The 54,919-nt window shown below is 71.3% G+C and carries 56 protein-coding genes, 1 tRNA gene and 2 pseudogenes (2 of these 59 only partly in view); 24 read left to right on the forward strand and 35 right to left on the reverse strand.

Going from position 1 to position 54,919, the window contains the following annotated elements:
* Positions 1-75, forward strand: the 3' portion of a protein-coding gene (locus tag AMK31_RS03240) for a hypothetical protein (protein ID WP_073938757.1). Its footprint begins 504 nt before the window's first position; only the last 75 of its 579 coding nucleotides appear in the window; its start codon lies off the left edge, out of view; it ends in the stop codon at positions 73-75.
* A 7-nt stretch (positions 76-82) separates the two neighbouring features.
* Here the strand turns inward: AMK31_RS03240 and AMK31_RS03245 are convergent, their stop codons facing one another.
* The 8 genes from AMK31_RS03245 to AMK31_RS03280 form a co-directional block, all read right to left on the reverse strand.
* On the reverse strand, positions 83-1,804 hold the full coding sequence (locus tag AMK31_RS03245) for a pyridoxal phosphate-dependent aminotransferase (protein WP_073938758.1): 1,722 nt from the start codon (positions 1,802-1,804) through the stop codon (positions 83-85).
* A 102-nt stretch (positions 1,805-1,906) separates the two neighbouring features.
* Entirely contained in the window at positions 1,907-3,052 is a 1,146-nt protein-coding gene (locus AMK31_RS03250; RefSeq protein ID WP_073938975.1) for an aldose epimerase family protein, read from the reverse strand.
* A 63-nt stretch (positions 3,053-3,115) separates the two neighbouring features.
* Positions 3,116-4,360, reverse strand: coding sequence for a multiple monosaccharide ABC transporter permease (gene mmsB / locus AMK31_RS03255; RefSeq protein WP_073938759.1), 1,245 nt, complete (start codon positions 4,358-4,360; stop codon positions 3,116-3,118).
* Entirely contained in the window at positions 4,357-5,907 is a 1,551-nt protein-coding gene (gene mmsA / locus AMK31_RS03260; protein ID WP_073938976.1) for a multiple monosaccharide ABC transporter ATP-binding protein, read from the reverse strand. The genes mmsB and mmsA overlap by 4 nt, the downstream gene beginning before the upstream one ends.
* A 32-nt stretch (positions 5,908-5,939) precedes the next feature.
* Positions 5,940-7,052, reverse strand: coding sequence for a multiple monosaccharide ABC transporter substrate-binding protein (chvE, locus tag AMK31_RS03265; RefSeq protein ID WP_073938760.1), 1,113 nt, complete (start codon positions 7,050-7,052; stop codon positions 5,940-5,942).
* A 98-nt stretch (positions 7,053-7,150) separates the two neighbouring features.
* Entirely contained in the window at positions 7,151-8,119 is a 969-nt protein-coding gene (locus AMK31_RS03270; RefSeq protein WP_073938761.1) for a hypothetical protein, read from the reverse strand.
* A 128-nt stretch (positions 8,120-8,247) separates the two neighbouring features.
* Positions 8,248-9,252: a zinc-dependent alcohol dehydrogenase gene (locus tag AMK31_RS03275; RefSeq protein WP_073938762.1), complete on the reverse strand. Its 1,005-nt coding sequence runs from the start codon at positions 9,250-9,252 to the stop codon at positions 8,248-8,250.
* Positions 9,249-10,406, reverse strand: coding sequence for a mandelate racemase/muconate lactonizing enzyme family protein (locus AMK31_RS03280; RefSeq protein WP_073938763.1), 1,158 nt, complete (start codon positions 10,404-10,406; stop codon positions 9,249-9,251). The genes AMK31_RS03275 and AMK31_RS03280 overlap by 4 nt, the downstream gene beginning before the upstream one ends.
* A 290-nt stretch (positions 10,407-10,696) precedes the next feature.
* Between AMK31_RS03280 and AMK31_RS03285 the strand changes: the two genes are divergently transcribed.
* Positions 10,697-11,434, forward strand: a complete 738-nt coding sequence (locus tag AMK31_RS03285) for an SCO2400 family protein (protein WP_073938764.1) — start codon at positions 10,697-10,699, stop codon at positions 11,432-11,434.
* Positions 11,435-11,580: 146 nt separating this feature from the next.
* Here the strand turns inward: AMK31_RS03285 and AMK31_RS03290 are convergent, their stop codons facing one another.
* Positions 11,581-12,036 carry a MarR family winged helix-turn-helix transcriptional regulator gene (locus AMK31_RS03290; protein WP_073938765.1) on the reverse strand — a complete coding sequence of 152 codons (456 nt, stop codon included), beginning with the start codon at positions 12,034-12,036 and terminating at the stop codon, positions 11,581-11,583.
* Positions 12,037-12,126: 90 nt separating this feature from the next.
* Between AMK31_RS03290 and AMK31_RS03295 the strand changes: the two genes are divergently transcribed.
* Both AMK31_RS03295 and AMK31_RS03300 read left to right on the forward strand, forming a co-directional pair.
* Complete coding sequence (locus tag AMK31_RS03295) at positions 12,127-13,149, forward strand: NADP-dependent oxidoreductase (RefSeq protein WP_073938766.1); 1,023 nt, start codon at positions 12,127-12,129, stop codon at positions 13,147-13,149.
* Positions 13,150-13,245: 96 nt separating this feature from the next.
* A complete protein-coding gene (locus AMK31_RS03300) occupies positions 13,246-13,665 on the forward strand; it encodes an organic hydroperoxide resistance protein (RefSeq protein ID WP_073938767.1) in 420 nt (139 codons plus the stop codon).
* Between the two features lie 66 nt (positions 13,666-13,731).
* Here AMK31_RS03300 and AMK31_RS03305 read toward each other — a convergent pair whose 3' ends face one another.
* Positions 13,732-14,889, reverse strand: a complete 1,158-nt coding sequence (locus AMK31_RS03305; protein ID WP_073938768.1) for a serine hydrolase domain-containing protein — start codon at positions 14,887-14,889, stop codon at positions 13,732-13,734.
* An 81-nt stretch (positions 14,890-14,970) separates the two neighbouring features.
* On the opposite strand from AMK31_RS03305, the gene AMK31_RS03310 reads away from it, so the two are divergent.
* Positions 14,971-15,753 (forward strand): EI24 domain-containing protein, encoded by a 783-nt coding sequence (locus AMK31_RS03310; protein WP_073938769.1) that lies wholly within the window; start codon positions 14,971-14,973, stop codon positions 15,751-15,753.
* Between the two features lie 7 nt (positions 15,754-15,760).
* Here the strand turns inward: AMK31_RS03310 and AMK31_RS03315 are convergent, their stop codons facing one another.
* Entirely contained in the window at positions 15,761-17,035 is a 1,275-nt protein-coding gene (locus AMK31_RS03315) for a pyroglutamyl peptidase (protein ID WP_073938770.1), read from the reverse strand.
* 74 nt (positions 17,036-17,109) lie between these two features.
* Positions 17,110-18,084 (reverse strand): LysR family transcriptional regulator, encoded by a 975-nt coding sequence (locus AMK31_RS03320; protein ID WP_079186647.1) that lies wholly within the window; start codon positions 18,082-18,084, stop codon positions 17,110-17,112.
* 49 nt (positions 18,085-18,133) lie between these two features.
* Between AMK31_RS03320 and AMK31_RS03325 the strand changes: the two genes are divergently transcribed.
* Positions 18,134-18,544 (forward strand): RidA family protein, encoded by a 411-nt coding sequence (locus AMK31_RS03325; RefSeq protein WP_079186648.1) that lies wholly within the window; start codon positions 18,134-18,136, stop codon positions 18,542-18,544.
* Here AMK31_RS03325 and AMK31_RS03330 read toward each other — a convergent pair.
* A pseudogene (locus AMK31_RS03330) lies at positions 18,507-18,767 on the reverse strand (TetR family transcriptional regulator C-terminal domain-containing protein); the annotation flags it as partial. The gene AMK31_RS03325 and the pseudogene AMK31_RS03330 sit on opposite strands and share 38 nt — an antisense overlap.
* On the opposite strand from AMK31_RS03330, the pseudogene AMK31_RS03335 reads away from it, so the two are divergent.
* A pseudogene (locus tag AMK31_RS03335) lies at positions 18,765-19,049 on the forward strand (fibronectin type III-like domain-contianing protein); the annotation flags it as partial. The pseudogenes AMK31_RS03330 and AMK31_RS03335 sit on opposite strands and share 3 nt — an antisense overlap.
* A 69-nt stretch (positions 19,050-19,118) precedes the next feature.
* On the opposite strand, the gene AMK31_RS03340 reads toward AMK31_RS03335, so the two are convergent.
* Positions 19,119-20,096, reverse strand: a complete 978-nt coding sequence (locus AMK31_RS03340; RefSeq protein ID WP_073938772.1) for an aldose epimerase family protein — start codon at positions 20,094-20,096, stop codon at positions 19,119-19,121.
* Positions 20,097-20,120: 24 nt separating this feature from the next.
* Complete coding sequence (locus tag AMK31_RS03345; RefSeq protein ID WP_073938773.1) at positions 20,121-21,026, reverse strand: SGNH/GDSL hydrolase family protein; 906 nt, start codon at positions 21,024-21,026, stop codon at positions 20,121-20,123.
* Between the two features lie 267 nt (positions 21,027-21,293).
* Here AMK31_RS03345 and AMK31_RS03350 point away from each other — a divergent pair, with 267 nt between their 5' ends.
* Positions 21,294-21,788: a DUF3145 domain-containing protein gene (locus AMK31_RS03350; RefSeq protein WP_073938774.1), complete on the forward strand. Its 495-nt coding sequence runs from the start codon at positions 21,294-21,296 to the stop codon at positions 21,786-21,788.
* A gap of 100 nt (positions 21,789-21,888) precedes the next feature.
* Here the strand turns inward: AMK31_RS03350 and fabF are convergent, their stop codons facing one another.
* The 5 genes from fabF to fasR form a co-directional block, all read right to left on the reverse strand.
* Positions 21,889-23,160, reverse strand: coding sequence for a beta-ketoacyl-ACP synthase II (gene fabF, locus AMK31_RS03355; protein WP_073938775.1), 1,272 nt, complete (start codon positions 23,158-23,160; stop codon positions 21,889-21,891).
* A gap of 71 nt (positions 23,161-23,231) precedes the next feature.
* Positions 23,232-23,480, reverse strand: coding sequence for an acyl carrier protein (locus tag AMK31_RS03360; protein WP_015660680.1), 249 nt, complete (start codon positions 23,478-23,480; stop codon positions 23,232-23,234).
* Between the two features lie 103 nt (positions 23,481-23,583).
* On the reverse strand, positions 23,584-24,585 hold the full coding sequence (locus AMK31_RS03365; RefSeq protein WP_073938776.1) for a ketoacyl-ACP synthase III: 1,002 nt from the start codon (positions 24,583-24,585) through the stop codon (positions 23,584-23,586).
* 23 nt (positions 24,586-24,608) lie between these two features.
* Positions 24,609-25,547: an ACP S-malonyltransferase gene (locus AMK31_RS03370; protein WP_073938777.1), complete on the reverse strand. Its 939-nt coding sequence runs from the start codon at positions 25,545-25,547 to the stop codon at positions 24,609-24,611.
* An 89-nt stretch (positions 25,548-25,636) separates the two neighbouring features.
* Positions 25,637-26,842 carry a fatty acid biosynthesis transcriptional regulator FasR gene (fasR, locus tag AMK31_RS03375; protein WP_073938778.1) on the reverse strand — a complete coding sequence of 402 codons (1,206 nt, stop codon included), beginning with the start codon at positions 26,840-26,842 and terminating at the stop codon, positions 25,637-25,639.
* Positions 26,843-26,916: 74 nt separating this feature from the next.
* Here fasR and AMK31_RS03380 point away from each other — a divergent pair, with 74 nt between their 5' ends.
* On the forward strand, positions 26,917-27,570 hold the full coding sequence (locus AMK31_RS03380) for a pirin family protein (RefSeq protein ID WP_107468496.1): 654 nt from the start codon (positions 26,917-26,919) through the stop codon (positions 27,568-27,570).
* Between the two features lie 10 nt (positions 27,571-27,580).
* Here the strand turns inward: AMK31_RS03380 and AMK31_RS03385 are convergent, their stop codons facing one another.
* Positions 27,581-28,402: a serine hydrolase domain-containing protein gene (locus AMK31_RS03385; RefSeq protein ID WP_073938779.1), complete on the reverse strand. Its 822-nt coding sequence runs from the start codon at positions 28,400-28,402 to the stop codon at positions 27,581-27,583.
* A gap of 19 nt (positions 28,403-28,421) precedes the next feature.
* Positions 28,422-28,892 carry a GNAT family N-acetyltransferase gene (locus AMK31_RS03390; RefSeq protein WP_073938780.1) on the reverse strand — a complete coding sequence of 157 codons (471 nt, stop codon included), beginning with the start codon at positions 28,890-28,892 and terminating at the stop codon, positions 28,422-28,424.
* A gap of 85 nt (positions 28,893-28,977) precedes the next feature.
* Between AMK31_RS03390 and AMK31_RS03395 the strand changes: the two genes are divergently transcribed.
* Positions 28,978-29,439 carry a MerR family transcriptional regulator gene (locus AMK31_RS03395; RefSeq protein ID WP_073938781.1) on the forward strand — a complete coding sequence of 154 codons (462 nt, stop codon included), beginning with the start codon at positions 28,978-28,980 and terminating at the stop codon, positions 29,437-29,439.
* Positions 29,436-30,449, forward strand: a complete 1,014-nt coding sequence (locus AMK31_RS03400) for an aldo/keto reductase (protein ID WP_073938782.1) — start codon at positions 29,436-29,438, stop codon at positions 30,447-30,449. Before AMK31_RS03395 ends, AMK31_RS03400 begins: the two co-directional genes overlap by 4 nt.
* 27 nt (positions 30,450-30,476) lie before the next feature.
* Here the strand turns inward: AMK31_RS03400 and AMK31_RS03405 are convergent, their stop codons facing one another.
* From AMK31_RS03405 to AMK31_RS03415, 3 genes are all read right to left on the reverse strand, one after another.
* A complete protein-coding gene (locus tag AMK31_RS03405) occupies positions 30,477-31,334 on the reverse strand; it encodes a DUF4429 domain-containing protein (protein WP_073938783.1) in 858 nt (285 codons plus the stop codon).
* Between the two features lie 57 nt (positions 31,335-31,391).
* The gene (locus AMK31_RS03410; RefSeq protein WP_073938784.1) at positions 31,392-32,609 is read right to left on the reverse strand and encodes an alpha/beta hydrolase; all 1,218 of its coding nucleotides are present in this window, start codon (positions 32,607-32,609) and stop codon (positions 31,392-31,394) included.
* Positions 32,610-32,689: 80 nt separating this feature from the next.
* Positions 32,690-33,346, reverse strand: coding sequence for a TetR family transcriptional regulator (locus AMK31_RS03415; protein WP_073938785.1), 657 nt, complete (start codon positions 33,344-33,346; stop codon positions 32,690-32,692).
* Positions 33,347-33,459: 113 nt separating this feature from the next.
* Between AMK31_RS03415 and AMK31_RS03420 the strand changes: the two genes are divergently transcribed.
* Positions 33,460-35,079, forward strand: a complete 1,620-nt coding sequence (locus AMK31_RS03420; protein ID WP_073938786.1) for an MFS transporter — start codon at positions 33,460-33,462, stop codon at positions 35,077-35,079.
* 285 nt (positions 35,080-35,364) lie between these two features.
* On the opposite strand, the gene AMK31_RS03425 is transcribed toward AMK31_RS03420, so the two are convergent.
* Positions 35,365-36,156, reverse strand: coding sequence for a potassium channel family protein (locus tag AMK31_RS03425; protein ID WP_079186680.1), 792 nt, complete (start codon positions 36,154-36,156; stop codon positions 35,365-35,367).
* 70 nt (positions 36,157-36,226) lie between these two features.
* Positions 36,227-38,974, reverse strand: a complete 2,748-nt coding sequence (aceE, locus tag AMK31_RS03430; RefSeq protein ID WP_073938787.1) for a pyruvate dehydrogenase (acetyl-transferring), homodimeric type — start codon at positions 38,972-38,974, stop codon at positions 36,227-36,229.
* Between the two features lie 368 nt (positions 38,975-39,342).
* Here aceE and AMK31_RS03435 point away from each other — a divergent pair, with 368 nt between their 5' ends.
* From AMK31_RS03435 to AMK31_RS03460, 6 genes are all read left to right on the forward strand, one after another.
* The gene (locus tag AMK31_RS03435; protein ID WP_189696770.1) at positions 39,343-39,780 is read left to right on the forward strand and encodes a DUF3052 domain-containing protein; all 438 of its coding nucleotides are present in this window, start codon (positions 39,343-39,345) and stop codon (positions 39,778-39,780) included.
* Positions 39,781-39,901: 121 nt separating this feature from the next.
* Positions 39,902-40,360, forward strand: a complete 459-nt coding sequence (locus AMK31_RS03440) for a peroxiredoxin (protein WP_073938789.1) — start codon at positions 39,902-39,904, stop codon at positions 40,358-40,360.
* 113 nt (positions 40,361-40,473) lie between these two features.
* The gene (locus tag AMK31_RS03445) at positions 40,474-41,049 is read left to right on the forward strand and encodes a calcium homeostasis/redox stress adaptation protein (protein ID WP_073938790.1); all 576 of its coding nucleotides are present in this window, start codon (positions 40,474-40,476) and stop codon (positions 41,047-41,049) included.
* Between the two features lie 97 nt (positions 41,050-41,146).
* Positions 41,147-41,722, forward strand: a complete 576-nt coding sequence (locus AMK31_RS03450; RefSeq protein WP_073938791.1) for a TerD family protein — start codon at positions 41,147-41,149, stop codon at positions 41,720-41,722.
* A gap of 50 nt (positions 41,723-41,772) precedes the next feature.
* A complete protein-coding gene (locus tag AMK31_RS03455) occupies positions 41,773-42,912 on the forward strand; it encodes a DUF475 domain-containing protein (protein ID WP_073938792.1) in 1,140 nt (379 codons plus the stop codon).
* A 136-nt stretch (positions 42,913-43,048) separates the two neighbouring features.
* Entirely contained in the window at positions 43,049-43,786 is a 738-nt protein-coding gene (locus tag AMK31_RS03460; protein ID WP_073938793.1) for a TerD family protein, read from the forward strand.
* A 37-nt stretch (positions 43,787-43,823) separates the two neighbouring features.
* On the opposite strand, the gene AMK31_RS03465 is transcribed toward AMK31_RS03460, so the two are convergent.
* Positions 43,824-44,606: a TerD family protein gene (locus AMK31_RS03465; RefSeq protein WP_073938794.1), complete on the reverse strand. Its 783-nt coding sequence runs from the start codon at positions 44,604-44,606 to the stop codon at positions 43,824-43,826.
* Between the two features lie 188 nt (positions 44,607-44,794).
* Here AMK31_RS03465 and AMK31_RS03470 point away from each other — a divergent pair, with 188 nt between their 5' ends.
* From AMK31_RS03470 to AMK31_RS03480, 3 genes are read left to right on the forward strand one after another with little or no spacing between them, the layout of a single operon-like run.
* On the forward strand, positions 44,795-45,964 hold the full coding sequence (locus AMK31_RS03470) for an HpcH/HpaI aldolase/citrate lyase family protein (RefSeq protein ID WP_073938795.1): 1,170 nt from the start codon (positions 44,795-44,797) through the stop codon (positions 45,962-45,964).
* A 43-nt stretch (positions 45,965-46,007) separates the two neighbouring features.
* Positions 46,008-48,497, forward strand: a complete 2,490-nt coding sequence (locus AMK31_RS03475) for a phosphoribosyltransferase (RefSeq protein WP_073938796.1) — start codon at positions 46,008-46,010, stop codon at positions 48,495-48,497.
* A complete protein-coding gene (locus tag AMK31_RS03480; RefSeq protein WP_073938797.1) occupies positions 48,497-49,303 on the forward strand; it encodes an HAD family hydrolase in 807 nt (268 codons plus the stop codon). Before AMK31_RS03475 ends, AMK31_RS03480 begins: the two co-directional genes overlap by 1 nt.
* 81 nt (positions 49,304-49,384) lie before the next feature.
* Here the strand turns inward: AMK31_RS03480 and AMK31_RS03485 are convergent, their stop codons facing one another.
* The 3 genes from AMK31_RS03485 to AMK31_RS03495 all read right to left on the reverse strand — a co-directional run bounded on the left by AMK31_RS03485 (position 49,385) and on the right by AMK31_RS03495 (position 51,713).
* Positions 49,385-49,597: an FmdB family zinc ribbon protein gene (locus AMK31_RS03485; protein WP_073938798.1), complete on the reverse strand. Its 213-nt coding sequence runs from the start codon at positions 49,595-49,597 to the stop codon at positions 49,385-49,387.
* Between the two features lie 9 nt (positions 49,598-49,606).
* Positions 49,607-50,188: a DUF4383 domain-containing protein gene (locus tag AMK31_RS03490; RefSeq protein ID WP_073938799.1), complete on the reverse strand. Its 582-nt coding sequence runs from the start codon at positions 50,186-50,188 to the stop codon at positions 49,607-49,609.
* A 103-nt stretch (positions 50,189-50,291) separates the two neighbouring features.
* The gene (locus tag AMK31_RS03495; RefSeq protein WP_073938800.1) at positions 50,292-51,713 is read right to left on the reverse strand and encodes a hypothetical protein; all 1,422 of its coding nucleotides are present in this window, start codon (positions 51,711-51,713) and stop codon (positions 50,292-50,294) included.
* Between the two features lie 199 nt (positions 51,714-51,912).
* Here AMK31_RS03495 and AMK31_RS03500 point away from each other — a divergent pair.
* Positions 51,913-51,984 (forward strand) — tRNA-Val (locus AMK31_RS03500).
* Positions 51,985-52,054: 70 nt separating this feature from the next.
* On the opposite strand, the gene AMK31_RS03505 is transcribed toward AMK31_RS03500, so the two are convergent.
* A complete protein-coding gene (locus AMK31_RS03505) occupies positions 52,055-52,402 on the reverse strand; it encodes a hypothetical protein (RefSeq protein WP_073938801.1) in 348 nt (115 codons plus the stop codon).
* Positions 52,403-52,538: 136 nt separating this feature from the next.
* Here AMK31_RS03505 and AMK31_RS03510 point away from each other — a divergent pair, with 136 nt between their 5' ends.
* A complete protein-coding gene (locus tag AMK31_RS03510) occupies positions 52,539-52,832 on the forward strand; it encodes a chaplin (protein WP_073938802.1) in 294 nt (97 codons plus the stop codon).
* Between the two features lie 55 nt (positions 52,833-52,887).
* Here AMK31_RS03510 and AMK31_RS03515 read toward each other — a convergent pair whose 3' ends face one another.
* The gene (locus AMK31_RS03515; RefSeq protein ID WP_073938979.1) at positions 52,888-53,823 is read right to left on the reverse strand and encodes a ketopantoate reductase family protein; all 936 of its coding nucleotides are present in this window, start codon (positions 53,821-53,823) and stop codon (positions 52,888-52,890) included.
* A 111-nt stretch (positions 53,824-53,934) separates the two neighbouring features.
* Between AMK31_RS03515 and AMK31_RS03520 the strand changes: the two genes are divergently transcribed.
* Complete coding sequence (locus AMK31_RS03520) at positions 53,935-54,165, forward strand: DUF2277 domain-containing protein (protein WP_073938803.1); 231 nt, start codon at positions 53,935-53,937, stop codon at positions 54,163-54,165.
* A gap of 24 nt (positions 54,166-54,189) precedes the next feature.
* On the opposite strand, the gene AMK31_RS03525 is transcribed toward AMK31_RS03520, so the two are convergent.
* Both AMK31_RS03525 and AMK31_RS03530 read right to left on the reverse strand, forming a co-directional pair.
* Positions 54,190-54,825 (reverse strand): FxLYD domain-containing protein, encoded by a 636-nt coding sequence (locus AMK31_RS03525; protein ID WP_073938804.1) that lies wholly within the window; start codon positions 54,823-54,825, stop codon positions 54,190-54,192.
* Positions 54,826-54,913: 88 nt separating this feature from the next.
* Positions 54,914-54,919, reverse strand: partial view of a DedA family protein gene (locus AMK31_RS03530; RefSeq protein WP_073938805.1) — the 3' end only. It continues 597 nt past the right edge of the window; only the last 6 of its 603 coding nucleotides appear in the window; its start codon lies off the right edge, out of view; the stop codon is at positions 54,914-54,916.

A 54,919-nucleotide genomic window follows, 5' to 3' on the forward strand; every position in this document is an offset into this window, starting at 1 on the left:
CCGGACGGGGACGGCATCGGGGAGGCACGCGAGCACTGCCACCGGATGGCGGAGCTGCATCCCGGCGAGCGCTGAGCGTCGCTCAGACCGCGTTCGGCCACCCGTTGGCGTTCGGCCAGCCCGTCGCCGGGGCCGGGGTCAGGCCGTCGGTGCCGCGCACCTGTGCGGCGGTGAGGCCGCCGCGGGCGGGGACGCCGGGCGGGGTGGTGCCGACCGCCGCCGCCGCCGCCGGGGCCGGTACGGGCACCGGCTCGGGGGCGGGCTGAGGGGCCGGCTGCGGCACGGGCATCGGCTGGGGAGCGGGTATCGGCTGGGGTGCGGGTATCGGTTGAGGCGCGGGCATCGGCTGGGGAGCGGGCATCGACACCCCGGCGGGTCCGCCGGTCGCGCCCGCTCCGGACATGCCCGCTCCGGACATGCCCGCTCCGGACATGCCCGCTCCGGACATGCCCGCTCCGGACAGGGCTGCGCCGGACATGCCCGCTCCGGACATGGCCGCACCGGCCCCCACTCCTGCGGTCAGCCCGGCGGGAAGCCCCGGGGAAGGAACCGTGGACGGTCCTGAGGTGAGGCCCGCGGGGAGCTGCATCCCCGCGCCGTTGGTCGCTCCCACCAGTCGGTCAACCGCCGCCGTGCCCGAGCTGTAGCTGGTCCCGGTGCCGAGCTCGGGCACGGCGGCTCCCCTCCTGGTCCCGTAGAGCACCTGTTCCAGGCCGGACACCAGGCGACGCACGTCGACCTGGGGGCGCACCACGAGCCGCAGGAAGCGACTGGACGAACCGATCTTGTTGCCGCACTCGCGGACCAGGATCCGGTGCTCGGTGAGCAGCCGGTCCCGGACCACCGTGCCCTCGGCGCCGACGGGGAGGCGGACGAAGAGGAAGTTCCCCTGGGAGGGGTAGACGGTCAGGCCGGGCAGGGCCGACAGCGCGCTCGCCATCTCCAGGCGGTCCCGGCGCACCTGCTGGAGGCTCTGCGCGTATTCCTGGCCGTGCTCCTTCAGCATGAAGACGACGTGCTCCGCGAAGGAGTTCAGGTTCCACTTCGGGAGCATGGAGCGGACCTTGCCCGCGAGCGCCGGGTTGGCGACCAGGTAGCCGAAGCGGATGCCGTGCAGGCCGAAGTTCTTGCCGAGGCTGCGCAGGACGATGACGTTGGGGCGGATCATCGCCTCCTGGACGACGCTGGGCTCGGCCTCGGCGTCGCAGAACTCCAGGAAGGACTCGTCGACGACGACCAGGTCCCGGTCGGCCATAGCGTCGAGGAACTGCACGACCGAGTGCTTGTGGAGGTAGCCGCCGTCCGGGTTGTTCGGGTTGCACAGGACGGCGACCCGGGTGCCGCGGGCGCGGATGAACTCGGCGTACTGCGCGAGGTCGAGGGCGAAGCCGCTGGACTCCTGGAGCGGGAACATGTCGACCCGCTTGCCGGTCTCCATGGGCTGGTCGGTCCAGCGGCCGAACGTGGGGACGGGGACGGCCAGGGACTCCCGGACCAGGAGGTGGTCGATCCAGGTGATCAGCTCGGTGGAGCCGTTGCCCATGGCCACGCACTGCGGCGGAAGCCGGAGCAGGTCGCACAGTTCGGCGGTGATGGTGTCGGCGCCGCTCGGGTAGTACGTGATGATGTCCCGGAGCTTTGCCGCCATGTCCTCGAACATCGCGGGGGTGGGGAAGTACGGGTTGCAGGGGATGCAGAAGTCCACCGGGCCGGCTCCGTCGCCACCGCCGTGCCGCGTCAGCGCCGCCATCGACGGGCTGTGCGCGGCACCACCGCGGAACAGCGAGGTGACGTTGTCAGCCAAGGGAACCTCCGTCTGTGGGTGGCCCGCGCGGGGGAGCACGGGCCGCCCTTACATACGGAGGCGCCTGGGGCGGCGTTCAACTCCTGTGAGCGACGCCTGCGTTCACGCGCTGAACGAGTGCACCGTCGTCGAGCGGTAGGTCTGTCCCGGGCGCAGGGTCGTCGACGGGAACGACGGCTGGTTCGGGGAGTCCGGGAAGTGCTGGGTCTCCAGGCAGAGCGCGTCGCCCTGACGGTAGATCGCGCCGCCGCTGCCGACGAGGGTGCCGTCGAGGAAGTTGCCGGAGTAGAACTGCAGGCCCGGCTCGGTCGTCGCGATCTTCATGGTGCGGCCGGACGCGGGGTCGCGCAGGGTCGCGATGTGCTCGGGCTGTCGCGTGATGCCCTTGTCGAGGACCCAGTTGTGGTCGATGCCCTGGCCGTACAGCAGCTGCTGGTGGGCGACCCGGATGTCCTCGCCGATGGTCTTGGGGCGCCGGAAGTCGAAGGGGGTGCCAGCGACCGGGGCGAGTTCACCGGTGGGGATCAGGCCCGCGTCGACCGGCGTGTACCGGGACGCGGCGATCTTCAGCTCGTGGTCGTTGACCGAGCCGCTGCCCTCGCCGGCGAGGTTGAAGTAGACGTGGCTGGTGAGGTTGCAGACGGTCGGCCGGTCCGTGGTGGCCTCGTAGTCGATGCGCCAGTCGCCGCTGCGGGTGAGCGTGTACGTCACCTTGGACTTCAGGGTGCCGGGGTAGCCCATCTCGCCGTCGACGCTGGTGTAGTACAGGTGCAGGCCGACGTCGGAGCCCCGGGTGAACGGCTCGACGTCCCACACCCGCTTGTCGAAGCCCTGCGCGCCGCCGTGCAGGCTGTTCTCGCCGTCGTTGACGGAGAGCTGGTACGCCTTGCCGTCCAGGGTGAAGCGGCCCTTGGCGATGCGGTTGCCGTAGCGGCCGATGAGCGCGCCGAAGTAGGGGCTGGAGGCGACGTAGTCCTCGATGTCGTCGAAGCCGAGGGACACGTTGGCGTACCGGCCGCGCCGGTCGGGCAGCTCCAGGGACTGCACGATCCCGCCGTAGGAGAGGACCTTCAGGCGCGTGCCGCCGTTCTCCAGTGACCAGCGGTACACCTTGGTGCCGTCCGCGAGCTTGCCGAAGAGTTCCTTCACCGGCTTCCTGCCTCCCGTGGCGTGGGCGGTGCCGCTCAGCGCGGCGGTGACGCCGGCGGCGGCCGCCCCGGCGATGACGGTGCGTCTGCTCATGTCCATGTTGTGCATGTGCGGCTCCCGGATAAGGAGGGGGCCCCGCCTTCCGGCGGGGCCCCGGCTGACTTACGAACCGGACTTGCGCTTGTTCCACACGTCGAAGCCGACCGCGGCGAGCAGGGCGAGTCCCTTGATGACCTGCTGCCAGTCGGTGCCGACGCTGAGGAGGTTCATGCCGTTGTTGAGCACGCCGAGGACGAGGCCGCCGATGATCGCGCCGAGGACGGTGCCGACACCGCCGCTCATGGACGCGCCGCCGATGAACGCCGAGGCGATCGCCTCGAGTTCGTAGTTCAGGCCCGCCTTCGGGGACGCCGCGTTGAGCCGGGCGGCGATCGCCAGACCGGCCAGGGCCGCGAGCACGCCCATGTTCAGGAAGACCAGGAAGGTGACCTTCTTGTCCTTCACGCCGGACAGCTTGGCCGCCGGCAGGTTGCCGCCGATCGCGTAGATGTGCCGGCCGAAGATCGAGTTCCGCATCACATAGCCGTAGCCGACGACCAGCGCGCCCAGGACGAGCAGGATGATCGGCGCGCCCTTGTAGCTGGCGAGCAGCAGGGTGACCGTGAGCAGCGCGGCGGCGATGGCGACGAGCTTGAGCAGGAACAGGTTGAACGGCACCACGTCGAGCGAGAACTCCCGCTGGCGCCTCCGGTCCCGGAGCTCCTGGAGGACGACGAAGGCGATCAGGACGAAGCCCAGCAGCAGGGTGATGTTGTGGTAGTTGGTCTCCGGCCCGGCCTCGGGCAGGAAGCCGTTGCCCATCTTCTGCAGGCCGTCGGGGAACGGGCCGAGGGTCTGGCCCTCCAGCAGGATCTCGGTGACGCCCCGGAAGACCAGCATGCCGGCGAGGGTGACGATGAACGACGGTATGCCGAGATACGCGATGAAGAAGCCCTGTGCCGCGCCCGCGACCGCGCCGGCCAGCAGGCACAGGACGACGGCGACCGGCCAGGAGATGTCGTGCTGGACGGTCAGCACGGCCGCGAACGCGCCGACGAACGCCGTCAGCGAGCCGACCGACAGGTCGATGTGGCCCGCGATGATCACCAGCATCATGCCGATCGCGAGGATCAGGATGTAGCTGTTCTGCAGCACCAGGTTGGAGACGTTGCGCGGCAGCAGCAGGTCGCCGTCGGTCCACACCGCGAACAGCGCCACGATCAGGCCGAGGGCGAGCAGCATGCCGTACTGGCGCATGTTGCGTCGCAGGCCGTCCAGCACCAGCTGGAGCAGGCCCGAGCCCGGGGCCGATCCGGTGCCGCCCGGCGGCGCCGGGGCCGGGCTCTTGGCGGTCACATCCGTGCTCATCGGGATACCTCTTTGTCCTTCGTCATCTGGCGCATCAGCGATTCCTGCGAGGCCTCGGCCCGTGAGAACTCACCCGTCAGCCGCCCGGCGGCCATGGTGTAGATGCGGTCGCACATGCCGAGCAGCTCCGGCAGCTCGGAGGAGATGAAGACGACCGCCTTGCCTTCGGCGGCCAGCTTGTCGATGACCGTGTAGATCTCGTACTTGGCGCCGACGTCGATGCCGCGCGTCGGCTCGTCCAGGATCAGCACGTCCGGGCCGGCGAAGATCCACTTGCTGAGCACGACCTTCTGCTGGTTGCCGCCGGACAGCTTGCCCACCGGCTCGAACACCGTGGGGGCCTTGATGTTCATGGACTTCCGGAAGCGCTCGGCGACCTGCCGTTCCTCGTGCTCGTCGACGACACCCCGCTTCGCGACCTTGCCGAGGGCGGTCAGCGAGATGTTCCGGTTGATGGTGTCGATCAGGTTCAGGCCGTAGTGCTTGCGGTCCTCGGTGACGTACGCGATGCCGTTCTCGACCGCCTGGGCGACCGTCTTCGTACGGATCTCCCGGCCGTCCTTGAGGACCGTGCCGCCCGCGTAGCGGCCGTAGGTCCGGCCGAAGACGCTCATCGCCAGCTCGGTGCGGCCGGCACCCATCAGGCCGGCGATGCCGACGATCTCCCCGCGCCGGACGTTGATCGTCACGTCGTCGACCACCTTGCGCTGCTGGTCGATCGGGTGGGTCACGGTCCAGTTGCGGATCTCCAGCGCGGGGGCCGCGCCGGCTTCCGGCTGGTGCGGGGTGCGCTCCGGGAAGCGGTGGTCGAGGTCGCGGCCGACCATGCCGCTGATGATCCGGTCCTCGGTGGTCTCCGCCGACCGCACGTCCAGCGTCTCGATGGACCGGCCGTCCCGGATGATCGTCACCGAGTCGGCGACCTTACGGATCTCGTTCAGTTTGTGGGAGATGATGATCGAGGTGATGCCCTGGTTCTTCAACTCCAGGATCAGGTCGAGCAACTTGTCGCTGTCCTCGTCGTTCAGCGCCGCGGTCGGCTCGTCCAGGATGAGCAGCTTCACCTTCTTGGACAGCGCCTTCGCGATCTCCACGAGCTGCTGCTTGCCCACGCCGATGTCGGCGACGCGGGTCTCCGGGTGGTCGGTGAGACCGACCCGGCGCAGCAGTTCGGTGGCGTGCCGCAGGGTCTCGTTCCAGTTGATGAACCCGCGGGCGGCGTGCTCGTTGCCGAGGAAGATGTTCTCCGCGATGGACAGGAACGGCACCAGGGCCAGCTCCTGGTGGATGATCACGATGCCGTGCTGCTCGCTGGCCCGGATGTCCTTGAACCGGCAGACCTCTCCCTCGAAGAGGATCTCGCCCTCGTAGCTGCCGTGCGGATGGACGCCGGAGAGCACCTTCATCAGGGTGGACTTGCCGGCGCCGTTCTCCCCGCAGATGGCGTGGACCTCGCCCTGCCGGACGGTCAGGGTGACGTCCGACAGCGCCTTGACGCCGGGAAAGGTCTTGACGATCGAGCGCATTTCCAGGACGGGTCCCGCCATGGTCGTGCCTTCCAATCACTAGTTCCGGCGGGCTACTTGAGGTCGCTTTCCTTGATGTAGCCGGAGTCGACGACGGCCTTCTGGTAGTTGGCCTTGTCGACGGCGACCGGCTCCAGCAGGTACGCCGGCACGACCTTCGCCCCGTTGTCGTACGTCTTGGTGTCGTTGACCTCGGGCTTCTTGTCGTTGAGCACCGCGTCGACCATGTTCGAGGCCACCTTGGCGAGTTCGCGGGTGTCCTTGTAGACGGTCATCGACTGCTCGTCGGCGATGATCGACTTCACCGAGGCGACCTCGGCGTCCTGCCCGGTGACGACCGGCAGCGGCTTGTCCTTGGAGCCGTAGCCGTCCGACTTCAGCGCGGAGAGGATGCCGATGGAGATGCCGTCGTACGGCGAGAGGACCGCGTCGACCTTGCCGCTCTTGTACGACTTGGTGAGGATGTCGTCCATGCGGCGCTGGGCGGTGGCGCCGTCCCAGCGGAGCGTGGTGACCTGGGGCAGCTCGGTCTGGCCGGACTTGACGACGAGCTGCTTCTTGTCGATGTACGGCTGCAGGACGTTCATCGCGCCCTGGAAGAAGTAGCGGGTGTTGTTGTCGTCGTTGGAGCCCGCGAACAGCTCGATGTTGAAGGGGCCCTTCTCGCTGCCGTCCTTCAGGCCCAGCTGCTCGACGATGTAGGTGCCCTGGAGCTCGCCGACCTTCTCGTTGTCGAAGGACGCGTAGTAGTCGACGTCCTCGGAGCCGAGGATGAGGCGGTCGTAGGAGATGACCGGGATGTCGGCGTCCGCGGCCTGCTGGAGGACGTTGTTCATCGACTTGTTGTCGATGGCGGCGATGATCAGGGCGTCCACACCCTGCGTGATCATGTTCTCGATCTGGGAGACCTGCTGGTCGGGGTCGTCCTCGCCGTAGACCAGCTTGGTCTCGTAGCCCTTGTCCTCGAGGTGCTGGACAACGTTGTTTCCGTCGGCGATCCAGCGCTCGGAGGACTTGGTCGGCATGGAGATGCCGATGGTGGCGCCCTCGCTGCTGCCCTTGTCCTCCTCGCTGCCGCCCTCGCTGTTCTGTCCGCAGGCGGTCAGGGCGAGGGCGAGGGAGGCTGCGGTGGCTGTCGCGGCGAGTGCGGCTCTGCGGTTGCGCATGGTCATCTTCCTTGATGTCGGTGCACGGCTGGGCCGAACGGGTGTGTCGGATTCTGTTGGCCTGCGTCTGCTTCTGTGAAGGCCTCGTGTCGGAAAATTTATGAACGTGTTTCGAAGCGCTGCAGGTCTCCGGGCAGCCGCGAACCCAGCGGGGCCATGTCCCCGCCGGCGCCGTGCCGGGCCAGCAGATCCAGCGCCAGCCGCCCGCGCCGCACCCGCTCCCGGGCCGTGGCCAGGGTGAGGTCGCGCAGGTGGTGGCCGTACGGGTAGATCCCGGGGGCCTTGGACAGGCCGAACTTCAGGTACAGCGGCGCACCCCGCCTGATCAGCTCCGCGACCTCGTACATCCGGACGTAACCGCCGAGGTCGTCGGGGGCCTCGATGTACATGTCCATGGGGGCGGCGGAGGCGCGGCGGATCTCGGTGAGGTGGTCCAGCGTCAGATCGCTGGGCACGTTGACCGAGTCCGCGCCCAGCCGCTCGTACACCGCGAACGAGGCCGGGTTCACGGGACCGATCAGCGCCGAAACTTTCAGCGTGGTGTCGGCGGGGATGGTCCCGGCCAGGCGTGCCCGGTGCAGCGTCCACAGCACGCCCTCGTCGGCCACCAGCAGGCACTTCACACCCAGCTCGGTGGCGCGTACGGCGTCCTCGACGCAGCCGGCCACCGCGTCGTGCCCGCGGGCGCGCAGCCCGCCGCCGCGCGAGTCGGTGCGGGTGGAGCCGCCGATGTCCCAGGTGCCGCGCGGGCCGGTGAACAGGCAGAGCTCGATGTCGCGTTCGGCGGTCGCCTCGACCATCTCGGTGATCTCGGCGTCGGTCAGCATCCACACGCCGCTGCCCTGGCTGATCCGGTGGATCGGCACATCGAGGCGCGAGGACTCCTTGAGGACCACGGCCAGCGCTTCGGGTCCCTCGCACGAGGGGATCTCGGTGCGCCAGCGGCCGCCGCCGGGGAAGGTGTGCGGCGAGGCGTCGGCGGGGTCGAGGGCGGGCGCGCCCAGGCCGAGGGAGGCGAGCACCTGCTCACCGGGTCGACGGGCTGCCGGGGCGGAAGCGTCGGTCACAAGCTGTCCTTTGTGTTCGATATTTCGGACGAAGTTCGCGGCTCTAGGCGTACGTGCCGTAAGGGCTGGGTGTACGCCGGTACGGGGGCCGTCAGGTCACCCCCGTACCGGCGTACGGCTCGGGGTCGCTAAGGGCGCAGCAGGACCTTGCCCACCTTCGGGTCGCCGGCCCCCACCAACTCGATGGCCTGCGAGAACTCGGCGAGCGGCAGCTCGTGCGTGACCAGCGGCACCGGGTCGAGCAGCCCGGCCCCGAACACCCGCACGGTGTGCGACCAGGCGTCCGGCGGCGCCCCGAAGACGGTGTGCACCTCCAGCTGCCGTACGACCAGATCGGTCGGGTCGAGACCGTCCGCGCCCGGCGCCGGGATGCCCGTCAGCACCAGCCGGCCGCCGCGCCGCAGCAGCGCGGCCGAGGTGCGCGCCGCGTCGGCGGACCCGGCGGTCTCGATGACGACGTCGAAGTCGCCCGGCAGCTTCTGGTCCCTGGTCCGGAAGTCGGTCGCCCCGAACCGCCGCGACAGCTCCTCGCGGTCCCGCCGGGAACCCACCACCAGCAGCTCCGCCGGGGATCCGGCGCGCAGGAACTGCACGGCGAACATGCCGAGCGTCCCGGTGCCGACCACGGCGACCCGCTCACCCGGCCGGGCGTTCGCCTTCAGGGCCGCCGCCGCGATACAGGCGGCCGGCTCCAGCAGGGCGGCGGCGGTCAGGTCCGCGTCGTCGGGCAGGACGTGCAGCAGCCGGGCCGGCAGGGTGAGGGTGGCCGCCATCGCGCCCGGCTGGGTGAAGCCGGTCTCCTCGTAGCCGTCCATGCACAGCGTGGTCTCGCCCGCGTGGCAGCGGTGGCACACCTGGCAGTTGCGGAAGCCCTCGCCGACGACCTTGCGGCCGACCAGACTCTCCGGCACCCCGGCGCCGACCGCCTCCACGGTCCCGGACCACTCGTGACCCGGCGTCAGCGGATAACGGACGTACCCCTCGGGCCGGTTGCCCTGGTACACCTCGCGGTCGCTGCCGCAGATCCCCACGGCGTGCACCCGCACCAGCGCCTCCCCGGCCCCGGGGTCGCGCGGGGTGTGCTCCACCAGCCGGTGCCGGCCGGGGGAGTCGACCACGACGGCGGTGCTCACTTGGTGCCCTTGGGCTTGCGCTGCTCCCAGCCCTCGGCCCACAGGTCGAACCGCGCCTGCTGCTGCGGGAACTCGGCGGCGGCGTCCACGTCCAGCTCGACACCCAGGCCGGGGGCGTCGGAGAGGTGGAAGTAGCCGTCGACGACCTCCGGCGCCCCCTTGACCACCTTCTTGATCTCCGCGTCGGCGAAGTCGTTGAAGTGCTCCAGGATCTTGAAGTTCGGGGAGGTGAACCCGACCTGGAGGGAGGCGGCGGTGAGCACCGAGCCGCCCACGTTGTGCGGCGCGACCAGCATGTAGTGGGTCTCGGCGGTCGCGGCCAGCTTGCGGGTCTCCCAGATGCCGCCGATGTGGCCGACGTCGGGCTGGATGATGTCCACGGCCTGGCTCTCGAACAGCTCGCGGAACTCGATGCGGTCGTGGATGCGCTCACCCGTGGCGACCGGGATGTCGACCTTGGCGGCGACCTTCTCCAGCGCCTTCAGGTTCTCCGGCGGGCACGGCTCCTCCAGCCAGGCCGGCTTGAACGGCGCGAGTTCACGGGCCAGCCGGACCGCGGTGGCGGGCGAGAACCGGCCGTGCATCTCCAGCATCAGCTCGGCGTCCGGGCCGATGGCGTCGCGGACGGCCTCGATGAGGGAGACCGCGTACAGGGTCTGGTCGTGGTCCAGCTCGAAGTGGCCGGTGCCGAACGGGTCGATCTTCAGCGCCTTGTACCCGCGCTCCATGACCCCCTGGGCGGCCTTGTGGTAGGCCTCCGGGGTCCGCTCCGTCGTGTACCAGCCGTTGGCGTACGCCTTGACCTTGTCGGTCACCTTGCCGCCGAGCAGCTGCCAGACCGGCACGCCCAGCGCCTTGCCCTTGATGTCCCAGCACGCCATCTCGACGACGGCGATGCCGGACATCACGATCTCGCCGGCCCGGCCGTAGTCGCCGTACTTCATCCTCTTCACGAGGTCTTCCACGGCGAACGGGTCCGAGCCGAGAATGTGGTTGACCTCGGCCTCCTTCAGGTAGCCGAGGAGGGCGTCGGTGTGTCCCAGCATCCGGGTCTCGCCGACTCCGGTGATGCCCTCGTCGGTGTGCACCTGGACGTAGGTCAGGTTGCGCCACGGCGTCCCGACCACGTGTGTGCTGATTCCGGTGATGCGCACGTCTGTTGCCCCTCGTGAACGTCGGCTCTGTTCGAAATTTCGTCACACGTTCGAAATGCTGGCGTGACAGTAAGGAGCGGGCGGCGGGAGTGTCAATGGGGCAGGCGGATAACGCTTTCGGCACTTTCGGGGGCGCTTTTCGAAAGACGCTGCCTGAGTGGCTTTCGGCCGATGGGAGAGGCATGCGGAGACTGTCCTCAACCCGCCACACCGGAACGGCCCGTTCCCCACAGAACATTCACAGCGGCGACTAGGCGCGTCACCGGCCCGGAATTTAGTCTTCCCGCGTCATGGACTACTGCCACCCGTGCCGACGGCACCTGAACGGCGCCCTCGCATGCCCGGGGTGCGGCACACCGGCCGAACAACTCCGCCCGTACGCGGACGAGGACGACGTACGCCCCGGGGGCGACCACGAGGAACGGTCCGCGCCCGACGCGGACGCCGGCGGCACCGCCGACACCGCCGAGCGTCCCGGCCGGGCCGCGAGCCGGCGGGCGCGCGGGCGGCAGTCCGAGACCAGCCGGCGCGACCGCAAGGCCGCCGCGCACCGCCGTCGCCGCCGCCGGGTCCTGCTGATCGGCGCCGGGTTCATGCTCGCCGCGGGCGGCCTCAGTCTCGCGGAACTCGGCCTGGACGCCCCGGGCTCCTCCCGGCCGCCCGCGGCGGCGGGCGACGTGTCGGCGGACGGCGGCAGCTCCGAGGAGGCGGAGGAGGCGGCGGACCCGCTCTCCGACCCGGCGGCACCCGGCGCGGGCGCCGGCGCGACGACGTCCCCGTCCGGCTCGGCCTCCCCGTCCGCGTCGAAGGCCGAGGACTCGGCCTCCCCGGACGCCGAGGCCAGCCTGTCCAAGTCCCCCCAGTCCGCGACCGCCCAGGCCCCGCGGCAGACCTCCCCGGCCACCACGGCGGCCCCGCCCCCGGCGGGCCCGACCCCCACCCCCACGGCGAACCCCACGACCTCCGCCCCCGGCCCGGAGCCCTCGCCGTCCGAGACGTGCGACCGCTTCCTGTGGTGGTGCACCTGAGCCGCCGGGCCGCCGGCGTCCTCCAGGCCCTGTCGTTCGGCCGGCCCGGCGTCGCGGGGCCCGGCACGGGCGTCTGCCGCGTTGCCGTCGGCGGACCCGGCCGAGCTCACCCCTCCTCGCGGCCGGTCTGATCCGGACGGCACTCCCTAAGCCGTCTCCGGCCCCGTCTCCACCATCCGCCGCAGCAGGTCCCGCAGTGCCAGCCGCTCCTCCTCGCTGAGCGCGGCCAGCGGCTCGCGGGCGAAGTGGAGGGACTCGCGCAGGCTGCGGGCGACCCTGCGGCCCTCGTCCGTGGCGGCGGCCACCTTCACCCGGCGGTCGGCCGGGTCGGGGCGGCGTTCGACCAGGCCGCGGGCTTCGAGGCGGTCGACGATGCCGGTGACGTTGGACGGCTCGCACCTCAGCTTGTGGGCGAGCTTGCGCATGGGCAGCGGGTCGAGGGAGAGCAGGCTGAGCAGCTTCGCCTGGGCGCCGGTGAGGGCGTGCCCGGCGGCGGCCTCCTCGAATTCCTCGTGGTAGCGGGCCACGACCGAGCCGATCAGATCGACGACCTCCAGGGTGAGGTCGTCGGGGCGGCGGGACTGGTTCGGGGTGGCGGACATGGAATCCAGGGTACCCGGTTGCTTGACATCCTGAAATATTCAGGCGCATGGTTGTTTCAGGTAGTGAAACATCTTGAGAGGCCCGGTTCGATGTCCGACACCCCCACGCTCCCCGCCGTCAACCGTGAATGGCACCTCCTCAGCCGCCCGGTCGGCTGGCCGAAGCCCGAGGACTTCGCCCTGGTCGAGACGGAGGTCCCGACCCCGCGCGAGGGCCAGGTGCTGGTACGGAACCTGTACCTCTCCGTGGACCCGTACATGCGCGGCCGGATGAGTGCCGCCAAGTCCTACGTCGCCCCCTTCGAGCTGGGCAAGGTCATGCAGGGCGGCGCGGTCGGCGAGGTCGTCGCCTCCAACGCCGAGGGCTTCCAGCCCGGCGACCACGTCCTGCACTTCCTCGGCTGGCGCGAGTACGCCGCCGTGAGCGCCGAGCACGCCGTGAAGGTCGACGCGAACGCGGCCCCCCTGTCCACGTACCTCGGCGTCCTCGGCATGACCGGCCTCACCGCCTACGCCGGCCTGCTGCGCACCGCCTCCTTCAAGGAGGGCGACGTCGTCTTCGTGTCCGGCGCGGCCGGTGCCGTCGGCAGCCAGGTCGGCCAGATCGCCAAGCTGAAGGGCGCCTCCCGGGTGATCGGCTCGGCGGGGTCCGACGAGAAGGTCAAGCTCCTGGTCGAGGAGTACGGCTTCGACGCGGCCTTCAACTACAAGAGCGGCCCGGTCTCCGAGCAGCTGCGCGAGGCGGCGCCCGACGGCATCGACGTCTACTTCGACAACGTCGGCGGCGACCACCTGGAGGCGGCGATCGGCTCCCTCAACGAGGGCGGCCGGATCGCGGTCTGCGGAATGATCTCCGTCTACAACGACACCGAGCCCGCCCCCGGCCCGAAGAACCTGGCCCGGCTCATCCAGACCCGCGGCCGGATCGAGGGCTTCCTGGTCGGCGACCACTACGACCTCCAGCCGCAGTTCGTCCAGGAGGTCGGCCCGTGGGTCGCCTCGGGCGCGCTGAAGTACCGCGAGACGGTCGTCGAGGGCATCGAGAACAACCTGGAGGCGTTCCTCGGCGTCCTGCGCGGCGACAACACCGGGAAGATGATCGTCAAGCTGTAGGCTTCAATCAGTTTCCGGTATGCGGTAACTTCTTTCCGAAAAGCCGTCGGCGATCGTGGGCGCGAGTCGCGGCGGACCGAGGAGGAAGACCACCGCATGTCCATTCAGCAGTCCGACGTCCTGTACACCGCCGTCGCCACCGCCGAGAACGGCCGCGACGGCCGGGTCGCCACCGACGACGGCAAGCTCGACGTCGTCGTCAACCCGCCCAAGGAGATGGGCGGCAGCGGCGCCGGCACCAACCCGGAGCAGCTGTTCGCCGCCGGCTACAGCGCCTGCTTCCAGGGCGCCCTGGGCGTCGTGGCCCGCCAGCAGAACGCCGACATCTCCGGCTCGACCGTCACCGCGAAGGTCGGCATCGGCAAGAACGACGACGGCTTCGGCCTCATCGTCGAGATCTCGGCGAGCATCCCGAACGTCGACGAGACCACCGCCCGTGCCCTGCTGGAGCAGGCCCACCAGGTCTGCCCGTACTCCAAGGCGACCCGCGGCAACATCACCGTGACGCTCGTCTGAGGCACTCGTTGCGCACGGCGAAGGCCGCACCCCTGGACGTGGGGTGCGGCCTTCGCCGTGCGGAGGTCAGGCGAGCGCCGCGCTGTGCACCGCCCGCACGAACGCCGCGTTCTCCGGCGCCGCCCCGCCCGGGAACGCGCACCGGCGCCGCGTGTAGCCGTACGCCAGTCCGCTGCGCGGGTCCGCGAACGCCTGCGCGCCCCCGGCGCCGCTGTGTCCGAACGCCCCCGCGCCCAGGAACGGGTACCAGACCTCGGCCGTCGCCTGGAAGCCGAGCCCGAACGCCCGGTGCGAGCGGGTCACCAGGTCGTAGCCGACCGAGTGCAGCTGCCCCACCTCGGCGATCGTGTCCGGCTTCAGCAGCGGCGGACGCCCGTCCACCTCGCTGACCGCGGCCGCGTACAGCCCGGCCAGCCCGCGCGCCGACGCGACACCGCCCGCGGACGCCGGGCCCTTGGCGCGCACCAGCCGCGTGTTGGCGTGGTCCACCAGACCGGCCGGGTTCGGCACATGCGTGTTGAACGCGATCGAGGCGAGCGTGTGCGGCCCCGTCGGCTGACCGTCCAGCACCGCCTGCTGCTCGGGCGTCGGCGCCATCGGCTGCACGGACCGGAAGCGCGGCTCCTCCGACTCGGGCAGCCCCAGGTGGAAGTCCAGGCCGTGGACGGCCCGCACCCGCTCCTCGTACACCTCCTGAAGGGTGCGGCCGGTGGCCCGGCGCACGACCTCCCCGGTGAGCGCGCCGATCACCAGCGCGTGGTAGCCGAACGCGGTGCCCGGCCGCCAGAACGGCCGCTGGTCCGCCATCCGCTCGGCGATCACCCGGTCGTCGGCCAGTTCCTCGTCGGTGAACCCGGCGTCCAGACCGACCAGCCCGGCCCGGTGCGTGATCAGGTCGCGCAGGGTCAGCTCGCCCTTGCCCTCGGCGCCGAACTCCGGCCAGTAGTACGTCACCTTGCGGTCCAGCTCCAGCGTGCCGTCCTGCACGAGGAGCGCGACGACCAGGTGCGCGGCGCCCTTGGTGGCCGAGAACACGCCGTACAGGGACCCGGGGGTCACCTCCGGGCCCGTCCACAGGTCGACGACCCGACGGCCGTGCACATAGGCGCACAGCTGCCCCTCGTAGTCCGGCTGTTCCCGCAGCTCCCGGGCGACGAACGCCGCGAACTCCTCCCGCACGCCCTCGAAGCCGCCGGCGACCGTGCCGTGGATCTCCTGTGTCATCCGCTCTCCTCGACCTCCGTGCTTGCCATGGTCAACAATGCCCGACCAGGCCGGGGGAATATTCACCGGTAGAGTGCGGCCATGCGTGATCTCGGGGTGGGCTTCGGCTATCTGTTCAAGGGGCAGCGCTGGGTTGCCCGGCACGGCAGGCAGTTCGGGTTCGGGTTGTTGCCCGGGCTGATCACTCTGGTGCTGTACGCCGCCGCGCTCGTCGCGCTCGCGCTGTGGGGTGCCGACTTCGTCGGCTGGGCGACGCCGTTCGCGGACGACTGGTCGAGCCCGTGGCTCGGGCTGTTCCGCGGGCTGCTCACCGTCGTCCTGTTCGCGCTGTCGCTGCTGCTGGCCGTCATCACGTTCACCGCGGTGACCCTGCTGATCGGCCAGCCCTTCTACGAGAGCCTGTCGGAGGCGGTGGACCGGGACGTCTCCCCGGACGGCACCGCCCCCGAGTCCGATCTGCCGCTGCTGCGGGAGCTGTGGATCTCCGGCCGGGACAGCCTGCGGATCGTCGTCCGGGCCGCCGTGTGGGGCGTGCTGCTGTTCGCGCTCGGGTTCGTCCCGGTCGTGGGGCAGACCGCCGTCCCGGTGCTCGGCTTCTTCGTCACCGGCTTCTTCCTCACCGAGGAACTGGCCGCCGTCGCCCTCCAGCGCCGGGGTGTGGTCCTGCGCGACCGGCTCGCCCTGCTCCGCTCCCGCAAGACCCTCGTCTGGGGCTTCGGCACGCCCCTCGCCCTGGCCTTCCTGGTCCCCTTCGTGGCGGTCTTCCTGATGCCGGGCGTGGTCGCCGGCGCCACGCTGCTCGCCCGTGAGCTGAACGGGGAGGAGACCGTCGACGCCGACGACCGGGAACGGCAGGACGCCTGACCCGCGCTCAGCCCGCGACGGCGACGGCCACGATCGACCGGACCTGGGCGATGATGTCCAGCCGGTTCCGCACGAACTCGGGGTCGGTGACCTCGGTGGTGTTCCCTGCGCCGAACCGCAGCACCGGCGTGTGCACATGCCCGCCCGGCAGCACCGCCCCGAGCCCCAGCCGGTCCCGCAGCAGGGTCGCCCGGTAGGCGATCTCGTTGGACAGGTAGTCCCCGCCGCCCCCGGCCCGCGCCGTCGAGCCGGGGCTCGGCCCGTCCGGGCGTACGACGGGCTCGGTGCCGCCCGCCGGGATCTCGGTCACGGAGGTGTTGTCGTAGACGGGGCAGGGGCCGGTGTCCGCCGCCACGATCGCCGCGTACGGCAGGGTCGTCGACGTCCACTGCGGCTGCGTCGCCGGGTCGGCGACCGGCACGGTCTCCGTGCGGCCGACGTTCTCGTTGTCGGCGAAGCCGCCCCGCCACGCCCCGTTGGTGCGCTCGATGTCGAACCGGCCGACCCGGCCCTGACTCACCGTCGCGAACAGGTCGACCCGCGGCAGATACGGCCGCAGCGTCCGCTCCACCGTGCCCTCCGCGAAGTCCCGCCAGCGCACCGGGAACACGGCGGTCTCCACCCGCGCGGGCCCGTCCGCCGTCTCGATCACCGTGCCGTCGAGGGCGAGCGCGGAGGCGCCGGACGGGTTGGAGATACGGATGTCCCGGTCCAGGGTGAACGGGTCGAAGCCGGTGACCAGGACCCGCTTGACGCCCTTGCCGTGCGGATGGCGGATGTCGGTCTGCCCGCGCGAGGTCCGCTCCAACGTGTCGAGCAGGGCCTGCCGCTGCCGGTCGTCGAGCGCGAACCCCGGCTGGTACGCCCGCACTTCGCGGGTCATGCCCAGCCGTGCCCAGTACAGCGGCCGGTCGTCGTCCCGGCTCAGGTCCCCTCCGTCGGGGCCCCGCCCCTGCGCCCTCTCCACCGCCCGCCGCCACAGGGCCGAGCCCTCGCGTACGACGACGGCGCGGGCCTGCGCGTAGGAGCGGGCCGCGCCCAGGGCCCGCGCGAACTCCGGTGCCGCGTCGGCGAATCCGGAGCGGCGCAGGATCTCCTGCGGGACGGCTCGGTCGAGCCGCTGTTCCTCGACGGTCGCGGTACTCGTCGCGGTACTCGTCGCGGTACTCGTCGCGTTACCCGTGGCGGTACTCGTCGCGGGCGCGGCGGTCGCCGGGGCGGTGAGGCAGGTCACCAGCACCGGCCCGAGGAGGGCGCCGATGCGGACACGTAGGGATATCACGGCAGTTGAGGTCCTTCCGTCGCCGTGGGGAGCGTGGTGCGGGACGGCGGAAGTCTCCCCGTGACCGGTGTGGTCTACGCCGTGTCCCGTGGCGGACGGGGTTCCGGTACGGGATGTCCCGGTACCTCCGCCGCCGCCTCCCGCAGCGCCGTCACGAACGCCCGTCCCGCCGCCGACAGCGACCATCCGCGTACGGTCGCCGCGTACACGGACCGCACCTGCGCGTCCCGCACCGGCACCAGGACCACGTCGGGCCGCACCGACGCCGCCGCCAGCGCCGGCACCAGCGTCACGCCGAGCCCGGCCGCCACGTACCCCTGCTTGGCGGTCCACTCGGCGACGACGTGCGCGACGCGCGGGCGGAATCCCTGGGCCAGGGCCGCGTCGAGGAGGGTGCCCTCGGGGCGGGGGCTGCCGGAGATCCAGTCGGCGTCGGCGAACGCGGAGAGCGGGACGCGGTCGCGGCCGGCGAGGGGATGGCCGGCGGGGACGGCGACGTACAGCGACTCGTCGAGCAGGTGGTGCAGGTCGTAGGCGGCCAGCGGCGCGCGGCTCGTCGTGGAGACGACCGCCAGGTCCAGCTCGCCCGCGGCCAGCCGGTCCAGCAGGGCCGGGGTGAGACCTTCCTCGCGGGTGAGGAGCACGCCGGGACGGCGGGCGCGGAACGCGGCGATCGCGCGGGGCACCAGTGCCGCGTCGGCGGTGGCGAAGGCGCCGAACCGCAGCCGCCCGCCGGTCGCCGTGCGCAGCGCGGCCAGCTCCCGCCCGGCCCGGCCCAGCCGTTCGACGACGGCCTCGGCGTGCGGGACGAGGGTCCGCCCGGCCTCGGTGAGCCGCACGCCGCGCGGCAGCCGGTCGAACAGCGGGCCGCCGCCGAGGGCGCCCTCCAGCGAGGAGATCTGGCGGGACACGGCGGACTGGGTCCAGCCGAGGGTGTGCGCGGCGAGCGTGAAGGAGCCGTGGCGGGCGACCTCCAGGAAGACCCGCAGCCACACGGTCGACAGTTCGGGGGAGGGGACGTCGGTATGCGGCTCCGGCATGGCGGCCATGCTAGACATTCGCTTGTCGTGTCGGTCGGGGCTTTCTAGCGTCGTGGGCATGAAGGTCACCATCGACAGCCCGGCGTCCGCGCCGCAGCCGCTCAGCCCCTACTACTCCCAGGTCGCGCGCGTCGAACACGGCGACGGGGGAGCCCTGTTGTTCGTCTCGGGGCAGATCGCCGCGGGGGAGACCACGGCCGAGCAGACCCGCGGCGTCTTCGAGACCATCGACGCCCTGCTGAAGGCGCACGGCGCGACCATGGCGGACGTGATCAACATCCGCACCTATCTGACGGACATCGGCGAGCTCGCCGATTACGCCGCCGTACGGCGGGAGTTCCTCACCGGCACCCCGCCGACCAGCATGACGTTCGAGGCGTCCCGGCTGTTCCGGCCCGAGGCGCGGGTGGAGGTCGAGGTGGTGGCCGCGGTCAGCCCGCGCCCCGCGGGGTCTCTCCGAGCAGGCTGAGGAAGTCCCGGAAGGCCCCCGGCATGTCCACCGACCCGGGGTCCAGCAGCCACTGGTACTGCAGGCCGTCCATGACGGCGACCAGCAGGGGCGCGGTGCGCTCCGGGGTCAGTCCGTTCGGCAGGCGGTCGCCGTAGGCGGCACGCAGCACCCGCGCCACGCTCTCGCGGACCCGGGTGTAGCGCTCGGAGAAGTAGCCGCGGGCCGGGTGCCCTTCGGTGTCCGCGTCCGCAACACCGGCGAACGGCCCGGCCGCGAGGTCGTCCAGGTGTACCTCGCCCCGTCCGAGCCCGACGCCGCCCGGCCCGTGCGATGGCTGGCCGGTTTCGCGGGCGTCGGGGCGGGGCCCGGCGAGAGCGCCGAGGCCGTGATCGAGATCCCGCGCCGGGCGTTCGAGATCTGGGAGGAGTTGACCAACTCATGGTCGTTTGTGAAGGATTCGTACGAAATCCAGGCCGGACGCTCGATCTCCGACCGCAGGATCACCGCGACCGTTAACGTCTGACCCGGGACGACTCGTCCTGCCCGAGCAGCCCCGGTCCGGCCCCTGACCCCGGACCGGGGCTCGTCCCGCTCAGTCCCTGACCGAGAAGGCGTACACGGTCTCCGACCGGAACACGTCGCCCGGCCGCAGCACCGTGCTCGGGAACTCCGGCCGGTTCGGCGAGTCCGGGAAGTGCTGGGTCTCCAGCGCGATCCCGGCACCCGGTGACAGCGGGGCGGCGAGATGGTCGGCGGTGTACAGCTGCAGGCCCGGCTCGGTCGTCGCCACCGTCAGCACCCGCCCCGACACCGGGTCGTACAGCTCGGCGACCTCCTCGGCCGCCGCCGTGACCCCCTTGTCCAGCACGAAGTTGTGGTCGTACCCGGACCCCGTCTGCCGCGGCTTGCGGAAGTCGAACCGCGTCCCCGCGACCTCCGCCACCCCTGTCGGGATCAACTCCTCGTCGACCGGCGTGTACCGGGCGGCGGCGATCCGCAGCTGGTGCCCGGCCGCCGGGCCGGACCCGGCCCCGGAGAGGTTGAAGTAGCTGCGGTTCGTCAGGTTCACCACCGTCGGCGCGTCCGTGACCGCCTCGTACCCGATCCGCAGCGCGCCGTCCGCGTCCAGCGTGTACGTCGCCGAGACCGCCAGCCGGCCCGGGAACCCCTCCTCGCCGTGCGGGCTGACCCGGGTCAGCCGCAGCCCGTGCTCGAACGGCGTCACCTCCCACACCCGCTGGTCGAAGCCCCGCTCGCCGCCATGCAGCGAGTTGGGTCCGTTGTTCGGCGCGAGGGCGTACGTCCGCCCGTCCAGTTCGAAGCGGGCGCCCGCGATCCGGTTGGCGTAGCGGCCGATGAGCGCGCCGAGGTAGGGCCCCGGGTTCTCCAGATAGCCGTCGAGCTCCGCGAACCCCAGCACCACGTCCGCCGTCCGGCCGTCCCGGCCGGGCACCTCCACCGACTGCACGATCCCGCCGTACGAGAGCACCCGCACCCGCACGCCGGCCCGCTCCAGGGTCCAGCGGTGCACCGGGGTGCCGTCGGGAAGTGTGCCGAAGTGTTCGTTCATGAGCGAAACCCTAGGTCACCGCGGTCAGGACGGCGCCTCTTGAGCCGTCACCACGTCATAGGCGATCTCCGCGAGCCGCGCCTGGCCGTCCACGCTCGGATGGAACCAGTCCCACCGGCTCAGCTGCCCGGTGCCGAAGCGGTACTCGTGCACCGCGTCCCCGTCGAAGCGGCAGTACCGGTCCTTCGCACACTCCTCGCGCAGCACCTCGTTGTACGACTCCACCCGCTTCTCCACCTTCGACCGCCGCAGGTTCGCCTCCGCGTCCAGGGAGTCGGCGTCGTCCAGCATCGACGGGCAGATGCCCAGCTTCCACACCTGCTTGCCGAGCGCGTTGGTCCGGCCCTGCGACCACAGCCGCTTCAGGTCCGGCACGCTCGCCACGAACACCTGTGCCTTCGGCGCGCCGCTGTGGCGCAGGGTGTGCAGGGCCTCCTGGAAACCGGCGCGGAAGTCGGCCACCGGAGTCATGGCGTCCGCCGACGTCCGGCAGGCGTCGTTCGCGCCCGCCAGCACCGTGACCAGCTCCGGTCCGCGGGCCGCCGCCCGCGCCATCTGCCCCGGCAGATCGGCCATCCGGGCCCCGCTCACCGCGTAGTTCCAGCTGTGCGAGGCCACCCGGGAGCGCCCCAGCAGCCGTACGGCCAGGCTGTCGACGTCGGGACTGGTGCCGGTCGCCCACGACACCTCGGGGCAGTCCGCGAGCACCACACAGGTGTTGAACCCGGTGGTGATGGAGTCGCCGACGGCGGCGATCGAACGCGGCGTGGAGTCCCAGGCGGGCGGCGAGCTCGGCTTCACCAGCCCGGCCTCGTCACCGGCCGGCGCCGAGGAGGCACCGCCCACGGCGTCACAGCCGGTGACACCCAGGACGGCGGCCGCGGTCACGGCGGCGAGCGCGGCCCAAGAGCGGTGGAGTCGGTTCCGCATGCCCTGTCGCATCCCTTGTCGTCCTCGATGTCGTGTCATGGTCCCCCACCCATGACAACGCCTCGGAGTTCCCACCGCACCCCATGCGACCGGTCACGCCCGCACAGGCGTCCTGCCGGGTGAAAGGCGGAGGTTTCCCGGCACCGGGACCGACGGTACGTCACACTCCTTGCGCCGCCGCACGGTAGCCTCGCCATCAAGTGGCCCGCCCGGCGCCACCACCTGCCCGCCCGACCGCCCCCTGTCCCGCTCTGCCCGGAGGTCCCGGTGACGACACGTGGAGTTCTGTACGTGCACTCCGCGCCGCGCGCGCTGTGCCCGCACGTCGAGTGGGCCGTCGCCGGGGTGCTCGGCACGCGCGTCAACCTCGACTGGATCCGGCAGCCGGCCGCCCCCGGCACCTGGCGCTCGGAGTTCTCCTGGCAGGGCGAGGCGGGCACCGCGTCCAAGCTGGCGTCCGCACTGCGCGGCTGGCACCTGCTGCGCTTCGAGGTCACCGCCGAGCCCTGCCCCACCGCCGAGGGCGAGCGCTACAGCTGCACCCCCGACCTCGGGATCTTCCACGCCGTCACCGGCATCCACGGCGACATCCTCATCCCCGAGGACCGTCTCCGCGCGGCCCTTCAGCGCAGCCAGCGCGGCGAGACCGACCTGGAGGCGGAGATCGCCAAGCTGCTCGGCAAGCCCTGGGACGACGAGCTGGAGCCGTTCCGCTACGCGGGCGAGGGCGCCCCGGTCCGCTGGCTGCACCAGGTGGTGTGAGGCGTCCGCCGACGCGCGTGACCTCGTACAGTCGTGACCTCTTACACGTGAAGGGCCCCCACCGCCTGGTGGGGGCCCTTCAGGTTCGTGCGGGTGCCGCTCAGACCGAGCGGAACGCCAGCACCACGTTGTGCCCGCCGAAGCCGAACGAGTCGTTCAGCGCCGCGATGCGGCCGTCGACCGGCAGCTTCCGGGCCTCGCCGCGCACGATGTCCGCGTTCGCCTCGGCCTCGGGGTCGAGGTTCTCGACGTTGATGGTGGGCGGCGCCACCCGGTGGTACAGCGCGAGGATCGTGGCGACGGACTCCACGCCACCGGCGCCACCCAGCAGGTGACCGGTCATCGACTTCGTCGCCGACACCGCGAAGTGGTCGGCCTCGTCGCCGAACACCTTGCGCAGCGCCTTCAGCTCGGCCACGTCACCGGCCGGCGTCGACGTCGCGTGCGCGTTGACGTGCACGATCTCCGCCGGGTCCAGGTCGGTGCGCTCCAGCAGGTTCTGCAGGGCGTGCGCGATGCCGCGGCCCTCGGGCTCCGGCTGCACGATGTCGTGGCTGTCGGCGGAGATGCCCTGACCGACCGCCTCGGCGTACACCCGGGCGCCGCGCTTCGCGGCGTGCTCGGCGGACTCCAGGACGATCACACCGGCGCCCTCACCGAGGACGAAGCCGTCGCGGGCCACGTCGTACGGGCGGGACGCGCCCTGCGGGTCGTCGTTGTTCTTGGACATCGCCATCATGTTGCCGAACGCGGCGATCGGCAGCGGGTGGATGGCCGCCTCGGTACCGCCGGCGACGACCACGTCCGCGCGGCCGGAGCGGATCATCTCGATGGCGTAACCGATGGCCTCGGCACCGGACGCGCACGCGGAGACCGGCGTGTGCACACCCGCGCGGGCGCCCACGGCCAGGCCCACGTTCGCCGACGGGCCGTTCGGCATGAGCATGGGAACGGTGTGCGGGGAGACGCGGCGGACGCCCTTCTCCTTCAGCACGTCGTACTGGTCCAGCAGGGTCGTCACACCACCGATGCCGGAGGCGATGACGGCACCCAGCCGGTCGGGGTCGACGGAGCCGTCCTCACCGGCCTTGCCGGTGAAGCCCGCGTCGGCCCACGCCTCCTGGGCGGCGACCAGCGCGAACTGCGCCGAGCGGTCCAGCCGGCGGGCCTGCGGCCGCGGAATGACCTCGGTCGGCTCCACGGCCACGGGCGCGGCGATACGGACCGCCTGGTCGGCGGCCCAGTCCTGGTCCAGGGGCTTGACGCCGGAGCGTCCGGCGATCAGGCCCTCCCAGGTGGAAGATGCGTCGCCACCCAGCGGTGTGGTTGCGCCGATACCGGTGACGACCACGGTGTGATTGGTCGGGCTCACGGGAATTCTTTCTCCAGACAGGGATTCAGCGGCGCCACCGCCGGGTGGCGGGGCAGGCAACAGCCTCGAGGTCAGGCCTGGTGCTTAAGGATGTAGTCGGTCGCGTCACCGACGGTCTTGAGGTTCTTGACGTCCTCGTCGGGGATCTTGACGTCGAAGCGCTCCTCGGCGGCGACGACGACCTCGACCATGGACAGCGAGTCGACGTCCAGGTCGTCGGTGAAGGACTTGTCCAGCTGGACGTCCTCAACCGGGATGCCGGCGATCTCGTTCACGATGTCGGCGAGACCGGCGACGATCTCTTCCTGAGTGGCGGCCATGTCGGCGCTCCTTCGTTGATATTCCAGGGGGTGTGGCGTCCCGCCGCGGCAGCGGCAGGTGGTTGCGTTCCGGCACCGGATCGAATGATCCGGCACGGAGTGCCTAGGGGAGGGTAACGACCGTCGCGGCGTAGACGAGACCCGCCCCGAATCCGATGACGAGCGCGGTGTCGCCGCTCTTCGCCTCGCCGGTCGCCAGGAGCCGCTCCATCGCGAGCGGGATCGAGGCGGCCGAGGTGTTGCCGGTGGTGCGCACGTCGCGGGCGACCGTGACGGACTCCGGCAGCTTCAGGGTCTTCACCATCGAGTCGATGATCCGCTCGTTGGCCTGGTGCGGGATGAAGACGTCGAGGTCGGTGGCGTCGATCCCGGCCGCGTCCAGCGCCTGCTGGGCGACCTTCGCCATCTCGAAGACGGCCCAGCGGAACACCGCCTGGCCCTCCTGCGTGATGGCGGGGAACCGCTCGACCTCGCCCGTGCGGTAGTCGGTCCACGGCACGGTCTGCTTGATGGTCTCGGACTTGTCGCCCTCGGAACCCCAGACCGTGGGGCCGATCGCGGGCTCGTCCGACGGGCCGACGACGACCGCGCCGGCGCCGTCACCGAACAGGAAGGCCGTCGCGCGGTCCTCCAGGTCGGTCAGGTCGCTCAGCCGCTCCACGCCGATGACCAGGACGTACTCGGCGGAGCCCTCGACGATCATGCCCTTGGCGAGGGTGAGGCCGTAGCCGAAGCCGGCGCAGCCCGCCGAGATGTCGAACGCGGCGGCCTTGTTCGTGCCCAGCTTGTCGGCGATCTCGGTCGCGACGGCCGGGGTCTGCTTGAAGTGGCTGACGGTGGAGACGACCACCGCGCCGATCTGCTCGGCGGTGATCCCGGCGTCCGCGATGGCCTTGCCGGACGCCTCGACCGACATCGCGGCGACGGTCTCCTCGTCGTTGGCCCAGTGCCGCGTCTGGATGCCGGACCGCGAACGGATCCACTCGTCCGAGGAGTCGATCTTCTCGAGGATCACCTCGTTGGGCACCACGCGGGTCGGACGGTAGCCGCCCACGCCCAGGATGCGGGCGTACGGGGCGCCCTTGGCGGGCTTGATCTTCGACATGGTGTCGGTCGGCTCCTTAGGGCTCAGGCGCCCGCCGCGTCGGCGGCAGCATCGGATGCGGCGGCGATGAGCTCGCGGGCCGCGTCGAGGTCGTCGGGGGTCTTCAGGGCCAGCGTCTTCACACCGGGCAGCGCGCGCTTGGCGAGACCGGTGAGGGTGCCGCCGGGGCAGACCTCCAGCAGGGCGGTGACGCCGAGCTCCTTGAAGGTCTCCATGCACAGGTCCCAGCGGACCGGGTTGGCGACCTGTCCGACCAGCCGGGAGACGATCTCGTCACCGGTGGTGACGGTCTTGCCGTCCTTGTTGGAGACGTAGGGGACCTTCGGGTCGGCCGGCGTCAGCTCACGCGCGGCCTCGGCCAGCTTGTCGACCGCCGGGGCCATGTGGTGCGTGTGGAACGCGCCGGCCACCTTCAGCGGAACGATCTTGCGGACGCCCTCGGGCTTGTCCTCGTTCAGCGCGGCCAGCTGCTCCAGCGTGCCCGCGGCGACGATCTGGCCGGCGCCGTTGACGTTCGCCGGGGTCAGGCCCAGCTTCTCCAGGTGGGCGACGCTCACCTCGGGATCGCCGCCGAGCAGCGCCGACATGCCGGTCGCGGTGATCGCCGCGGCCTCCGCCATGGCGAGGCCGCGCTTGCGGACCAGGGACAGCGCCGCGGTGTCGTCGAGGACGCCCGCGAAGGCGGCGGCGGTGATCTCACCGACGCTGTGACCCGCGACCGCGCCCGGCGCAATGTCACCGAGTGCCGTCGCGGACAGGATGCCCGCTGCGACCAGCAGCGGCTGCGCGACGGCGGTGTCGCGGATCTCGTCCGCGCCGGCCTTCGTGCCGTAGTGGGCGAGGTCCAGTCCGATGGCGTCCGACCATGCGGCGACACGGTCGGCCGCGCCGGGCAGTTCGAGCCAAGGGGTCAGGAAGCCGGGCGTCTGGGCGCCCTGGCCGGGAGCGACGAGTACGAGCACTCTCACACTCTCTCTTGGGGACGGGCGCGGCCGCCCGTGGGGACAAGGACGAAGAACAGCAGGGGGTTTTGTGGGCCCCCGACAAAAGACTAGGGCTGGAGATCCCCGTCGGCCAGACGCCCCAGGATCAGCGCGATCCGCAGTGTGAAAGCGGAGCGTACATCGGAAGGCGACCAGCCGGTGACGTCAGTCACACGTCGGAGCCGGTAGCGCACGGTGTTCGGGTGAACGAAGAGCATCCTCGCGGCGCCTTCCAGGCTGCTCGCCTGTTCCAGATAGACACTCAAGGTCTCCAGGAGCGCGGACCCGGCTTCCTCCAGCGGTCTGTAGATCTCCTCCACCAACTGCTCGCGCGCGCTTGGGTCTCCGGCGATCGCGCGCTCCGGCAGCAGATCGTCCGCCAGTACCGGGCGGGGGGCGTCCTGCCAGGCGGAACACGCCTTCAGCCCGGCCGCGGCGGCCTGCGCGGACCGGGTCGCGGCCAGCAGGTCCGGCACCACCGGCCCCGCCACGACCGGCCCGGCGGCGAACGGCCCGATCAGCGACCTGGCCACGGCGATCGGGTTGTCGCTGCCACCGGCGATGACGACCAGCCGGTCCCCGAGCACCCCGGTGAGCACCTGGAGCTTGGCGTGCCGGGCGGCCCGCCGGATCGCCTCCACGGTCAGCTCGGAGTCGCCGTCGGGTGCCGTGCCCAGCACCACGCACACATGCTCCGGCGCGTTCCAGCCGAGCGCGGCGGCCCGGGACACCGCCCCCTCGTCGGCCTCCCCGCTCAGCACCGCGTTCACCACCAGCGACTCCAGCCGCGCGTCCCAGGCACCGCGTGCCTCCGCGGCCTGGGCGTAGACCTGGGCGGTGGCGAACGCGATCTCCCGGGCGTACACGAGCAGCGCCTCGCGCAGCACGCTCTCGTCCCCGGGAGCGGCGACCTCGTCGATCGCGCTCTCCATGACCTCGATGGTGGTGCGCACCATCTCCACGGTCTGCCGCAGCGTGATCGCCCGGGTCAGTTCGCGGGGCGCGGTCCCGAAGACGTCGGTGGAGATCGCCTGCGGGGCGTCCGGATGCCGGAACCACTCGGTGAAGGCGGCGATGCCGGCCTGGGCGACCAGCCCGATCCAGGACCGGTTCTCCGGGGGCATGGCCCGGTACCACGGCAGGGTCTCGTCCATGCGTGCGATGGCCTGGGCGGCGAGGGATCCGGAGGACTTCTCCAGCCGCTTCAGGGTCGCGGAGTGCGGGTGGACGGCATGCGCTGCGGCTTCGGAATTGCTGGCTTCGGGTTCGGGCACGGGGACAAGACTGCCTTATCGGGCCCGGACCGTGCGCCGCCGGGTCGGGACTGAGGTCTACGGTGGGACCCGTGATGGACATACGGCGCGCCGGCGAGCGCTACCCCGGCGGTGACCCGGAGGCCGGGATCGTGACCCGGCACGCCTTCTCCTTCGGCCCCCACTACGACCCCGGAAACCTGCGCTTCGGCGCGCTGATCGCCTGCAACGAGGAACGTCTCGCGCCGGGCGCCGGCTTCGACGAGCATCCGCACAGCCACACCGAGATCGTCACCTGGGTCGTCGAGGGCGAGCTGACCCACCGCGACTCCACCGGCCACGAGACCCGGGTCCGCCCCGGCGACGTGCAGCGCCTCAGCGCCGCGGCCGGGGTCCGGCACGTCGAGCGCAACGACGGCGTGACGCCGCTCACCTTCGTCCAGATGTGGCTGGCGCCCCTGGCCCCGGGCGGCGACCCGTCGTACGAGATCGTGCCGGGCATCGCCGACTCCACCCCGTACGCGGTCCCGGAGGCGGGCGCGATGCTGCACGTCCGCCGCCTGGCGGCGGGGGAGCGGACGGCGCTGCCGGACGGGGCGTACGTGTACGCGCACGTCGTGCGGGGTGAGGTGCGCCTGGACGGCGAGACCCTCCGCCCCGGCGACGCGGCGCGCGTCACCGGCGCGAAGGACCTGGCGGCGGAGGCCCTGACCGGGGCGGAGCTGCTGATCTGGGAGATGGCCCCGTAGCGGGGCCGGCTCAGCCCCGCGCCTCCGCCAGCACCGCGTCGGTGAACGCCGGCCACACCTCGATCGCCCAGGGTCCGAACGACCGGTCGGCCAGCGCCACGCACGCCATCCCCGCGTCCGGGTCGATCCACAGGAACGTCCCGGACTGCCCGAAGTGCCCGAACGTCCGGGGGGAGGAAGAAGCCCCCGTCCAGTGCGGCGACTTGCCGTCGCGGATCTCGAACCCCAGCCCCCAGTCGTTGGGGTTCTGGTGCCCGTACCCCGGCAGCACCCCCTTGGTCCCGGCGTACTGCACGCTCATCGCCTCGCCCACCGTCCGGGGGTCCAGCAGCCGCGGCGCCTGCACCTCGGCGGCGAACCGCAGCAGGTCCCCGACCGTCGACACGCCGTCCTTCGCCGGGGAGCCCTCCAGCGTCGTCGACGTCATGCCCAGCGGCTCCAGCACCGCCTGCCGCAGGTACTCGGCGAAGGGGATGTCCGTCGCCTTCGCCACATGGTCGCCCAGCTGCTCGAACCCGGCGTTCGAGTACAGCCGCCGGTCGCCGGGCGCGGCCATGACCCGGTGCTCGTCGAAGGCCAGACCCGAGGTGTGCGCGAGCAGATGACGGACCGTCGAGCCGTCCGGCCCCGCCGGTTCGTCCAGCTCGATCGCGCCCTCCTCGTAGGCGACCAGCACCGCGTACGCGGCGAGCGGCTTGGTGACCGAGGCCAGCGGGAAACGCCGGTCGGCGGGGCCGTGGGTCCCGAGGACCGTGCCGTCGGCCCGTACGACACCCGCCGCGGCGGCGGTAACCGGCCAGTTCTCGATCAGTGCGAGGCTGTTCAGCGACATGCCGCCGAGCCTATGCGCCTCAGAGGAGCAGCCGCATCGAGGGGTCGGAGTCCCGGGTGAAGCCCAGCGAGGCGTACAGCGGCTCCGCGGCGGGGGAGGCGGTGAGCAGTACGTGCCCGGTGCCCCGCTCCCGGAACCACTCCAGCAGCGCCTCCATGCAGGCGCGCGCGTGGCCCTGGCGCCGGACGTCCGGGTCGGTGGCGACGCTGAACACCTGGCCGACCCGGCCGTGCGGGTTCCCGGCCTTGCCGATGCGGTAGTCCACCGTCCCGGCGACCACCGCCGCCAGTGCTCCCGGCCGCCGCGGATGGTCCACCACGAACGCGGCGAAGTCCCCGTCCGTCTCCGCCAGCCGCTTGCGCAGCACCGGCAGGGACTCGGTGTGCCAGTCCGTGTCCCCGTCCGCGGAGAACACCGAATCGATCATGACCTGGCGCAGGCGCAGCAGCTCCGGCGCATCCTCGGGAAGGGCACGGCGTACTAGGCTCATGCCGCCTACGGTACTTACATCCTCGCGTGAATTCTCGGCCTTTTCGCTTGCTTGGAGTGCACTCCAAGGTCATAGCGTGGAGGCCATGACGGTGATGCAGACCATGCCCGCGGCCACCGAGGACAGCCCCACCAGGACCGACATCTGCTCAGCCGCGCCACGCCGGCACCCGCGCCCCGACGGCCAGGACCGCTACACGATCAGCGAGGTCGTCGCCTTCACCAGCCTCACGGCCCACACCCTGCGCTGGTACGAGCGGATCGGCCTGATGTCCCACATCGACCGCTCGCACACCGGCCAGCGCCGCTACTCCAACCGCGACCTCGACTGGCTGGACCTGGTCGGCAAGCTCCGGCTGACCGGCATGCCGGTCGCCGACATGGTCCGGTACGCCGAGCTGGTGCGCGAGGGCGACCACACCTTCGACGAACGCCGGGAACTGCTGGAGACGACCCGCCGGGACGTCCTCTCCAGGATCGCGGAACTCCAGGACACGCTCGCCGTACTCGACCGGAAGATCGACTTCTACTCGGAGAGGACCCGATGAACGACAGCACCATCCCCACCGTCCGGCTGGGCGCGGAAGGCCCCGAGGTGGGTGTGCAGGGCCTCGGCTGCATGGGCATGAGCTTCGCCTACGGCCCCGCCGACGCCGAGGAGTCCAGGGCCACCCTCGACCGGGCGCTCGAACGCGGCGTCACCCTGTACGACACGGCGGACGCGTACGGCGCCGGGCACAACGAGACCTTCCTCGCCCCCTTCTTCAAGGCGCACCGCGACGAGGTGGTCATCGCCACCAAGTTCGCTCTGTCCATCCCGCCGGAGGACCCCACCCGGCGGATCATCCGCAACGACCCGCCGTACATCCGCCAGGCCGTCGAGGCGAGCCTGAGGCGCCTGGACGTCGACGTCATCGACCTCTACTACATGCACCGCCGCGACCCTGAGGTCCCCATCGAGGAGACCGTCGGCGTCATGGCCGACCTGGTCCGCGAGGGCAAGGTCAAGCAGCTCGGCCTGAGCGAGGTCACGGCCCCCGAACTGCGCGCCGCGCACGCGGTGCACCCGATCGCCGCCGTCCAGTCCGAGTGGTCCCTGTTCAGCCGTGACATCGAGGCCAACGTGGTGCCGGCGGCGGCCGAACTGGGCGTGGCCCTGGTCGCGTACTCCCCGCTCGGCCGGGGCTTCCTCACCGGCTCCTTCGCCCGCGCCGAGGACCTGACCGAGGACGACTTCCGCCGCCAGCAGCCCCGCTACACCGGCGACAACGCGGCGGCCAACGCGGCCCTGCTGGACCGGATCCGCGGGATCGCCGACAGCCACGACGCCACCCTCGGGCAGATCGCCCTGGCCTGGCTCCACCACCAGCAGACGGTCCGCGGCCTCCCGGTCATCCCGATCCCGGGCACCCGCAAGCCGTCCCGGGTGGAGGAGAACACGGCGGCGACGGCCATCGCGCTGACGGCGGAGGACCTGGCGGCCCTGGAGTCCATCGCGGCGAAGGTGGCAGGCGACCGCTACCCGGACATGACGTTCACGTCCGCGGGCCGCGAGTGACAACCTGCCGGGGAACCCGGCGGACGCTCACAGCTCCGCCAGCAGCTCCGCCTTCTTCACGGAGAACTCCTCGTCCGTGACCAGCCCCGCCTGATGCAACTCGCCGAGATGCCGGATCCGCTCGGCGATGTCCGCGGGGTCGCGGCGCCGGTGCGCCGCGACCACCGCGGCCACCGGCCCCCGCTCCCGCACGGCCGCCAGCACCGACGCCGCGAACGGCAGCGACTCGTGCACGGGCCCGTACCCCAGCCCGAACACCACCGCCGCCGGATCCTGATCGGCCTGCGCCGGCTGCTCCGCGCCGTCCCGCCGCAGCAGCCGCAGGTACCCCTCGAACAGCTCCGGCGACCGCCATTCGACGCCGCCGAGCTCGGCGACGGGGAAGCTCTGGTCCCCGGCCTTCCACTTCTCCGACGACGCCCCGGTCCAGAACCACCGGAACCGCACGGTCGTCCCGTCGAAGGACGCCTTCGCGTCGTACGCCTTGAAGGACTGCGGGGCGCTCGGCGCGGCCACCAGGAACCGCTCCGCCGGTCCCGACTCGGTCAGCTGCGCCCGCAGCTCGTCGGCGTAGTACTCCGCGAGCGTCTCCCGCGCGGCCGGCAGCACCAGCCGGTACGGGTCGCCGTTCTCCTTGAGCTGCCCGTCCGCCGCCTCCAGCAGCGGATCGGCCCCCGGTCGCACCTCCACGCGCAGCACGACGGTCCCGCGCTTGCCGGGAGTCAGCGTGACCCCCTGCAACGCCTCCAGCGGCACCCGGCGTTCGCCGAGCGCCTGGAACAGCTTGGGTGTTCGAATCCCCCGTTCGTAACGGATGAGCACGGAGTCGGACTCGAACTCCCAGGCGGCATGAAATCCGGCCAGTACGTCACCCATGCGGCTCATCGTATGCGGCACGCGCTCTTTCGTCCCCTCCCTGCGCAAACCGCAGTTTCTCCGGCTCTACGCGCGTCCGGCGCCCGGCGTCCCGGACAAACCCGCCCGGCACATGCCCCGATCGTCGGCGCAGTCGACCGCGCGGTACGCGCCAACCCCGATCTCGGCGAGGTTCGCGAGGCTGTCGGTGCCGGGCTCGAAGTACCCGGCGTGCCCCTCGGCCTCCCGTGCCGACAGCAGCCGGGCGCCGAACCCGGCGGACATCGGGTCCGCGCCGTGCCCGAGGCCGCCCAGCTCCAGATAGGGCACGTCCTGGATCCAGTCGTCGGCGTCCCGCATCGCCCACACATGGGCGGACGTGCGGAGCTGGGCCGCCTCGGTGACCCGCATGCCGGGGCTGCCGGCCACGGCTATGTCGGCGACCCGGCCCGGCAGCTCGGGCGCGGCGACCCCGCAGACCACGGAGCCGTAGCTGTGGCAGAACAGCGAGACCGGCGCGTCGCCGGGCAGCGCGCGCAGCAGCGCGTTCAGCCGGACGGCGCCGTCCGCGGCGCGCCATGCGGTGGCCGCGTCCATGCCGACTCCGCTGGGCGCCGTGTAGTCGGCCCAGGCGATCACGGCGGTCCGGGTGTCCGGGCTCACGGCGCGCTCGGCGGCGTAGAGGGACTTCGCCATACCGACGGGCGCCGAGTACTCGCGGTGGCTGCGCTGGAAGGTGAGCAGGTCGGTGTCGACGCCGGGGACGACGACGGAGACCCGTTCGGCCTTGCGGAGGTCGCCGAAGACCTCGGCGATCCGGCCGGAGCCCTCCGGGTCGAAGGCGAGGATGTGCCGCCCCTCGCGCATCAGCGCCCGGAAGCGATGCATCCGCAGGCCCGCCTCCCGCTGCCCGGCCGGGGTGAGCCGGCTGTCGCGCATCCGTTTCCGCTCGACCTGCCGGGCCTGGCCGAGCGCGATGCGGTTGGCGCGGTAGCGCAGGGTGACGGGGGCGCCGTTCATGTTGCCGACCGCGAGCGGGTAGCGCTTGGCGAGCCGCGCGCGCTGGGCGTCGGTGAGGGCGGCGAAGAACCGGGCGAGCCGGGTGGGGCCGGAGTCCGGGTCCGGCAGCCGGTGTCCGTCGATCCGGCCCCGCTCCCAGGAGGCGAGGGAGGCCTGCAGGGGGGTGGTCTCCCGGTGGCCCTTCAGGGCGGTCCAGCCGGTGGTCGCCAGCATGACGAACACGACTGCCAGCGCGAGCAGCGCGCGCCAGAGACCGAGTTGCGGGGAGGAGTCGAAGGAAGTCACTGGGAGGACACACTAGGAGAACGGGAGGGTCTCGCGTGACGCGTGTGACAGGCATCACGTTTGACTGATGAGCTGTGGATCTAGGAGCTCTGGGGGGTCCGCCAGGCCCCGGCCAGGGAGGGGCCCACCTGATCGAGGTACGTCGCCGTCAACGCGCGCAGTGCCTCCATGCTGAAGTCGTCGCCCGCGCTCCACAGCCGCTCGGTGACCCGGATCACCCCGCCGAAGACGGCCACCGCCACCCGCGGCCGCGGGTCGGCGTCCACGTCCAGCCCCTCCCGTTCGGCGATCAGCCGCGCGATCTGCTCCTCGATCTCCGCCGAGCTGCGCAGATAGGCGGCGAGCAGCACCGGCGTCGACTCGATCACCCGGTACATCCGCAGATACAGGTCGATCGGGACGACGGCCTCGACGACCTCGTGCAGGGTGTCCCAGCCGTCCAGCACCGCCCGGCGCATCGCCTCCAGCGGCGGCTCCCCGGCGGGCCGGGCGCGCAGCGCGGCGACGAAGTGCGCCACCGCCAGCCGCTGGGCGGCGAGGGCGGCGTCCTCCTTGCCGGCGAAGTACCGGAAGAAGGTGCGCTGGGAGACGTCGACGGCCGCCGCGATCTCGTCGACGGTGGTGCGCTCGTAGCCCTGGGTGGTGAACAGTTCGAGGGCGGCCCGCAGCAGGGCGTCCCGGGTGCGCTGCTTCTTGCGTTCACGCAGGCCGGGCGAGGACCCCGACGCTGTCTCCATGGCACCTCTTCTCTGAACCGTGCGCCCGGTCCAGACCCTAAGGGAGTGACGTGTCAGTTACCGAAACGTGAAATGGTTTGTCAACTGTCAGTGGCTGTCATTAGCCTCGAAGCATGACTAGTCAGACCACCATCGACAAGACGGGGCCGGGGGACGACGCCGGATCAGCCCCGTCGGATCCCTCGCCGGCCAAGGGGCTGCGGGGGCATCCGTGGTTCACCCTCATAACCGTCGCCGTGGGGGTCATGATGGTGGCCCTCGACGGCACCATCGTGGCCATCGCCAACCCGGCCATCAAAGAGGACCTGAACGCGAGCTTCGCGGACGTCCAGTGGATCACCAACGGCTACTTCCTGGCCCTCGCGGTCTCCCTGATCACCGCGGGCAAGCTGGGTGACCGCTTCGGCCACCGGCAGACCTTCCTCATCGGTGTCGTCGGCTTCGCCGTCGCCTCCGGCCTCATCGGGATGTCCAGCAGCATCGCGCTGGTCGTCACCTTCCGGGTCCTGCAGGGCCTTTTCGGCGCGCTGCTCATGCCGGCCGCGCTCGGCCTGCTGCGGGCCACCTTCCCGGCCGAGAAGCTGAACATGGCCATCGGCATCTGGGGCATGGTCATCGGCGCCTCCACCGCGGGCGGCCCGATCCTCGGCGGTGTGCTCGTCGAGCACGTCAGCTGGCAGTCGGTGTTCTTCATCAACGTGCCGGTCGGCGTCCTCGCCGTCGTCCTCGGCGCGATGATCCTGCTCGACCACCGTGCCGAGAACGCCCCGCGCTCCTTCGACCTGCTGGGCATCGCGCTGCTCTCCGCCGCCATGTTCTGCCTGGTCTGGGCCCTCATCAAGGCGCCCGAGTGGGGCTGGGGCGACGGACTGACCTGGACCTTCATCGGCGCCTCGGTGCTCGGCTTCGCGCTGTTCGCCTTCTGGGAGACGCGGGTCGCGGAGCCGCTGATCCCGCTGGCCCTCTTCCGTTCGATCCCGCTCTCCGCGGGTGTCGTCCTGATGGTCCTCATGGCCATCGCCTTCATGGGCGGCCTGTTCTTCGTCACGTTCTACCTGCAGAACGTGCACGGCATGAGCCCGATCGACGCCGGCCTGCACCTGCTGCCGCTCACCGGCATGATGATCGTCGGCTCGCCGCTCGCCGGCGCGATGATCACCAAGCTGGGCCCGCGCATCCCGCTGGCCGGCGGCATGGCGGTCACCGCGCTCGCCATGTGGGGCATGTCCACGCTGAAGGCGGACACCGGCAGCGGTGTGATGTCCCTCTGGTTCGCCCTGCTCGGCCTCGGCCTCGCGCCGGTCATGGTCGGCGCCACCGAGGTCATCGTCGGCAACGCGCCCATGGAGCTGTCCGGCGTGGCCGGCGGTCTCCAGCAGGCCGCGATGCAGATCGGCGGCAGCCTCGGCACGGCCGTCCTGGGCGCCGTGATGGTCTCCAAGGTCGACAGCGACCTCGCCGGCAACTGGACCGACGCGGGCCTCCCGCCGCTCACCCCCGAGCAGCAGGAGCAGGCCGCCGAAGCCGTCCAGGCCGGTGTGGCGCCGGTGCCGCCGGGCACCCCGCCGGAGATCGCCGCGAAGATCACCGACGTCGCCCACGACACCTTCATCTCCGGGATGTCCCTGGCGTCGCTGGTCGCCGCGGCCGTCGCGGTGGCGGCCGTACTGGTCGCCTTCCTCACCAAGCGCGGCGAGAACGCGCAGGCGGGAGCGGGCGCGGCGCACATCTGACGGTCCGTCGACGGCGGCGGGGTTCCCCTATCAGGGTGACAACGCCAACGTTTCCTCCCACCCCGCCCGCACCGCGAGTCACAGTGGGTCAAGCCCTTCGTACGGCATGTTCCGCTGGCAAGTTCGTACGAGGACGAGGGCGACCTGGGCTGCGGCGCGCCGCTGGAGGGGGGTGGCGCGCCGGCAGACAGGATTGAGGCGCAGAGCGGGGGTACCCGGGTCACCACGGTGACGAGCTCCGGACACGGAGCGCGCGGGTGCCCCCGCTCACGTGGCCGGAGGGGGTCACGGACCGGGCCGGACCGCGCGTGGCTCGCCATCGCCGTCGTGGCTGTGGGCGCAGCGGCACCCCGCGGCGCCGGGTTGCGCGCCCACCAGGGCGCGCAGCGCCCGCACCTCCTCCGTCAGCGCCGCGATCGCCTCCGTCTGCCGCCGTTCCTCCGCGTCGTCGTTCTCGAACCGCGAGATGAACCACGCGGCGATGTTCGCGGTCACCAGACCCAGCAGCGCGATCCCGGACAGCATCAGGCCCACCGCCAGCAACCGCCCCACGCCGGTCGTCGGCGCGTGATCCCCGTATCCCACGGTCGTCATCGTGGTGAAGGACCACCAGACCGCGTCACCCAACGTCCGGATGTTCCCGTCCGGCGCCTCCCGCTCCACCGACAGCACGGCCAGCGACCCGAACATCAGCAGCCCCACCACGGCGCCGGCGACATAGGTCGTCAACCGTATCTGCGAGGCCATCTGCGCCCGCCGTCCCACCAGCAGCAGCGTGGACACCAGCCGCAGCAGCCGCAGCGGCTGGATCAGCGGCAGCGCCACCGCGCACAGGTCGAGCCAGTTCCGGCGGACGAACTCCCCGCGCCGCTCGGCGAGGACGAGCCGCACCGTGTAGTCGCCGGCGAACGCCGCCCACACGGTCCACTCGACGACCGCGCACCCGAGCGTCACCGGCTCGCTCGCCGCGGTGTGCACTATCGGCACCGCGTAGGCGACGGCGAAGGCCACGGCCAGCGCCATCAGGGGTCTCTGTGTGCGCTCTTCCCAACGGGCCCGCGCCGACTGTTCCTTCATGCCGGGCATCGTAGGAAAGCGCGAAGGGGTGGTGAACCCGCAGGTCCACCACCCCTTCACGGCTCACGCGCTACGCGTCGCCGCCCGCGGTCCCCGGATCCGCCGCCGACACGTCGAGCAGCTGGTACCGGTCCACGGCCTGCTTCAGCACCGACCGGTCCACCTTGCCCTCCTTCGCCAGCTCGGCGAGCACCGCCACCACGATCGACTGCGCGTCGATGTGGAAGAACCGCCGCGCCGCCCCGCGGGTGTCGGCGAAGCCGAACCCGTCCGCACCCAGCGACTGGTACGTGCCCGGCACCCACCGCGCGATCTGGTCGGGAACCGACCGCATCCAGTCGGAGACGGCCACGAACGGCCCCTCGGCCCCGCTCAGCTTCCGCGTCACGTACGGCACCCGCTGCTCCTCCTCCGGGTGCAGCAGATTGTGCTGCTCGCACGCGACCGCGTCCCGCCGCAGCTCGTTCCAGGAGGTCGCCGACCACACGTCGGCCCGTACGTCCCACTCCTCGGCGAGGATCCGCTGCGCCTCGACCGCCCACGGGACGGCCACGCCGGAGGCGATGATCTGCGCCGGGATCCGGCCGGCCGTGCCCTCGCCGAACCGGTAGACGCCCTTGACGATGCCCTCGACGTCGACGTTCTCCGGCTCGGCGGGGTGCTGGATCGGCTCGTTGTAGACGGTGAGGTAGTAGAAGACGTCCTCGCCGTGCGGGTGTTCCTCGCTGCTGCCGTACATCCGCCGCAGACCGTCCTGGACGATGTGCGCGATCTCGTAGGCATAGGCGGGGTCGTACGCCACACAGCCCGGGTTGGTGGAGGCGAGCAGCTGGGAGTGGCCATCGGCGTGCTGCAGGCCCTCACCGGTCAGGGTCGTACGCCCGGCGGTCGCACCCAGCACGAATCCGCGCGCCAGCTGGTCGGCCATCTGCCAGAACTGGTCGCCGGTGCGCTGGAAACCGAACATCGAGTAGAAGACGTACACCGGGATCAGCGGCTCGCCGTGCGTCGCGTACGCCGAACCGGCCGCGATCAGCGAGGCCGTGCAGCCCGCCTCCGAGATGCCGTCGTGCAGCATCTGCCCGGTCGGCGACTCCTTGTAAGCCAGCAGCAGATCGCGGTCGACCGCCTCGTACTGCTGGCCCAGCGGGTTGTAGATCTTCGCACTCGGGAAGAACGAGTCCATGCCGAAGGTCCGGTACTCGTCCGGTGCGATCAGCACGAACCGCTTGCCGATCTCCTTGTCCCGCATGAGGTCCTTCAGCAGCCGGACGAACGCCATGGTTGTCGCGATGGACTGCTGACCGGTGCCCTTCTTCACGGTCGCGTACGTCTTGTCGTCCGGCAGCGCCAGCGGCTTCGAGCGGACCACGCGCGTCGGGACGTAACCGCCGAGCCCCTTGCGCCGGTCGTGCATGTACTGGATCTCCTCGGAGTCCCGTCCGGGGTGGTAGTACGGCGGGAGCCCGCTCTCCAGATCCTTGTCGGCGATCGGCAGGTGCAGCCGGTCCCGGAAGCGCTTGAGGTCGTCGACCGTCAGCTTCTTCATCTGGTGCGTGGCGTTGCGGCCCTCGAAGTTCGGCCCCAGCGTCCAGCCCTTGACCGTCTTGGCCAGGATGACCGTCGGCTGGCCCTTGTGTTCCAGGGCCGCCTTGTACGCGGCGTAGATCTTCTTGTGGTCGTGGCCGCCGCGGCCCAGCATCAGGATCTGGTGGTCGGACATGTTCTCGACCATGGCGCGCAGCCGCTGGTCGTCGCCGAAGAAGTGCTCGCGGATGTACGCGCCGGACTCGGTGGCGTACGTCTGGAACTGGCCGTCCGGCGTGGTGTTCATCCGGTTGACCAGCACTCCGTCGCGGTCCCGCGCGAGCAGCGGGTCCCACGTCCGGTCCCAGATCAGCTTGATCACGTTCCAGCCGGCGCCCCGGAAGACCGACTCCAGCTCCTGGATGACCTTGCCGTTGCCGCGCACCGGGCCGTCGAGCCGCTGCAGGTTGCAGTTCACGACGAAGGTCAGGTTGTCCAGGCCCTCACGGGCGGCGATGGTCAGCTGGCCGAGCGACTCCGGCTCGTCCATCTCGCCGTCGCCGAGGAACGCCCACACGTGCGACTTGGAGGTGTCCGCGATGCCCCGCGCGTGCATGTACCGGTTCATCCGGGCCTGGTAGATCGCGCCGATCGGGCCGAGGCCCATGGACACGGTCGGGAACTCCCAGAAGTCCGGCATCAGCCGCGGATGCGGGTACGAGGACAGCCCGTACGGCGCCTTCGACTTCTCCTGGCGGAACGCGTCGAGGTTCTGCTCGCTGAGGCGGTCCAGCAGGAACGCGCGGGCGTAGATGCCCGGCGAGGCGTGCCCCTGGAAGAAGACCTGGTCGCCGCCGTCGCCCTCGTCCTTGCCCCGGAAGAAGTGGTTGAAGCCGACGTCGTAGAGGGACGCGGAGGAGGCGAAGGTGGCGATGTGGCCGCCGACGCCGATGCCCGGGCGCTGGGCGCGCGAGACCATCACGGCGGCGTTCCACCGGGTGGCGTTGAGGATCCTGCGCTCGATCTCCTCGTTGCCCGGGAAGAACGGCTCGTCCTTGGTGGCGATGGTGTTGACGTAGTCCGTGCTGCGCATCTCGGGCACGGCCACGCGCTTCTCGCGGGCCCGCTCGATCAGCCGCAGCATCAGATAGCGGGCGCGCTCACGGCCCCGCTCGTCGATGGCGGCGTCGAGGGAGTCGAGCCACTCCTGCGTCTCCTCGGGGTCGAAGTCAGGAACCTGACTCGGAAGGCCGCCAATGATGATCGGATTGCGATCGGATCCGGAAGCCACGCTGGTCCTTACCTGTCAGAGGGGCTGTTGAGGGCTGCTGGGGCTGTTTCTGCTTGATTGCGCCGATCCCCATCGTGTACCTCACGGCAGCAAACGTCACCTTTACTGTGAGGTAACCGCCGTACGTTCGAAACCCGTACCCTTGGGTGGTTCCCAAACGTACAAAGAGGGCAGATAGGTGTGGTGTGTGTCACCTTGGCCCTTGGGCGGGTGCCTGGAGTTGCGGCGACACGGCCTGGATCGTCACCGTTTCGGCGGTCTGAACCGCCGGGTACTTGCGCGATCCGCCCCGCCCGTGTGGACTACGGCCAATGCTTCGCGCACGCGCGTGGCTGAGATATTCCCAAGACATGATCAGGAGGCAACCCGTGAGCGCGACCGCGGACCACGCGGAGGAGCGGACGAACCCTGCCGCCAGGCTGGGGTTCCAGCCCGGGCAGGTGGTCCAGGAGATCGGCTACGACGACGACGTCGACCAGGAGCTCCGCGAGGCCATCGAGGAAGCCATCGAGGGCGACCTGATGGACGAGGACTTTGACGACGTGGCCGACGCCGTTGTGCTGTGGTTCCGTGACGACGACGGCGACCTGACGGATGCGCTGGTGGATGCCACCACGTACATCGAGGAAGGCGGCGCGATCCTGCTCCTGACGCCGAAGACCGGCCGTTCGGGGTACGTGGAGCCGAGCGACATCTCGGAAGCCGCGACGACCGCGGGCCTGACGGCGTCCAAGAGCGTCAGCGTGGGCAAGGACTGGAGCGGCAGCCGCCTCGCCACGCCCAAGGCCGCCAAGTCGAAGCGGTGACCTTCCGCTGAACAGCCGAGCACGGACGGGCCGGGTCACCCCGGCCCGTCCGTCCGCCTTCCGTGCCCGCTGCGTAGGGTGGATGCCGTCCGAACGGCCCACCGCGAAGGGATGACACGAGATGGCGATCCAGGTCGGAGACAAGGCGCCCGACTTCGAGCTGAAGGACAACCACGGCCGCACCGTGAAGCTCTCGGACTTCCGCGGCGAGCAGAACGTGGTGCTGCTCTTCTACCCCTTCGCCTTCACCGGCGTGTGCACCGGCGAGCTGTGCGAGGTGCGCGACAACCTCCCGAAGTTCGCGGACCGCGCCACCCAGGTGCTCGCCGTCTCCAACGACTCCATCCACACCCTGCGCGTCTTCGCCGAGCAGGAGGGCCTGGAGTACCCGCTGCTGAGCGACTTCTGGCCGCACGGCGAGGTCAGCCGCGCCTACGGCGTCTTCGACGAGGACAAGGGCTGCGCGGTGCGCGGCACCTTCGTCATCGACAAGGAGGGCGTGGTCCGCTGGACGGTCGTCAACGGCCTGCCGGACGCCCGTGACCTGAACGAGTACGTCAAGGCGCTCGACACCCTCTGATTTCTCGCACCCAGGGCCTGCGGGGCGCGGGAACCCGTCACTAGGATCGACTCGTTTGATCCGTTACCAACGCACGACGGGGCTCCCCGCCCCAAAACACCAATGGAGGACTCGTGGGAGTCAGCCTCAGCAAGGGCGGCAACGTATCGCTGACCAAGGAGGCCCCGGGCCTGACCGCGGTCATCGTCGGTCTGGGGTGGGACGTGCGCACCACGACCGGCACGGACTTCGACCTCGACGCGAGCGCGCTGCTGCTGAACAACGCCGGCAAGGTCGCCAGCGACCAGCACTTCATCTTCTTCAACAACCTCAAGAGCCCCGACGGCTCCGTCGAGCACACCGGTGACAACCTCACCGGTGAGGGCGAGGGCGACGACGAGCAGATCAAGGTCGACCTCGCCGGTGTCCCGGCGGACGTCGAGAAGATCGTCTTCCCGGTGTCGATCTACGACGCCGAGAACCGCCAGCAGTCCTTCGGCCAGGTCCGCAACGCGTTCATCCGCGTGGTGAACCAGGCCGGCGGCGCCGAGATCGCCCGCTACGACCTCAGCGAGGACGCCTCCACCGAGACCGCCATGGTCTTCGGTGAGCTGTACCGGCACGGCGCCGAGTGGAAGTTCCGCGCCATCGGCCAGGGCTACGCGTCGGGTCTGCGCGGCATCGCGCAGGACTTCGGCGTGAACGTCTGAGCCAGCTGAAGGTTCTCGTCCGGCGTCGCACGGTTTACGTGCGGCGCCGGACGCGCAGGACAGCCAGAGAGACATCATCACCGGGGAGGGAACAATCATGGGCGTCACGCTCGCCAAGGGGGGCAACGTCTCCCTGTCCAAGGCCGCACCGAACCTCACACAGGTGATGATCGGGCTCGGCTGGGACGCTCGCTCCACCACCGGAGCCCCCTTCGACCTGGACGCCAGCGCCCTGGTGTGCGGCGGCGGCCGCGTGCTCGGCGACGAGTGGTTCGTCTTCTACAACCAGCTCAAGAGCCCGGACGGCTCGGTGGAGCACACCGGCGACAACCTCACCGGCGAGGGCGACGGTGACGACGAGTCGATCCTGATCGACCTCTCCAAGGTCCCCGACCGGTGCGACAAGATCGTCTTCCCGGTCTCGATCCATCTGGCCGACGAGCGCGGCCAGACGTTCGGGCAGGTCAGCAACGCCTTCATCCGGGTCGTCAACCAGGCCGACGGCGTGGAGCTGGCCCGCTACGACCTCAGCGAGGACGCCTCCACGGAGACCGCCATGATCTTTGGCGAGGTCTACCGCTACCAGGGAGAATGGAAGTTCCGGGCTGTGGGCCAGGGGTACGCGTCGGGTCTTCGGGGGATCGCTCTAGACTTCGGAGTCAACGTTTCGTAAAGCCGAGTGCGGCGCGGGGGAGACCCGTACACACAGGAGTTGGGTAGCCAGTGGTTCTGAAAACGTTCGGCTGGTCGTTCGCGGTCACCGCGCTCGGCCTCGTCGCGGCGGTCTTCTACGGGGGGTGGACCGCTTTCGGTGTAGTGGCGATCCTCTCCGTCCTCGAGATCTCCCTGTCCTTCGACAACGCGGTGGTCAACGCCGGAATCCTGAAGAAGATGAGTGCCTTCTGGCAGAAGATCTTCCTCACGATCGGCATCCTGATCGCCGTCTTCGGCATGCGGCTGGTCTTCCCGGTGGTCATCGTGGCCATCAGCGCCCAGCTGGGCCCGATCGAGGCCGTCGACCTCGCGCTCACCGACAAGGAGCGCTACCAGGAGCTGGTCACCGACGCCCACCCGGCGATCGCGGCCTTCGGCGGCATGTTCCTGCTGATGATCTTCCTCGACTTCATCTTCGAGGACCGGGACATCAAGTGGCTCGGCTGGCTCGAGCGCCCGCTGGCCAAGCTCGGCAAGGTCGACATGCTGTCGGTCTGCATCGCCCTGATCGTCCTGCTGATCACGTCGATGACCTTCGCCACCCACGCCCACCTGCACGCGGGCCCCGCGGACAAGGCGGAGACGGTGCTGCTGGCCGGAGTCGCCGGCCTCATTACCTACATGATCGTCGGCGGCCTGTCCGGCTACTTCGAGGACAAGCTCGAGGAAGAGGAGGAGCGCGAGCACGAGGAAGAGGAGGAGGCCGAGCGCACCGGCAAGAAGCGCCCGGCGATCGTCCTCGTCGGCCGCGCCGCGTTCTTCATGTTCCTCTACCTGGAGGTCCTGGACGCGTCCTTCTCCTTCGACGGTGTCATCGGCGCCTTCGCCATCACCAACGACATCGTGATGATGGCCCTCGGCCTCGGCATCGGCGCCATGTACGTCCGGTCGCTCACGGTCTACCTGGTCCGCCAGGGCACCCTGGACGACTACGTCTACCTGGAGCACGGCGCGCACTACGCGATCGGCGCCCTCGCCGTGATCCTGCTGGTCACCATCCAGTACGAGATCAGCGAGCTGATCACCGGCTCCATCGGCGTCATCCTGATCGCCGCCTCCTTCTGGTCCTCCGTCCGCCGCAACCGGGCACTGGCGGCGGCCGAGGGCAACGGCAGCTCGGACAAGACAGAGGTGTCGTCCGGGGTGTGACGCACCCGCGGTCGAGGAACGCTCTGAGCGGGGCGGTCGTCGAGGACCTGACGTCCTCGTGGCCGCCCCGCCGTGCTGTGCGGGCAGGGCGCAGGGTCGGACAGGTGGGGACACCGGGGGAGATCAGGGGGCGGAGATGGGCTTGCTGGACGGGTTCTGGCGTGGGCGGGCGGCCGAGTTCGACTCGGGCAGCGCGGCCACGAACGCGATCGAGCTGACCAAACGGCACAGCCAGGTGTCACTGACCAAGCAGGGCGCGGCCACCGGCCACCTGCGGATCAACCTGGCCTGGCGGATGCGCAGCTCCGACATCGGCGGACCGCAGCGGGAGAGCCTGCTGCGGCACCCGTTCAAGGCGCTGAAGCCGCCGGAGGTCATGGGGCACACCCAGAGCATGGTCAACGTCGACCTGGACCTGGGCTGCCTGTACGAGCTGCAGGACGGCACCAAGGGCGTGGTGCAGCCGCTGGGCGGCTACTTCGGGGACGTGAACGCGGCGCCGTACGTGAAGCTCACCGGGGACGACCGGTTCGGGTCGGGATCCGGCGAGACGCTGTACGTGAACCTCGACCACCGGGAGTCGATCAAGCGGCTGCTGGTGTTCGTCTACATCTACGACCAGACGCCGGCGTTCGACCGCACACAGGCGGTCGTGACGCTGTTCCCGACCAGCGGGCCGCGCGTGGAGATCCATCTCGACGAGCGGCATCCGCAGGCACGGTCCTGCGCGGTGGTGATGATCGAGAACGTGAAGGGCGAGATGTTCGTGCGCCGCGAGGTGAAGTTCGTGTACGGCTTCCAGGCGGAGCTGGACCGGCTGTACGGGTGGGGGCTGCAGTGGGGGCGGGGGCACAAGACGAAAGCCGAACGGTAGGTGTACGCCGTTCCCCGCGCCCCCGGGCGGGCCTCCCTCAGCGTCCGATGAACTGCGGCCCCTGCGGCGGCATACGGAACTCGCCCGCCGGCTGCGGATACCCGTACGACGGGGCGCTGGTCGGCTGGGGGTAGCCGTAGGCCGGGGCCGTGGCCGGGGGCTGCTGCGGGTAGCCGTAGCCGGCCTGCGGGGGGACCGTCTGCGTCGGCTGCTCGGGGGGCAGCGGCTGGGACACCTCCGGCGGTGTGTGCGTCTGCGCCGGCTCCTCCGGCGCCTCCGACTCGTCGACCGAGATGCCGTAGTCCGTCGCCAGGCCCTTCAGGCCGTTGGAGTAGCCCTCGCCCAGGGCGCGGAACTTCCAGCCCTCGCCGCGGCGGTACAGCTCGCCGCAGATCAGCGCGGTCTCCTCGCCGGTCTCCGGCTTCACGTCGAAGTACGCCAGCGGTTCCCCGTCCGGGGCGGCGGCGTCGTACAGCAGGATGCGCAGGGACCGTACGCGGTCGAAGGGGACGCCGTCCGCCGAAGCGACGACAAGAATCTGTCCGACGCCGGGCTCGACACCGGCCAGATCTGTCTGGATCGTATCGGTCAGGCCCTCGGCGACCCGCTTCTTGCCGAGCCGCCAGACCTGTCCCGAGGGGTGCCGGGGCTGGTTGTAGAAGACGAAGTCCTCGTCGGAGCGCACACGACCGTCGGGGCCGAGGAGCAGCGCCGAGGCGTCGACATCCGGGACCCCCTGCCCGGGCGTCCAGCGCAGCACGGCGCGCACCGTCGTGGCTTCGAGCGGGACGTTCGACCCCTTCAGCATGGCGTGCGTCATGCCGTCATCCTGCCTTCTCCGTCCTGGTCACGACAACGCGGGGTGGGGTGTGGACAGCGCGTCGTGTGGGACCCCGTTACCTGAAATTCATGCCCATCGGGAACCCCTGACATGGAGTTCTACGTACTATTACCGGCCACCCATCAGCGCTTTTGCCGATACAGCCACCGTCGCCACGGGGGAGTTCTATGCGTCATTTCGGGCACATCGCCCCTGAGGTGCGGCAGCGCCTCTTCCACCGGGAGCCGTGCGAGTTCACCGCCGGCTCCCCGGCCCGGCTGCTCTCCGCGGCCCTGGGCGCCACGCTGTACAGCCCGGCCACCCGGCCGCGGCTCGCCGACGACATCCTGAAACAGACCGGACGCGGCGTGGTCTCGATGGTGCTGTGCCTGGAGGACTCGATCGACGACGCGGACGTCGCCGCGGGCGAGGAGAACCTCGTCCGGCAGTTCACGGACCTCGCCGGCCGCGTAGGCGCTGCCGAGCCGCCGCTGCTGTTCATCCGCGTCCGCACCCCCGAGCAGATCCCCGACCTGGTCGGCCGGCTCGGCCCGGCGGTGCGGCTGCTGTCCGGCTTCGTGCTGCCGAAGTTCACCGAGGAGCGCGGCATCCCCTTCCTGGAGGCCGTGGCGGCGGCCGACACGGCGAGCGGGCGGCGGCTGTTCGCGATGCCGGTGCTGGAGTCGCCGGAGCTGCTGTACCGGGAGTCGCGGGTGGAGACCCTTGAGGGGATCTTCCGGGCCGTCGACAAGTACCGGGACCGGGTGCTCGCGCTGCGGCTCGGGGTCACCGACTTCTGCTCCTCGTACGGCCTGCGCCGGGCCCCCGACATGACGGCGTACGACGTCCAGATCGTCGCCTCCGTGATCGCCGACGTGGTGAACATGCTGGCCCGCGCCGACGGGACCGGCTTCACCGTGACCGGGCCGGTGTGGGAGTACTTCCGGGTCCAGGAGCGCATGTTCAAGCCGCAGTTGCGGCGCAGCCCCTTCCTGGAGGGGCAGGCGGAGGAATTGCGCGCGAGACTGATCGAGCACGCCATGGACGGGCTGCTGCGGGAGATCTCGCTGGACCAGGCGAACGGCCTGCTCGGCAAGACCTGCATCCACCCCTCCCATGTGCTGCCCGTGCACGCGCTGTCCGTGGTCAGCCACGAGGAGTTCAGCGACGCGCAGGACATCCTGCGGCCGGAGCGCGACGGCGGGGGAGTGCTCAGGTCGGCGTACACGAACAAGATGAACGAGGTGAAGCCGCACCGCGCCTGGGCCGAGCGGACCCTGCTGCGCGCCGAGGTCTTCGGCGTGGCGCGCGAGGACATCGGCTTCGTGGATCTGCTGGCCGCCGGGATCCCGACCTGAACCGGCCCCGCAAGGGACGTACGAACCTCTACTCAAGGGACGCATGAACAAGGCAGTGAACGACGAGGTCTGGTCCGGCAGCTGGGTCGCCCGGCGGCTGGGTGTCGAACTCGCGGGCGACGACACGCTGACCGACCTGCTCGGGCTGGCGCTGCGCCGCAACCCCAAGCGGGCCCATCTGCTCGTGTCGAACGTGCTCGGCAAGCACGTACCGCAGGCACCCTCCGTGGTCTACGGCCACGGAGTCGCGCTCGGCCGCCGGGTGCGGGAACTGCTGGGCGACGACGCGGCCCGCGAGGCGGTCGTCCTCGGCTACGCGGAGACCGCGACGGGCCTCGGCCACTCGGTCGCCGACGGTGTGGGCCTCGCGCCGTACCTGCACTCCACCCGCCGCCCGGTCGCCGGGGTCGCGCGGGCGGGCGGCTTCGAGGAGTCCCACTCGCACGCCACCTCCCATCTGCTGCTCCCCGAGGACCCCGGCCTGCTCGCCGGGGACGGCCCGCTGGTCCTGGTCGACGACGAGTTCTCCACCGGCAACACGGTCCTGAACACCATCCGCGACCTGCACGCCCGCTACCCGCGCAAGCGGTACGTCGTGGTCGCCCTCGTCGACATGCGCTCCCCGGCCGACGCGGGCCGCCTGGACGACTTCGCGCGGGAGATCGACGCGCGGGTGGACCTGGTGACGACGGCTTCGGGCACGGTGCGCCTGCCGGAGGGGGTGCTGGAAAAGGGGCAGGACCTGGTGACGCGGTTCGAGGAAGCCCACTCAGGGGCGCGGGGCAGTGACATGTCCGGCTCCGGCGCGTGGGCGCGAACAACCGCAGACGGCCATGCCGCCCGAGTCGACCTGCGCTGGCCCCCCGGCCTCCCCGACGGCGGCCGCCACGGCTTCACCCCCCGGCACCGGGCCCGCCTGGAAGCCGCGCTGCCCGCCATGGCCGCGCGAATAGCCGAGGCGCTGCCGAAGGACGCCCGCCGCGTCCACGTCCTCGGTTTCGAGGAGCTGATGTACACCCCGCTGCGCCTCGCCCACGAGCTGGAGCGGCTCCTCGACGGCACGGAGATACGGTTCTCCACCACCACCCGCTCACCCGTCCTCGCCGTCGACGACCCCGGCTACGCCATCCGCACCCGCCTGGTCTTCCCCGCCCACGACGACCCGGCCGACGGGCCCGGCGACCGCTACGCCTACAACGTGGCCGGCGCCGGCTTCGACGCGGTGGTCGCCGTCGTCGACTCGGCCGCCGACACCCCCGCACTGCACGCCCCCGACGGCCTGCTCGCCCGGCTCGCCGGGCACACCCCGCACGTCCTGCTCACGGTCGTCCCCTCGTACGTCCCCGGGGCCGCGCCCGCCCCCGAAAGGCCCGCCATGCTGCCCGAGCCCCTTCGCGGCCCCGCCTTCTCCTCGTACGCGCCCGACGAGGTCGGCTGGCTCCTGCAGGACCTGTCGGACGTCACGCTGGAGGCGCCGACCGAGGAGCGCGAGGAGGCCATCCAGAGCGGCGGCGCGCACTACGCCGAGTCGCTGCCGGTCGAGTACCAGCCCAGCGAGCAGTACCAGCAGCTCTTCCACGCCGCGCTGGACGCGTCCGCGGCCCGCCTCGCCACCGCCGTCGGCGTGGTGACGGAGACCGTGCTCGCCGAACGCTCCCCGCGCCCGGTGCTGGTGTCGCTGGCCCGCGCGGGCACCCCCGTCGGCGTGCTGATGCGCCGCTGGGCCCAGGACCGGCACGGCCTCGACCTCGCGCACTACGCCGTCTCCATCGTGCGCGGCCGGGGCATCGACGCCAACGCGCTGCGCTGGCTGGCCGCCCACCACGACCCGGCCGACGTCGTCTTCGTCGACGGCTGGACCGGCAAGGGCGCCATCACCCGCGAACTCGCCGCCGCGCTCGACGATTTCGAGCGGGCCGAGGGCGTCACCGGCTTCGACCGGGAGATCGCCGTGCTCGCCGACCCGGGCGCCTGCGTCCGCACGTACGGCACGCGCGAGGACTTCCTGATCCCCTCGGCGTGCCTCAACTCCACGGTCTCCGGGCTGATCTCGCGTACCGTGCTCCGTGCCGACCTGGTCGGCCCGCACGACTACCACGGCGCCAAGTTCTACCGCGAACTCGCCGGCGCCGACGTCTCGGTGGCCTTCCTCGACGCGGTCTCCGCCCGCTTCCCCGAGGTCCGGGACACGGTGGACGCGGCGGTCAAGGAACTGCTGGCCGCCGACCGCACCCCCACCTGGGAGGGCTGGGCGGCCGTCGAACGGATCAGCGAGGAGTACGGCATCCACGACGTCAACCTGGTCAAGCCCGGTGTCGGCGAGACCACCCGGGTACTGCTGCGCCGCGTGCCGTGGAAGATCCTCGCGCGCGCCGGCGCCGGCGCCGACCTGGACCACGTCCGGCTGCTCGCCGAGCAGCGCGGGGTGCCGGTCGAGGAGGTCGCCGACCTGCCCTACACCTGCGTGGGGCTGATCCATCCCCAGTACACGCGCGGCGCGACGGGCGCCGACGGAAAGGCGGTGGCCCTCTGATGCCGGTGCTCGTGGCGAGCGACCTCGACCGTACGCTGATCTACTCCTCCGCGGCCCTCGCGCTGACCATGCCGGACGCGCGGGCGCCCCGGCTGCTGTGCGTCGAGGTCCACGAGAGCAAGCCGCTGTCGTACATGACCGAGACCGCGGCAGGGCTGCTCGGCGAGCTCGGGGACGCGGCGGTGTTCGTACCGACCACGACCCGGACGCGCAAGCAGTACCTGCGCATCAACCTGCCGGGGCCGCCGCCGAAGTACGCGATCTGCGCCAACGGCGGACATCTCCTGGTCGACGGCGTCTCCGACCCCGCCTGGCACGCCCGGGTGACCGCGCGCCTCGCCGACGAGTGCGCCTCCCTCGACGAGATCCGGGCCCACCTCGCGGCCACCGCCGACCCGGTGTGGGTGCGCAAGCACCGGATCGCCGAGGACCTCTTCGCCTACCTGGTCGTCGAGCGGGAGCTGCTGCCCGAGGAGTGGGTGAAGGAGCTTGCGGTGTGGGCGGAGAACCGCGGCTGGACGGTCTCCCTACAGGGCCGCAAGCTCTACGCCGTCCCGAAGCCGCTCACCAAGAGCGCGGCCATGCACGAGGTGGCCCGCCGCACCGGCGCCGAGCTGACGCTGGCCGCCGGCGACTCGCTCCTCGACGCCGACCTCCTGCTCGCCGCGGACCGCGGCTGGCGCCCGGGCCACGGAGAACTCGCGGACACCGACTGGACCGCCCCCACGGTGACGGCCCTGCCCGAACGCGGCGTACTGGCGGGCGAACGCACACTGAGGGAGTTCCTGAGGGCGGTGAGATCTTAGGGACGCCGGGTCCTGACACCCCCTAGGGGCGCGGGGAACTGCGCGACCAGCCCACCAGCCACCCGCGGCCGGCGACGCACGTCAGCTGCAGCAACCCCCGCCGCAACACCCGCCCCCGCCCGCGCGGGGCGCCGCGGGCGCCGACGCGGAACCGCCGACCGCCACGGTCGACAACAGCTTCACCGTGTCGTCATGCCCCGCAGGGCACGCCGCGGGATCGGCGGACTCCGCCATCGGTCGGCTCAGTTCGAACGTGTCGCCGCAGGTCCGGCAGCGGTACTCATAGCGAGGCATGCGCCCAGATTAACGGCCCGCCTCCGGCGGCTGCAGCCGCTCGGGCCGCATTTCCGCGCGCCGCACCCGGTCCTCGTCGACATCCGTGGCCAGGTCCGGGTGGCGGGCACGGAAGTACGGGTTGTCCCGTGGCAAGGCCGAGCCGACCCGCCCGTACATCCCGAAGGTCATCAGCACCACGCCGTACACGAAGCTGAACAGCACGTTCTGGATGCGGAACGCGAGGAAGTTGTTCTCGGTGCCCAGCAGCCCGAGGTTGAGGAAGCCGCTGAGGATGAAGGCGACTCCGACGACCATGTTGAGCGTCGACGCGAAGTTGCCGCCGATCACCATGCCGACGAACAGCAGCAGCCCCACGCAGATCGACAGCACGCTCAGCGCGCCGTTGGTGTTCAGGCCGACGACCTGGTCACCGCGCGTGTCGAAGAAGCCGACCCGGCCGATCAGGCCGAGGATGCCGAAGGCGACCAGCACGAGACCCATCAGGCCCGCGCCGATCCGGTACACCTTGTTCAGTCGGTGGTCGACAGGCAGGTGGTCGTTGAAGCTGATTCCTCGTCCCGATCCCTTGTGCACTGCGTGTGCGGCCATATCCGCCTCCCTCCGGGAGCTGGTGCGTGGCCGACGGACGACTCATACGTCCCTTTCGTTCACCAATATCCGCCTGCCCCGGATCGCGCGCCACCAAAACAGCTCAGTGGCCGGCGCCCGCCCCGCGCTCCTCGCGGATCAGGGCGACCACCTCCGCGACCGTCTGCCGCACCGCCTCCGTCTCCGTGAGGAAGTGCCAGTAGTCGGGGTGGCGCCCCTCCAGCCCGGCGACGGCGCGCTCCAGGCGGGCCACGGAGTCGTCCAGCGGCCGCGCGTGCCGCGGGTCGGGGGTGTGGCGGCCGGCCATGGCGAGCCGCTGGGCGTCCCGGATGGCGAACCGGGTGCGGTCGATCTCCTGCTGGGGATCCTTCTGTACGGCGTTCAGCCGCCGCAGCCGGTCCCCCGCGGCGGAGACCGCCTCGTCGGTGGAGTTGAGCAGCGCACGCGCCGTCGACAGCAGCGCGGTCGCGTCGGGCCAGCGCTGGGCGTCCCGCGCGGTCTGCGCCTCGCGGAGCTTGGCCTCGGCCTGCCGGATGCTCTCCGCGGCCTGCTCGGGCACCCGCTGGAGGTCCTGCCAGCAGGCGAGCGTGAAGCGCCGGCGCAGTTCGCTGAGGATCGGCTCGACCTGGCCGGCCCGGGTGGTCAGGGCCTGCGCGCGCGTCCGCAGGGACACCAGCCGGTGGTCCGTCTCGGCGGCCCGCTCCGGCAGCCGCTCGGCCTCCGCGCGGATCGTCTCGGCCTCCCGGGCGACCCGTTCGGCGCGCTCCAGGGTCTGCGGGACGCCGTGCTGCCCGGCGCCCTGGTTCAGCTTGGTCAGCTCGGGGGCGAGGGCGGCGAGCCGGGCGGCGAGGTCGTCGGCCGTGAGCCCGGAGCCTCTGGTGGCGTCCAGCGCGTCGGAGGCGGCGAGCAGGGCCTGCCGGGCGCGTTCGAGGGCGGGGGCGAGCCGTGCCAGCTGGGTCTCGGCCTTGCCGAGCAGCGGGCCGAGGCCCTCGGCGAACCGGTCCAGGTCCTGCTTGACGCGGCCCAGCTCGTCCTGGGCGGCGGTGAGTTCGGTGCGGGCCCGGGTGGCGGCGGAGGCCTCCAGGTCGTCGCGGTCGAGGTCGTGGGCGTCGACCGCCTGGATGTAGCGGTGGCTGGCCTCGTCGATGCGCACGCCGAGCGCCTGGAAGTCGGCGGCCGCGCGGCGGGCGGCGGGGGAGTCGTCGACGGCGGCGATGGTCTCGATGGAGATGCGCAGGTCCCGCTGCGCGGTGTCCAGTTCGTAGAACGCGGCGGCGGCGGCGTCCTTGGCGGCCTGCGCCTCCGCCCGCTGGCTCTCGGCCCGGCCGCCGAACCAGCGTCTGGTGCCGCCGCCGGCGAACGCGGCGGGCAGCGCGAGCGCGGCGACCAGCGGCAGGGCGATCAGGGCGAGCGTGTCGCGGACCGCGCCGGAGCGCCGGGCGCGGCGCGGGGCTCTCGGTGGGGCGGCGCGGTGGTGCCCGCGCGGCATCGACGGCGAGTACGGCTGCTGCGGTGTCGCCGTCACATCCCTCTCCCGTGCTGTCATCCGCCCTGCCCGGTGTCATTCTCCCACCGGTTAAGGACGAACACACGGGCCCGTCAGTTCGCCGTACGGACCGTGACTTTGCGGTCGCCGGTGCGAGGTCCAGCGGGCCGGTGGTGCGCCACCCTGAACGCGTTTGCAGGACAGTGCCCCGGGCAAGGTAGGCTGTCGACTCGTTCACGGGTGCGTAGCTCAGGGGTAGAGCGCCTGCCTTACAAGCAGGATGTCGGCGGTTCGAAACCGTCCGCGCCCACACATGACGAAGAGACCCCGGCCGCACCGGCCGGGGTCTCTTCGTCGTCCCAGGCCGCCTCAGGCCTCCTTCAGGCTTCCTCGGTCCCCTCCGGGGCCTCGTGCGCGTGCTTCAGCGAGGAGCGGGCGTCGACCCGGTCCGGGCCGGTCAGTTCCGACCAGTAGCGGTGGGTGGTGACGAAGACGGCGAGTTCGTGTTCGCGGCGGCGCAGCTTCTCCACCTCGGCCTGTTCGTCGGAGGTCCAGCCGGGGGAGGCGGGGCGTTCCAGCTTGCGCCAGCCGCCGTCGTCGCTGAAGCCGTCGACCGGCTCGACCGACCAGGGGAGGCGCTTCAGCAGGGCCGTCAGCTCGGCCCGGACCTGATGCAGCTCCTCCTGGCCGGCGCGGAGGTCGCTGGGGAAGTCATAGGTCGTAGCCACGCGGCAATGCTACGCCTGTTCGATTTTGGGTCGCGAGTGGCTTCCCTCTATCGGGGTATCAGCGGCGGCGCGTTGACGATTTTCCTGCACAGAATCAGGTCACATCACTTCCTTCCTCCGCAAAAGGAGAAGCACTGTGCGTATCACTGCGAGGATCGTCGCGACCGTCGCCGCCGCCGGAGCCGCCCTGGCCCTGACCGGAACGGCCGCCGTCGCCGCGGAAACCCGGACCCCGGCCGCGGTCGCCGACGTCTGTGAGGACGGCGCGTGCGCCCTGGGCGTCGCCTCCGGGTCGTCCGGCCTCCTGTCCGGCAACGTCATCCAGGTCCCGGTCGACCTGGACCTGGGCGTGTGCGGCAACTCGATCAACGTGATCGGGCTCCTCAACCCGGCGACGGGCAACTCCTGCGACGAGGACGAAGAGGAGTGAGACATCCCGTGGGCCCGCCTCCGGTGACGGAGGCGGGCCCACGGGTGTGTGTGGATCAGTGACCGGCGTCGCGCAGGTCCCGTACCAGCTTCTCCGCCACCGGTACGGGGATGCCGTGCCGGTCCGCCGCGCGCAGCAGGGCCCCGCCGATCGCGTCCAGTTCGAGCGGGCGGCCCGCCTCCGCGTCGCGCTGCATGGAGGACCTGGTGGCGGCCGGGAAGGCGTCGTAGCGGGCCAGGGCCTGCGCCGGGTCCGCCGGTCCGCCGCAGGCGCGGCTCACCGCGGCGGTCTCCTCGACCAGCGCGGTCAGCTCCTCGCGGCGGTGGGTGCGGATCTCGCCGAGCGGTACGGCGTACCGCGTGGTGAGCAGGGCGAACGGCGCCAGGAACGACATCTTCGCCCACAGCGTCGCCGCCTCGTCGGTCAGTACGCGGGTGGCCGGGCCGACCGCCGTGAACGCCGCGGCGAGGGCGTCGAGACGGGGGCGCGGGACCGGGTCGCCGGTCAGGTCGATCTCGGCGAAGGGGCTGGCGTGCCGGATCTCGCCGGGGGCGACGCGGGTGGACTCGACACGGATGGCGGCCGGGGCGACCCGGTCGGCGCGGTAGCGGTCCCGGAGCAGGGCGGGGTGTTCCACGCCGTTGAGGAACGGGACGACCAGTCCGTCGCCGAGCGCGTCGGCCGGCACGCGCGCCAGGGCGGCGTCGAGAGCGGTGTGCTTGACGGTGATCAGGCAGGCGTCGACCGCCTCGCGCAGCCGGGTGTCGGCCTCGACCGCGGCGGTGAAGTCGCCGAAGTGGGGGCTGCGGACGCGGATGCCGCCGGTGCGCAGGGTGCGGGCGGTCTCCTCGCCGGACAGGCAGATCACCCGGTTGCCGGCGCGGGCGAGCAGGGCGGCGAGGAGGCCGCCGACGCCGCCGGGGCCGAGGACGGCGAAGGTGAGGCCGTCGCGGGAGGCGGGAGCGGGGGAAGGGGGAGCGGGCTGTGCCATGGTGTGGCTCCTCTCGTCGGTCGGCCCCGTGATGGTGGCCGCCTGTGAGGTGATCATGGCAGGGTGGGCGAATCGGCGGTACCGCCCGTTTCACGGTGCGAGACTGGAGCCATGTGCCGGAGTATCAAGACGCTTCGTCCGCCCGTGTTGCCCGAGGAGGCGACGGAGGAGGACATTCGGGCCGCCGCGTTGCAGTACGTGCGGAAGGTGTCCGGCTTCCGGGCGCCGGCCGCGCACAACCGGGAGGTCTTCGACCTCGCCGTCGACGCGATCGCCGAGGCCACGGCCGAGCTGCTGGCGGGCCTGGAGGTGCGGGGCCGGGCCGCCCGCACGGCGGGGTAGCGAGCCGCGCGGCCGTCCCTCGGGTCAGTACCGCTGGGCCTTGGTGATCGCCGCCGTCAGCTGCTGCCCGGCGGGTGTCCGGGTGATGGCGAGCGGCTGTTCCTTGGCGCCGGGGGCCAGGTCCTCCGCGCCGACGTAGCGGGTCTCGACGACCTTGCCGTCGGAGTCGCGGAAGTCGACCCGCACCGCGTAGGACGCGGTCTTGTCCGTGCTGTTGGTGATGTTGACGACGACGGCGAGCAGGTCGCCCGTGTCGGCCCGCGGTTTTCCGGTGAGGGAGACGTCGGCCATGGCGTTGCCCTGGCCGTCGACGTTCTCCAGCTCCCGCCGGGCGGCCGCGTTGGCGCGGGCGACCTCGGCCGAGACCGACGCCTCGAACTCCGAGGCGCGGGCGGAGGCGGAGGAGGCGGCGGCCGAGGCCCGTGCGCGGGCGGACTCCTCCAGTGAGGCGAGGGCGGAGGCCGGGGTGCCGGAGAACGAGGCGGTGTAGGGGCCCGTGGGGGTCGGCCGGGGGGAGGCCTGACCGCCGCCGCCGTCGTCCCCGCCGCACGAGACCAGCGTCGCCGCGCTCGCGGCCGCGACGAGCAGTGCGGCCACCGCGGTGCCGGCCCGGGCCGCCCGTCGCGGTGGTCTCGTCTCCTTCGACGTACGGGCACTCATGCCATCGGTCCTTTCGCCGGGGCTTCCATCGTGCACGCGCCGTCAGCGAGCGGCCACTTCAGGTCACGGGCGGGGTGGCCTCCGGCCGTCAGGA

This window comes from Streptomyces sp. TSRI0107 (assembly GCF_001905845.1).
In the GTDB taxonomy this organism is placed as follows: Bacteria; Actinomycetota; Actinomycetes; order Streptomycetales; family Streptomycetaceae; genus Streptomyces.

Bases quoted from the DNA above. Each gene is read 5' to 3' on its own strand.
- AMK31_RS03250 (WP_073938975.1), bottom strand. From the start codon at position 3,052: ATGGACATGAGCAGACGCACCGTCATCGCCGGGGCGGCCGCCGCCGGC.
- mmsB (WP_073938759.1), bottom strand. From the start codon at position 4,360: ATGAGCACGGATGTGACCGCCAAGAGCCCGGCCCCGGCGCCGCCGGGC.
- mmsA (WP_073938976.1), bottom strand. From the start codon at position 5,907: ATGGCGGGACCCGTCCTGGAAATGCGCTCGATCGTCAAGACCTTTCCC.
- chvE (WP_073938760.1), bottom strand. From the start codon at position 7,052: ATGCGCAACCGCAGAGCCGCACTCGCCGCGACAGCCACCGCAGCCTCC.
- AMK31_RS03285 (WP_073938764.1), top strand. From the start codon at position 10,697: ATGGACTACTGCCACCCGTGCCGACGGCACCTGAACGGCGCCCTCGCA.
- AMK31_RS03290 (WP_073938765.1), bottom strand. From the start codon at position 12,036: ATGTCCGCCACCCCGAACCAGTCCCGCCGCCCCGACGACCTCACCCTG.
- AMK31_RS03295 (WP_073938766.1), top strand. From the start codon at position 12,127: ATGTCCGACACCCCCACGCTCCCCGCCGTCAACCGTGAATGGCACCTC.
- AMK31_RS03300 (WP_073938767.1), top strand. From the start codon at position 13,246: ATGTCCATTCAGCAGTCCGACGTCCTGTACACCGCCGTCGCCACCGCC.
- AMK31_RS03305 (WP_073938768.1), bottom strand. From the start codon at position 14,889: ATGACACAGGAGATCCACGGCACGGTCGCCGGCGGCTTCGAGGGCGTG.
- AMK31_RS03310 (WP_073938769.1), top strand. From the start codon at position 14,971: ATGCGTGATCTCGGGGTGGGCTTCGGCTATCTGTTCAAGGGGCAGCGC.
- AMK31_RS03320 (WP_079186647.1), bottom strand. From the start codon at position 18,084: ATGGCCGCCATGCCGGAGCCGCATACCGACGTCCCCTCCCCCGAACTG.
- AMK31_RS03325 (WP_079186648.1), top strand. From the start codon at position 18,134: ATGAAGGTCACCATCGACAGCCCGGCGTCCGCGCCGCAGCCGCTCAGC.
- AMK31_RS03340 (WP_073938772.1), bottom strand. From the start codon at position 20,096: ATGAACGAACACTTCGGCACACTTCCCGACGGCACCCCGGTGCACCGC.
- AMK31_RS03345 (WP_073938773.1), bottom strand. From the start codon at position 21,026: ATGCGGAACCGACTCCACCGCTCTTGGGCCGCGCTCGCCGCCGTGACC.
- AMK31_RS03360 (WP_015660680.1), bottom strand. From the start codon at position 23,480: ATGGCCGCCACTCAGGAAGAGATCGTCGCCGGTCTCGCCGACATCGTG.
- AMK31_RS03365 (WP_073938776.1), bottom strand. From the start codon at position 24,585: ATGTCGAAGATCAAGCCCGCCAAGGGCGCCCCGTACGCCCGCATCCTG.
- AMK31_RS03380 (WP_107468496.1), top strand. From the start codon at position 26,917: ATGGACATACGGCGCGCCGGCGAGCGCTACCCCGGCGGTGACCCGGAG.
- AMK31_RS03385 (WP_073938779.1), bottom strand. From the start codon at position 28,402: ATGTCGCTGAACAGCCTCGCACTGATCGAGAACTGGCCGGTTACCGCC.
- AMK31_RS03390 (WP_073938780.1), bottom strand. From the start codon at position 28,892: ATGAGCCTAGTACGCCGTGCCCTTCCCGAGGATGCGCCGGAGCTGCTG.
- AMK31_RS03395 (WP_073938781.1), top strand. From the start codon at position 28,978: ATGACGGTGATGCAGACCATGCCCGCGGCCACCGAGGACAGCCCCACC.
- AMK31_RS03400 (WP_073938782.1), top strand. From the start codon at position 29,436: ATGAACGACAGCACCATCCCCACCGTCCGGCTGGGCGCGGAAGGCCCC.
- AMK31_RS03405 (WP_073938783.1), bottom strand. From the start codon at position 31,334: ATGAGCCGCATGGGTGACGTACTGGCCGGATTTCATGCCGCCTGGGAG.
- AMK31_RS03415 (WP_073938785.1), bottom strand. From the start codon at position 33,346: ATGGAGACAGCGTCGGGGTCCTCGCCCGGCCTGCGTGAACGCAAGAAG.
- AMK31_RS03420 (WP_073938786.1), top strand. From the start codon at position 33,460: ATGACTAGTCAGACCACCATCGACAAGACGGGGCCGGGGGACGACGCC.
- AMK31_RS03425 (WP_079186680.1), bottom strand. From the start codon at position 36,156: ATGAAGGAACAGTCGGCGCGGGCCCGTTGGGAAGAGCGCACACAGAGA.
- AMK31_RS03440 (WP_073938789.1), top strand. From the start codon at position 39,902: ATGGCGATCCAGGTCGGAGACAAGGCGCCCGACTTCGAGCTGAAGGAC.
- AMK31_RS03450 (WP_073938791.1), top strand. From the start codon at position 41,147: ATGGGCGTCACGCTCGCCAAGGGGGGCAACGTCTCCCTGTCCAAGGCC.
- AMK31_RS03460 (WP_073938793.1), top strand. From the start codon at position 43,049: ATGGGCTTGCTGGACGGGTTCTGGCGTGGGCGGGCGGCCGAGTTCGAC.
- AMK31_RS03465 (WP_073938794.1), bottom strand. From the start codon at position 44,606: ATGACGCACGCCATGCTGAAGGGGTCGAACGTCCCGCTCGAAGCCACG.
- AMK31_RS03470 (WP_073938795.1), top strand. From the start codon at position 44,795: ATGCGTCATTTCGGGCACATCGCCCCTGAGGTGCGGCAGCGCCTCTTC.
- AMK31_RS03475 (WP_073938796.1), top strand. From the start codon at position 46,008: ATGAACAAGGCAGTGAACGACGAGGTCTGGTCCGGCAGCTGGGTCGCC.
- AMK31_RS03480 (WP_073938797.1), top strand. From the start codon at position 48,497: ATGCCGGTGCTCGTGGCGAGCGACCTCGACCGTACGCTGATCTACTCC.
- AMK31_RS03485 (WP_073938798.1), bottom strand. From the start codon at position 49,597: ATGCCTCGCTATGAGTACCGCTGCCGGACCTGCGGCGACACGTTCGAA.
- AMK31_RS03490 (WP_073938799.1), bottom strand. From the start codon at position 50,188: ATGGCCGCACACGCAGTGCACAAGGGATCGGGACGAGGAATCAGCTTC.
- AMK31_RS03515 (WP_073938979.1), bottom strand. From the start codon at position 53,823: ATGGCACAGCCCGCTCCCCCTTCCCCCGCTCCCGCCTCCCGCGACGGC.
- AMK31_RS03520 (WP_073938803.1), top strand. From the start codon at position 53,935: ATGTGCCGGAGTATCAAGACGCTTCGTCCGCCCGTGTTGCCCGAGGAG.
- AMK31_RS03525 (WP_073938804.1), bottom strand. From the start codon at position 54,825: ATGAGTGCCCGTACGTCGAAGGAGACGAGACCACCGCGACGGGCGGCC.